The following is a 55,602-nucleotide window of genomic DNA, read 5'->3' as shown; positions in this document are numbered from 1 at the left end:
CCTCCACAACCGGCTGCGCTACGAACGTCCCGACCGCCACAGCGTGTGGGAGCGCCACATGCTGTGGCCGTAGCCGCCGGTGGATTTCAGAGCCCCAGGACGAGTTCGGCGCTCCGGGACCGTGAGCAGCAGATGGCGATCCGGGTGCTCGCGGCCCGTTCCTCGTCCGTCTGTACCTCGTCGCGGTGGTCGGGTTCCCGGCCGGCCGGGGCGAAGCGTTCGAGGCGGAGTCGGTCGGGCTGCCAGCCTGCGGCCTTCGCCGTGTCGGTGACGTGGCGCATGAACCGTCGGGTCCGCAGATGTGGACGAGCGCCGACGGTCCCGGGTTGCTGAGCTCGGCCGGCAGCGCGGTGCGGATGCTGTCGCCCTCGTCGCCCTCGTCGCTCCGGTGCGGAGGGACGCGATCGGTGACGGCCGAGTCCCGGATGTGTTCCGGCAGTGGTGCCTCGGCCGCCGCGGCGGCGTATACACCGCGTAACGATGCGTACCGATGCGTGCCGCCGTACGCGCCGGACGCAGTCGAGCTGACGCTGCCGGCCCCCGAAGGCCGCCGTCGGCCGGTCCTCCTCGCCGACGTGTACGGCTTGTCCGACGGGGAACGGGCCGCGCTTTCGGCAGCCGCGGCGGCGCGTCTGCGCTCGCTGGTCGAGTGGATGCATGCCGAGGCGGAGGCAGGGCATCCGGCCTTCGCCGGTCACATCGCCGACCGACACGGCCGCCGATCCCTGACGGACGCCCGGTGGATCGAGACCACCTTCCTGCTGGATGCCGACAGCCGGTGACGCTCACTGGCCGCTCTGCTGCGGGCCTGCGCCCGGTTCCTCCTGGTAGGAGTAGCGCTGGGTCTTCCAGGGGTCGGCGAGGTTGTGGTAACCGCGTTCCTCCCAGAAGCCGCGCCGGTCGGCGGTCATGTACTCGATGCCGCGCAGCCACTTGGGGCCCTTGTAGCCGAAGAGGTGGGGGACGACCAGGCGCAGGGGGAAGCCGTGTTCGGCGGTGAGGGGTTCGCCGTTGTGGTGGGTGGCCATCAGGGTGTGGGGCGAGGTGAAGTCGGCGAGCCGCAGGTTGGCCGAGTAGCCGTACTCGGCCCAGGCCATGACGTGGGTGACCCCCGGTGCCGGCGGGACCAGTTCCAGGACGGTGGTGGCGGGGATGCCGTACCACTCGTGCCCGGTGGAGGTGGGGCCGCTCGCGCAGTGCAGGTCGGCGACGACGGTGGTGCGGGGCAGGTCGGCGAGGTCGTCGAAGGCCCACTCGTGGGTGTCGCCGGAGGCGGTGGCGCCGAAGACGCGCAGGTTCCAGCGCTCGGGGCGGAACCGGGGAACGGGGCCGTAGTGGGAGACGGGCCAGCCCTGCACGAAGCGCTGTCCGGGCGGGATGCGGTCGGGGGCCTCGGGCTTGGGGGAACGCTCATCGGCCACGCTCGGCAACCCCGCTCTCTTCGTCTCGTCGTGTGGGCCTGCTTTCCCGTGCAGGGTAAGCGTTCACTCCTCGTGACGCCGAGGCCGGTCGCGTCACGGGGAGTCGCGTCCGGCACCGGCACGTCCTGCCGGTGGAGCCGTCCGCGGCGATGCGCGCCCAGCGCCCGGCGCACCTGGCGCCCGCCATCGACGGCGTGGCCGAGCACCTGCCCTTCGACGACGACTCGGTGACGCCGCCATGGCGATGGTGACCGTGCACCAGTGGCCGGACGTCGTGGCCGGTCTGCGCGAGCTGCGGCGCGTCGCCCGCGGCCCGGTGGTCGTGCTGACCTTCGACGGCGACGAACTGGCCCGGCTCTGGCCGAGGGACTCCGCCCCCGGACTCCGCCCCCGGACTCCGCCCCCGGACTCCGCGGCGCCGAGGCCGCCCGCTACCCGGCCATCGACCTCCTCACCGGCACGCTCGGCCCCGGCCACGCAGGTGCGTCCGGTGCCGATCCCCATCGACTGCGTGGACGGCTTCACCGAGGCGTACCACGCCCGCCCGGAGTCCTTCCTCGAACCCGCCGTGCGCCGGGCCCGGTCCGCCTGGACCTTCCTCGAACCCGGTGCCGAGGAGTGTGCGGTCGATAAGGCTCGCCGCCGACCTCGCCTCCGGTGCGTGGGACGAACGGTACGGGCACCTGCGGACCCGGCCGGAGTTCCACGGAGCGGCTCGGCCGGTCGTCAGCCCCTGAACCTCACACCCCGGCCGGGACGGACGTGAACGGCCCGTGCCACAGCGGCAACCCCGCGTGCGGCGGGCGGTAAAGCGACGGCGCCAGCGTGGTCGCCATGACCGTCCTCGCCACCGCAGCCGCGCCACCCGCCTCCTGCCGCGACCTGCCGTGGGCGGTCGCCCGCGAACGCGCCCACGCGGCCTCGGTCCCCCTGCCCGCCCGGCAGGTTCCCCTGGCGCGGGCCGCAGGGCTGACGCTGGCCGACGTGCTGCGCACCCCGCAGCCGATGCCGGGGTTCGACACGGCCGCCATGGACGGCTACGCGGTCGGCCCCGGGGCCGGGCCCTGGCGGGTGCGCGGTGTGGTGCGCGCGGGCGATGCCTGGACCGGCGGTCCGCTGGACGCGGGCGAGGCGGTCGAGATCTCGACGGGTGCACCCGTTCCGGCGGGGGCGCGGGTGGTGATGCCACTGGAACGGACCGACCGCTCCGGCACGCTCGTGCGGGGACCGGCCCTGGCCGACGGCGAGCACATCCGCCGCGCCGGGGAAGACGCTCCCGCCGGTGCGCCCCTGGCGCCGGCCGGCACCCGCATCGGCCCCGCCCTGCTCGGCCTGGCCGCCGCCTCCGGCCACGACACCCTTCCGGTACGGCCCCGCCCCCGCGTACGGGTCCTGGTCACCGGCGACGAACTGACCCACACCGGCCGCCCCGCCCCCGGCCGGGTACGCGACGCCCTCGGCCCGCTCCTCCCGCCCCTCGTCCAGGCGATGGGCGGCGAGATCACCGACGTACAGCACATACCGGACCGGCCCGCCGGAGCCCTGGCCGCCGCCGTGCGCGGCACGTCCTACTGCGGTGCGGACGTGACGGTGGTGACCGGTTCCACCTCCGTCGGCGCCACCGACCAGCTGCGGATGCTGCTGGCCGACGCGGACGCCCGCTGGGTGGCCGACGCTGTCGCCTGCCGACCCGGGCACCCACAGCTCCTGGCCCAACTCCCGGACGGACACTGCGTCGTGGGCCTGCCCGGCAACCCGTACGCCGCGCTGGTCGCCGCCCACACCCTGCTCGCCCCCCTCCTGGCCGGCTTCACCGCACGGCCTCTGCCCACCCTGCCCCGCATCCCGCTCACCGGCGACATCCGCAGCGCACCCGGCCGCACCCGTCTGATCCCGGTCACCTGGGACGGCACCACCGCTCACCCGGCCGGCGGCCACCGCCCCGCCTTCCTGCACGGCGCGGCCCTCGCCGACGCCCTCGCCGCCGTGGCACCCGAATGGCGGCAAGGAGACCCCGCACCCCTGATCCTCCTCACCGCGTAACCCGAGACGGACAAGGAGGCCGCCGTCCGTACCGTCATGGTCAACCGCCTCGCCGCCCGCAACCACCAGGAGGGCACCGGCGGCCCCTTCGTCGCCCTCGTCGTGGAGACCCAGACCGGCCGCATCCGATCTGCGGGCGTCAACCTCGTCCTGGCCTCCGGGCTCTCCCTCGCCAGGTCGGCCACGGCAGCTGGGACCCCCATGCGGGAGGACTGGATCGAACCGTTCGGCCAGCGCGGCATCGAGATCCTCACCGACGTCCTCCGGAACGAAGCCGTCGACGCCCTGCGGGCCCACGGCGAACGCCCGGACATCGTGGTCCACAACGCACGCGGACGCGGCTCGATCAACGCCCCGGCCTGATCAGGGCAGCTTCGGAGCCCCTCGGGCAAAGTCCAATCTGATTGACTTGGATGTTCAGCAGAACGTACTTTCGTCGCATGGCACATGATGAACCCACCCGTGCGGCACGCCTGCTGGACGCCCAGGCCAAGGCCGGGCGGCTCTTCGCGGAGATCGAGGCACGCGGCCTGGTCGCGCCCGGCGAGGGCGAGCGGGCGGTCAGCGACCGGGTGCGCGACCTGGCGAACGAACTCTTCGGCACCACCCGCCACTGGCACAAGCGGATCGTGCGCTCCGGCCCGCACACCCTGGCCCCGTACCGGGAGAACCCGCCGGACCGCGTCATCACCGCGGACGACATCGTGTTCGCCGACTTCGGGCCCATCTTCGAGGAGTACGAGGCCGACTTCGGCCGCACCTTCGTCCTCGGCGACGACCCCGACAAGCACCGGCTCCGCGCCGACCTGCCGAGGATCTTCGACGCAGGCAAGCGGTACTTCGCCGAGTACGGCGACATCACCGGGAAGCAGCTGTACACCGAGGTGGAGCGGCTGGCCGCCGAGGCGGGCTGGGAGCTGGGCGGCTGGCACGCCGGACACCTCGTCGGCGAGTTCCCGCACGAGACGATCGACGGCGCCGACACGGAGTCGTACATCACCCCCGCCAACGACACCCCGCTGCGCCGCACGGACAAGTCCGGCCGCACCTGCCACTGGATCCTGGAGATCCACCTCGTCCACCGGGAGCGGGAGTTCGGCGGGTTCTACGAGGAACTGCTCACCCTCTGACGTCGCACGAACAGGCCCGCCGCCCGCTGGTAGCCACCCATACTTGATCCATGGGGACTGTGGCGGCGCTGTACCGGTATCCGGTGAAGTCCATGCTGGGCGAGGCCGTGATCGCGGTGGCGGTCACGGAAGGCGGACTCTCCGGGGACCGGGTCTACGCCGTACTCGACGGGACGGGCGCCGTGGGCAGCGCCAAGCACCCGCGCAAGTGGGGTGCGCTGTTGCGCTGCCGCAGCCGCCTGGACGAGTCGGGCGTGGTCCGGGTCGTGCTGCCGGACGGCACCGCCCTCCCGGTGGAAGACCCCGAACTGGACGCGCAGCTCTCCAGGCTCCTGGGCCGGCAGGTGTCCCTCTCGGCCGTCGTACCGGAACACAGCCGACTGGAGCGCGCCGTGCCCGAGTACGAGGGCGGGGTCCCCGAGGCCGTGCGGGCGTCGGCTTCCGTCGACGCCACCGGTGCGAGCATCACGACGGGCGGCATCGCCCCGGGGACGTTCTTCGACTTCGGCCGGGTTCATCTCGTCACCACGGCGTCGCTGGCCCGGATGCGGGAGGTGTATCCCCCCGGGGACTTCGACGCGCGCCGCTTCCGGCCGAACCTCGTCGTGGACACCGACGGCGGGCCGGGTTTCCCCGAGGACGCCTGGCTGGGATCACGGCTGCGCGTGGGTGAGGCGTTGTTCAGGGTCGTGGTGCCCACGCCCCGCTGCGTGGTCCCCACGCTCGGCCACGACGAGTTGCCGGCGGATCCCGGCATCATGCGGGCGGTGGCCCGCGACCACCGCGTCCCCGTGTTCGACCTGGGCCGCCTCTCGTGTCTCGGCGTGTACCTGGACGTGCTGGAAGCGGGAAAGGTCCGGGTGGGCGACCCGATCACGCCGGGGCGCTGCGGGTGAGGCGGGGCGATCGTCATCGGCCGGGACAACGGAGGCGTCGAGCAGCGCCGTACTCCTTCGATCGGGATCGATGTGATCAGAATGGATCATCTGCCCAAGGCTCCACGGTGACTGGTGCTGCTACTGAAAAACGAGCGCGACGACGGGGAGCTGCCCGGCGGGCGCTTGGAAAACGGCAGTCACGGGGGCATCTGACGGTCGCATCCGGTGGCCGCGAGGGAGCGTGGAGGCCCTCGTCGGCCGGTTGCTCAGAGCCAGTCCCTCCGTTTGAAGATGAAGTACAGGCTGGTGCATACGACCGCCATCAGGACGATCGCGAAGGGGTAGCCCCACACCCAGTGCAACTCCGGCATCGCCCAGAAGCCCATGCCGTAGATCGTGCCGACGCCAGTGGCCGGCTCATCTGGCGGAACGGGGCCGACTACCGTCGTTCGGTGACGAGGTCGGCGTTCATGTTGTGCGCGGTCGCCACCACCTCGACGCCGGAATTCGGGATGTTGTCGAGGTCGTGGCATCCGCCGTAGCACTCGCTGGCAAAAGACGGCGACGACGAAAGAATGAGCGCCGAGGCCAAAGTGGCAAACGTGGCCATTGCCCTGACAGTCATTGAGTGCGACATCCTACCCCCGACCTTCCAGATTTAGCAGGTCCATGATTCATGGTTGTGGTATGTGTGTTGCGCCTGGCGAAGATGCCTTTGGAGCGACTGTTCGCGGAATTTCGAATCGGATTTTCGTCGATTCTCCGCCATGATTTCCAACTTCCCCCGCAGTCGCGGTCCTCACGCTAAGAGGGGAGGGGTGTATCCGCTCTCCACGGCATGGCGGAAGAGCGGCGAGGTGCGGATCCAGGCGTAGTCGTGCGCGGTCACCAAGTTCATCCGATCCACTGTGCCTGATGCCCTTGGCAACGTCTGGTGCAAACCGGTTCTCGCAGCTGGAGACGGTCCTCGGGGTGCACCGAGTCGTCAGCGGCATGATCTTGTCGGGAGCTCTTCGGCCACGGTAGGGACGCTGGGCGCATGGGCATCCGACGGGGCCCCACGAGTTCGCTTCCCCGTATATGCGCGCGGCCGTGATTCCTGCCCGAACTGGCTGATGCGGCCGTCCTTCCAGATGGCGGCGAGCCGGACCAGCTCGCGGTGGGTATGTCGGTCGAGGTCAAGGCCGGACAGTTTCTCTATCCGGTTGATGCGGTACAGCAGGGTGTTGCGGTGGACGGGTAGGGCGGAGGCTGTCGCCGCCCGGTCGAACACGTTGGCGGCGAGGCATGTCAAAGTCGCCGACAACACCCCTGAGTCGTCCTGGTCTTCCAGGCGGCCGAAGACCCTTTCCAGGATGCGCTCGGCCAGCCGGGGGGAATTCGTGAGGAACATCTCGGCGAGGAAATCCTCCGGGTGGATCTGGCCCTGATGTCCCGATCTCGCCGCGAGCGTGACCAGGTCATGCAGCTCGCTGACGGCTTCCGCGAGACTTTCCTGTCTGGTCGGGGGATACGTGGCGAGGCTGACCGGGTGGCCGTCCAGAAAGGTGCGCCAGTCGAAGTCCGGGCCGGTGAGTCCGGCGACGCGACGTCCTTCGGCGTGAGCGAGAGCCCCCGTGGCGCGCAACCGGGCCGCCAGGTAGGAGTGCGAGGCGGCCGAACCACCGACTATCGCCAACACGAACGGGCTGTAGAACTCGGCGAACCTGAACCCCAGCCGGTCGGCCCGGTCGTGATCCTCGATCGTGGCCGGCGAGCGGTCGCAGATCCGGACGAACAGCGTGCCCGCCCGGTAGTTGTCGCTGGAGGACAGCAGCTCTCGGTGGTCGTCGAAGGCCCGCTTGATCGTTCTTGAGGCAATGTCCAGAAACGCCCACAGAACATCCATGTGCGGCGGAAGGCAGCCCCAGTCCTCGGCCGGCACCGACCTCAGCAGGACTTCCCACAGGGCTCGTGCCGTCGCGGAACAGACACGGAAGGCGTCCTCGGCCGCCAGCCCGCTCCCGGCGACGGCGCGGGCGGCCTCGTACAACTCGGACAGCGTGTACTGGCCGGGTTGGATTCCGCTCGCCATCCAGTGGCTGATCAGTTCGACGCTCCGGCGGATCATGTCCTCCCAGGAGCCCGCCTGGCAGGTGTCGTCGCCAAGGCGGCCGGCCGGGGCTGTCGGGAACACAGGTGCCACCTGACGGGCGACCATGTCCGCGTCAAGGCACTGGATGATGCGGCGGACCCGGCGGGAGGTTGAGGACTCGGCAACGGGGCGGGACAGGTCGTGCACGCTGTTCCTCTCCAGAAGTCGGCTGTGTCGCCGTTTACGTGATCGCGGGCAAATCTAAGGAGCCAAGCAGGTACCGCTATAGAACGGTCCTGCTCCGCTTCGCCGGTAATTGCTCCCGCCCGGATCTTCACGCCCCCGGGCCTGACCGCGGCATCGGACGGTGGTGGCTCACTCGGTCGGCGTCGGCTCGCGGAACACAGCAGGCGGATGGCACATACGCCGTGGGAGGCGCTCGATGCCGCGGACCGGAAAGCTCCCCCCCACGCCGCCCGGAAGCGCGTGCCGCATCGGAGAGGCGCCGTCCCTCGACGGTCCGGACCTGCCGCTCGCCGCCGCTCACCGGGTCGCCGAAACGATCTCGACTGCGCCGGCCGCTCCCGGTCGGATACGGGTCTTCCTGGCCAAGGAAACGGATGGCTTGAAGGGGACGTCGTATCAGTAGGTCTCCTGCCCGCAGCACCGCGAGTTGGCCGGCGGGCTCGGCGCGTGGAGCGTTCTGCGAGATCAGATGGTTGCTCCTGCCGTCCTCAAGCATTCGTCCGGGATGACGAGCCTCAGCATGGCCGGGCCACCTGTGGGGGGTGGCACAACGATGTGGCCCGCAATGGTGCAGGCACACAACCTGGCCGGATGGCGGCCGACGAGGGCACCACCGTCCGGTCCCCGCCGGTGCTTCGGCTGCAGGCCGGTCAGGCCTCCGGTCCGGGCAGAGGGCTGTGCGGGTGCCCAAAGCCGCCGCCAGATCCTGGGCCTGCCCACAACGGCCGCGCTGCCAGGATGACGTCCATGAAAGCTTCACCAGCCTTTGTCCGCTGTGCGAGGCACGTGGTCGGCATCACCGGCCCGGAAGCACTTGGTCGAGCGGTAGCGGCCGGGACATCGCAGTCGTCATGCCCTGCTGCCGCGGCATCTGCTCGGGCGCGGCCGGCACACAGCCGGTCCGCGAGAACCGGGACACCGGGACCGGCATCGGTGAGTTCACGGCCCAACCCACCATGGTGATCCGTGGGCCTGGCAGTCCGCCGATCACCATGGGCCACCCCTTCGACGGCATGTTCGCGGAACCTCTGGTCGGCAGCGGGCTCGGGTCGGCCGACCCGTCGATCGGCGGCGCGGGGGTGAGGGGACCGGGCCGATGCTCTTTACGAGCGATTTCCACCACGCGTTCGGAACGTCCCGGAGACAGGCCGCGGGCTGCGTGCGGCCGCTACGACGCGCCGACGCCCGGATCCCGTCCGGGGCGGCCTGGCGAGCCACACCACGCTGCCACCGCACACCCGGCCTGCGCGCAGCAGCCTGCCCGGCCGCGGGCCGCGCGGCCGTCAGCACCGGCCAGGCTCGGACCAACTGACGCCCCCTCATCTCAGGCTCACGACGATCCCGCCTGCCGTCGGCGCCCGGCGCTCTCCCGTCGAGGCCGACGGCGGGCCGACCACGTTCCCCATCACCAGGAGGAGATCGATCGATGCTGCAGGGCTACACCGTCCCGCTGTCCCCGCGCGGAGTCGCGAACCTCGCACCGAAACCGCCGTGGCACTACGCCGGCACCGTCGTCGGGGCCGAGTTCTGGACCGACCCCGCGGCTGCCGCGGCCGCCCTTCCCGAGGGCCTGACCCCCGACCCGTCGTCCAACGGGCACGGCACCGTCCTGTTCATCGACTGGCAGTACTCCGGGTCGCAGGACGAGTACCTGGACCCCGTCCGCAGTCAGTACCGTGAATTCTTCGTGCTGCTCGATGCCCACTGGCAGGGCACCGAGGTCTCCTGGTGCCCGTACATCTATGTCGACAACGACCACGCCCTGGCCCGCGGCTGGATCCAGGGCTTTCCGAAGAAGATCGGCAGCGTTCACCAGACCAGGACGTTCACCGTGCCCAACCAGGCCGCCCCCGTGCTCGGGCCCGGCGGCAGGTTCGCCGCGACGGTCTCCACCGCCGGGTACCGCCTGGCCAACATGCTGGTGACCCTCACCGAACCCGTGGCCGACCCGAGAGCGCTGGTCGGCCGACCCACGGTGAATCTGCGGCATTTCCCGCAACTGGCCGCGGAGCAGCAGGACAAGCCCGCCGTCCACGAACTGGTCATGGCCCTGTTCGACGACCCGAGAGTCGCACACGCGTGGACGGGCACCAGTGAACTTGAGTTCCCCGACGTCCCGGGCGAGGAACTGCACGACCTGGCGCCGGTCCGGACCGGCGCAGGGTTCCGATTCGAACTTTCGTACACGGTGACCGACCTGCGCACTCTCGAATGAGTACCTGATGCCCTGCCGGGTCCTGGCGTTCGAACTGCTCGGCCGCCGACCCCGCAGGGGACGACGACCGTGGTCATCGGCAGCGACGGCTGGGACAGCGCCCGCGAGGTCACGCGGGTAGGCATCGGCGGCTCCACGGCGCGTCCCGCCAGGTCATCGGGCGGTGCGCGTGGCACGGCGGCGAGTCCGTTCGAACAGAGTCCCATGCGTCCGGGACGGATTGGCGTGCCACAGGCCGGTGCGGGCAACGTTCCGGGCGCCGGCACCACCCGCGGGGTTGTCCGCCGGACGGTGCCCGGCAGCAACGGCTTACTATTTCTCGACGAAGCCGGACAGCCGGGCAACGCGCGTGGACAGAGAGCATGTGGTGCGCGAGTTCGAGAAGGACGAGCAGTCCGACCATGAGACAACCGGTCGAAGGCCACTGGCGTGCGCACCCCTGCTGGCCACGTCGTCACGATGGCTGTGGGCCGGGGAGTTCGAGGTGGACCAGTTCGGCTCCTTCGCGGCCGACGATGTGACGACCATGCCACGGGATCACATCGTCGTCACCACTTCCCGGGAGCTCTCCCCGCACGTGCGACAGCACCGCTGCGGAGAAGCGACCGAAGGGCCCTCCATACCGGGAGACTCGATCGTCGTCCCCCGGGGCGAGGTGACATCGTGGGACGGCCTGCTTCCCTCCCATGTGCGCTTCGCCCTGCCTCCTTCACTGATCGACACGGCGGCCGCCGAGGTGTACCGGACCCGGCCGGGACGGGTGACCATCACGAACGTGATGCGCGCCGCGGACCCGGTGCTCGCCGGTCTCGGGGAACTGGCGGTTGCCGAACTGCGCACCCCCGACCACCCGGCACAGCGGCTGATGGTGGAATCCCTGGCGACAGCGATGGCGGCGCACCTGCTGCGCGGCTACACAGGTCTCGACGAGCCGCGTACCTCCGGGCCCGGTCTGAGCCCGCGCGGTGTCCACCGCGCGCTCGAGTACATACGCGAGAACCCGGCAGCGGCCCTGTCACTGGACGACCTGGCCATCGTCGCCGGCCTGAGCCGGCACCACTTCGCCCGCGCGTTCCGCGACGCGACCGGCCAGACGCCGGTCCGATACGTCGAACGCGTCCGCATCGACCACGCCGCCCGCCTGCTTCGTTCCACCGAGCTGCCACTGGCCGAGGTCGCGGCCGCCGTCGGCTACAGCGACCAGAGCCACTTCACCCGACGGTTCCGCGTCCATACCGGGATGACACCGGGCCAGTACCGCAGGAAGGAGCGATGACCGAGGCCGGTGTGCCGGAGGCAACGGTGGTCCCGAACGAGCACACGGTGCCGTCGTACATCTCCAGCGTGCCGCATCCGGGGCTGCACCGGACCCCGCCCTGCCCATCCCCACGCCAAGCCTGAGCAGCACAAAATCCGGTCACACACCCGGTTTCGAGTACACCCGCTCCTGGCCGACCGCGGGAGTGCGAATCCAACGGCCCTGTCTCGCTTTCGATGGTGACGGAGCGTGCTGTTGTCCGAGGAGGACGCGGTGCCGGAGCAGGGTGAAGCCTGCTCGTCCGTGCATCTGGCGTGCGATCCGTTTGGCCCTGGTGCTGACGCCGTCGGTGGGGCCGTTGCTGTACGGAAGCGTGAGTCCGGCGATCACGGCGTCGATGTCCCGGTCCAGGCCCCGGGTGAAGGCATGCAGATGGGGCAGGTCGGCTGCTCGGACTTGGGGGTGTACCTATGACTTCGGCCAAGGGGCAATCGGGGTTGGCGGTTGGCAGAAGGTGCCCCGTCGCGGAGCATCGCGAAGAGCACGTCGGCTCGGCGGCGGGCCAGGCAACGGATCACCGCCCGTCGTGCATCGGTACGTCCGCGACGCTTCGCCAGTGACAGCCGTGCACGCTTTCCGACGAGGCCCCGCACACCGGGCAGACCGCGGTGTCCAGCGGAGACCGTGCCCGCACGACGATCCGCTCACCTTCGTCGACCACATCCTCGACGACCAGCGGGGACAGGCCCGAAATGACCGTCTGCACGGGCTCGTTGACGTCCTTCACGCGAGCGTCAACGACCCATCGCGACGCTCCGTACCACCGAAGGCGAGACAGGGTCGTCAAATTGACACACCCTGACCCGGGCCGGGGGTTTCGTGTGTCGTGGTGAGGCTGTCCTGCCGACGGGTTCGCAGCGCCGGGACGGTGATGGCCTTGACGGCAGCGGCGATCGGGATCGCCATCAGTGCGCCGATGAGTCCGAGTAGCGTGCCGCCGATGAGCGCCGCGAGCAGCACGGCGAGGGCCGACATCTGGACCGCGTTGCGCAACACCCTCGGTGAGATGAGGTAGTTCTCCAGTTGCTGGTAGACGACGAAGAACAGTGCGACGACGATGGTGTTCGGCCACAGGTCGGTGGTGGCAAGGGCGGCGACGATGCAGCCCACGGCGCCAAGTGTCGCCCCGATCATCGGGAGCAGGTCGGTCAGCGCGACGAAGACCGCCAGCGGAACCGCGAACGGCACTTGTAGGGCAGTCAGGGCGATGAACGTGGCGATTCCGGCGATCGCCGAGATGGCGAAATTTCCGATCATGTATGAGCCGACCTTGTCGGCGACGACGGCAACGGCGTCGTCGGCCTTGCGGCGGTGCCGTTGCGGGAAGGCGGCGACCAGCCCCTTCCGTATCCGGGGCAGGTCGAGCATGAAATAGATGGTCAGTACGCCCACGAGCAGGGCCGAGGAGATGGCGCCCATCGCCTGCTGCCCATACGTCCAGGCGTTGTGTCCGGCTCGATCGAGCATCGTCCTGGCCCATGCCGTGATGTGCTCCAGCAGGTGGAAGCGGTCGTCCAGCCGGGTGAGGGCCGGCGACTTCCTGCGCAGATGCGCCAGGTAGCCGGGGAAGTCGGAGGTGAGGCCCTTGCCCTGGCTCAGCAGCGGGGGGAGAAACGCCCACAGGAGCAGAGCGGTCAGGACGAGCGCCGTGAGGAAGATGATGGCGACCGCGTGCCCGCGTCGGGCTCCGCGCCCGACCATCCAACGTACCGGCGGATCCAGGCTGACGGCGAGGAACAGCCCGATGACTGCCTGGATCAGTACCGAACGCACGCTGTACAGCGTCATGGCGGCCACGGCAACCGCCGCGACGCCCCCTGCCGCTGCGACGGCCCAGCCGAACACGGTCAGCCGTGACACCGGCGCCCGGCCGGCCCTTTGACCGTTCTGATCGCCGCCGGCCGGTGCCTCGGATATTCGTCGGCCGTCTGTCTGCATGTGAACCCCTCTCAGCCCACGTCGAAACCCCACGGCCCGAACGGCGCGGTATCGAGCACCTTGCTGGTTCGTGCCCGGGAGCGGACTCGTTCCTCACGACGATGCCGGTACGCCCGGTCGGGCGGCCGGCGCCGAGTCCGGCGCCGTAGTCTCGGTCGAAGAACTCGACGAACATGACGTTGTCGCGCTCTTTGCGCTATCAGTGCGGAAACTCATCCTCGGCGGCCGTTCCTGCGCGCTCCGTCATCGGCATCTCGATGCCCGGAGGACGGCCGCAGCACGTGCTACGAGAAACCGGCGATCTCAGCAGGTCGAGTGACGTGCGACGCTGAACGTCAAGCTGAGACGCTGTTCGCGGCCATCGACCACCACGTGATGGGGCCGCCATGGTCTGTGCCCCCGAACCCATCGGTGATCTCGGGCTGACCGACCACCACGGCGTTCTGGTGTTGAGCAATGCCTCGACCGAGCCGTCTGCGTCGAAGTCGGCCAAGTCGCCACCGACCTGACGCGACTTGGCCGAGCGGAGTCGACTTCGCTGAACAGGTGTTGAGCCACACGTCCACCGAACCGTGGTCGCTGAGCGGGTATTGGTCATCACTCTTGTAGCCGGCGGGCTGCGGTCTGTGTCTACGGACAGAGCTCAGGCAAACCGTGTGCTGACCCGGATCCGGTGTGCCAGGCCGAGTTGCATGGCACCGAGCATGATCAACCAGAGCCCGGCCAGCAGCGACAGTGTCAGCAACGACAACCCCGGCCAGCTCAGCAATGTCAGGCCGGCCATGACGTTGAGCAGGCCGATGAAGATGCTCCACCCCCGACCGGGCAGGCCGGAATGGTCGAGGGCCGCGAAGACAGCGGTGAACCCGTCCACCATCCAGTAGATGCCGAGCAGCAGACCCAGTGCGAGCACAGTGATCAGGACGTGCCGGATCGCGTACAGGCCGAGCAGCAGGCTGACCACGCCCAGAACCGCTGTCAGGGTGCGCGCGATGCCCGTGTCCTGCACGCTGGCCGATCCCACCAGGCGGAACACACCGGTGGTGACCAGCTGGACGCCGAAGACCACCGCGAGCACGATCAGCGTGGGGCCGGGCCAGGCCACCGCGACGGCGCCGGTGACGATCGAGATCAGGCCGTACAGCAGATGCCATATCCAGGAACCGCCCAAGCGGGCGACGGGGCTCTTGTTCACGCTGCGGAACCTACTGGCACTGCCGCTGGGCGGTCTCCCGAAAAATGTCCGGCTCCTTGTGCCCAGGCACAAGGAGACGGCGCGGTCAATCGCGCTGGCAGGCGAGCATCCGGAGGAAACCCGTCTCCAGGCCTGACCCGCACCGGACGCCGATCACGGTGCCGGAGCAGATCCCGTGGCGGGTGCCGGCCGGAGCACCGCGCGAAAGGGTCGAGGAAGCCGTTCTCGCGGGCTCTGAGGGGGAGGCGGATGACTGCTTGCTGCTCAGGAGGTGGTGTCCGGGCTGGATGAGCGCACCGCACTGTTCGGCACCGCTCCGCTGAACGTCGGACGGATCGTCGGCCACCAGGTCCTGCGGGCGCGAGCGTGGCTCGGTCCCGCGTGCTTTTCCTCGCACCGCTGGTCATGGCGGCGGTTGTGTCGGTCTCGGGCCGGCCGGACCGGAGCCTGGTTGCCACTCGGCAGCGCAAGCGCGGGCCGACCGGCTACGACGAGTGGCTGATCAGCGTCTTGATCGCCAGGACACCGATGGGGTCGTCACGCTGCTCTGTTCGTGTCCGGCGGTGCACTCCTCACGCTCGGTGCGGGCGTCGGTCTGAACCTGCTGCCCGCCTCGTTGGTGGGGCGCGTCGGCGGCGCGCTCACCGAAAGTCAGGATGAGCGACTCCTTGGTCCGGCTCGCCTGCCCGGACATCGCCCGGGGCCTGTGATCTCGCTCGGGCGTTCGCCGACCTGGTCCGTCACCGGCGCGGGCACCTGTTGCCGGAGTGGATCCGGCAGGCCGAGCAGGACGCGCCGAAGCCGATGAAGGGCTTCGCGGGCTTCCTCCGCCAGGATCTCGACGCTGTGACCGCCGGGCTGACTCTGCCCTGGAGCTCCGGGGTCGTCGAAGGGCATGTGAACCGGGTGAAAACGCTCAAGCGAGCCATGTACGGCCGAGCCTCGTTCGCCCTCCTCCGGACCCGGATTCTCACCCAGCAACGAGGGCTGCGACTCACGCTCGCCTCATGCGCCGAGCCTGGTGGCAAAGGCCGCTATCAGGGTGTCCGCCCTCAGCAGCAGTTCAGGGTTGGAAGTTCCCGCCACGCGGACAGAAACCTCATCACCGCCCACGGCCTTGGCAAGGTGAACTTCAAGGTGATGGTCCGATCCGATGAGTGGATAGCTGTACCAACGATCCGGGTGCTCATCATCGGTGGCCTCAAGGCCGAGTTCGACCGCCTGCCAGTCGGTGCCATCGAAGCCATAGCCGGCGTAACGCGCCAGGAGAGCCAAGAAGGGCTGGACGCTATCGTTCCAGATCCAGCCCTCTACCGCGCGTTCCCGGTCGCTCTCCGCCATCCGGCCAGAGTGCCACATACGGCACGTTCGCTCCCTGCCATATGTCCGTTCACGGAACTGCGGCCAGAGCCTTGAACGGGGACCTGAGCGTAGCGCGAGGGACTAGAGCCAGTCCCGTCGCTTGAAAATCACGTACAGACTGGCGCACACAACCCCCATCAAGCCGATCGCGAAGGGGTATCCGAACCCCCAGTGCAGCTCGGGCATCTCTCTGAAGTTCATGCCGTAGATAGTGCCGACGAGTGTAGGAGCGAACAGAATCGCCGCCCAAGACGAGATCTTCTTGATCTCCTCGTTCTGTTCGAAGCCCGCCTCTGCCAATGCCCGCATTTCCGCGTTCTGTTGCTGGGTGACCAGGGTCGCGTTGACCGTGAGGATCTCCGTGAGGGCCTGGCGGAAGCCGTCCACGCGTTCGCTGATGTGGGTGACGTGGTCGGCTACGTCGCGGAGGTAGCGCTGGAGCTCCTCGTCGGTCTCGTACTTGGTGAAGCCCGCCATCAGGCCGTGCAGCATGCCGACGAGCGGGCGGGTCGCGCGCTGGAACTCGACCATCTCGCGGGAGAGTTCGTAGATACGGCGGGACACCGACGGGTCGCCGCGGAAGACCTCCGTCTCGATCTCGTCGATGTCGTTCTGGACGCCCTCGACGACCGGGGCGTAGCCGTCGACCACTGCGTCGAGTATCGCGTAGAGGACCGCCTCCGGGCCGAGCTTGAGAAGGTCGGGGGAGTCCTCCATGCGGCGGCGGACCGCCGAGAGGTCCGGGGCCGCGCCGTGCCGGACCGTGATCACGAAGTCGGGGCCGACGAACACGTGCAGCTCGGCGAAGTCGACCTCCTCCGGCGCGTCCAGGTAACGGGCGGCCCGCAGGACCACGAAGAGCGTGTCGCCGTACCGTTCCAGCTTCGGACGCTGGTGTGCCTCCATCGCGTCCTCGACCGCGAGCGGATGCAGGTCGAACTCGGAGGCCAGGGAGAGGAGTTCGTCCGAGGTCGGACGGGCCAGGCCGATCCACGCCATGCCCGAGGGCGTGTCGCGCAGCTCGCGGTACGTCTCCGCGAGGGTCGACGGTGTCGACACCCGCACTCCGTCGCTGTACAGCGCCGCCTCCACGATGCTCGGCGGCTCGGCCGGCTCCGCGGCCGACGCGGACCCGGGCGCGGGCGGCCCGGCCGTCTCGTCGTGCTCCGACGGCAGGGCCCGGCGCCAGACGGACCTTCTGGCGCCCCGGCCGTTCCTGCCGTTGCCGGAGTTCTTCGAGGCCGGGCTGGGGCGTCGCTCGGACATCGCGGCCGCCTCTCGGTGGAGCCTGCATCGGCGTGAACGGGGAGATCCGTGTGATCCGCGTGGTCCAGGCGATCGCGCGTGATCGATGAGTCTCGGAGCAGGATATACGGGGCATACGGGCCCGGCGGCGGGAATCCGGGACGGGATTCGGTGAGAGATGCGGACAGGATCTGTCCGCATTCGGCGTTAGCGTGCCCGGTATGACGAAGCAGCCGCCCGGCCCGGTACTCGGCGCCCGTGCCCTCAACCGCGCCACCCTCGACCGTCAGCTCCTGCTCCGCCGCTCGTCCCGCCCGGCGAAGGAGGCCGTGGCCCACCTCGTCGGCCTCCAGGCGCAGAACGTCAGGCCGCCGTACTACGCCCTCGCCGCCCGCCTCGACGGCTTCGCCCCGGAGTCGCTCTCCGCGCTCATGGCCGACCGGGAGGTGGTACGGATCGTCACCCTGCGGTCGACCATCCACACCCACACCGCCGCCGACGCGCTGACCCTGCGCCCGCTCGTCCAGCCCGCCCGGACCCGGGAGCTGACGGCCTTCCGCAAGGGCCTGGCCGGGGTCGACCTGGACCGGCTCGCCGCGCTCGCCCGGGACCTGGTCGAGGCCGAGCCGCGCACCATGGCCGGGCTGCGCGAGGCGCTGCGCGCCGAGTGGCCCGACGCCGACCCGCAGTCCCTCGCCGTCGCCGCCCGCTGCACCCTGCCCCTCGTCCAGGTCACCCCGCGCGGACTGTGGGGGCGGTCCGGGCAGGTCGCCCTCACCACCGCCGAGCACTGGCTGGGCCGGTCCGGCGAGCCGACACCCGGTCCCGCGGCCCCCGAGGCCCCCGAGGCCCCCGACGCCCCCGACGCCACCGAGGCCGTCGACGCCACGGTCCTGCGGTACCTCGCCGCCTTCGGCCCGGCCTCCGTCAGGGACATGCAGGCCTGGGCCGGACTGACCCGGCTCCGTGCGGCCTTCGAACGGCTGCGGCCCCGCCTCCTCACCTTCCGGGACGAGACCGGCGTCGAGCTCTTCGACCTTCCCGACGCGCCCCGTCCCGACCCCGGGACCCCGGCCCCGCCCCGCTTCCTCCCCGAGTTCGACAACCTTCTCCTCTCCCACGCCGACCGCACCCGTGTCGTCCCGCCCGAGTTGCACGGCCGCGCCTGGCAGGGCAACCAGGCCTTCCGCACCCTGCTCGTCGACGGCTTCCTGGCCGGCGTGTGGAAGCTGACGGAGGACGCCCTGGTCATCGAGACCTTCGGGCCGGGGGAGGGGCGAGGGCGGCGGAACCGGGCGGCGGAGCGGGACGCGATCCTGGCGGAGGGCGCTCGGATGCTGGCCACCCTGCACCCCGGTGCGCACCACGACATCCGGTTCGGGACCGTCGTACCCCGGGCCGGCCGATGAGCGGACGGGATCCGCTTCCCGGCCGCGGTCGCCCCGTGCTCCGGAGCGCGGGCGGGATCGTGCGGGCGGCCGGACACACGAGGTCCCGGCCGACAGCCGGGACGCGGCGGGTGCACTCACCGCCGGCGAGCAGTCGGGCCGGGACACGTGGATAGGGGGCGCTGCGGGCTGCTCGTGGTAGCCCGCAACGCCCCCCGGTCACTCACCCGAGGGATCCCCGGGAGGTCTTCTGGTTACGAGTTGACCTGTGTGGTCACCAGGTCCGAGAAGGTGGTCAGCCGGGTGTAGACACCCGGGTAACCGGCCTCCGCGCACCCCTCTCCCCAGGAAGTGATCCCTGCCAGGACGCCCCCGATGAGCAGGGGACCGCCGCTGTCGCCCTGGCAGGTGTCTGTGCCACCGGACGTGTATCCGGCGCAAACCATGTCGGTCTGGACGAAGTCCGAACCGTAGGAGCTCTTGCAGCTGGAGTCGGACACGATCGGGACGGTCGCGGTCCGCAGCTGGTTGGAGGAGCTGCCGTTCTCCGAGGTGGTGCCCCAGCCGAGGATGCGGGCCGTGGTGCCGGCCGCGTACACGCTCGTCTGGGAGGACGTCACGTACGACGCCGGGGTGTACGACATCGCCGTCGAGAGCGTCAGGACGGACACGTCGTCGCCGTTGGTGGCGTCCGTGTAGTCCGGGTTGATCCAGATCTTGCTGACCCGGCTCACCGTGCCGTTGGTGCCGTTCAGGTTCGTCCGGCCGCCGACCACGCGGACGCTGCTGGTGGACTCGCCCTCCATACAGTGCGCGGCGGTCACCACCTTGGTGGCCGACACCAGGGTGCCGCCGCAGAACTGGCTGCCGGACGCGTCCGTGATCTGCATCATGAACGGGTACGCCGTCGTCGTGGTGGTCGTTCCGCCGACGATCGGCTGGGGGGCGGCTGACGCGGTGGGGGACGCGATCAGCGCGGTCGCCGCGGCGGCGGCGGTGGCCACCAGGACTGCGGCGGTCTTTCTTGCGCGGTGGTGCCCGAACATGAGTCTCCTCAGTGGGGGTTGCCGGTGGGGGTCGCGCGGGTGTGGGGGGTGCAGCACGGGGGTCGCGGGACCGACCCCCGTATGCCCGGGCGAGCGGCACATCCATAAGCTAGGACCCGGAACCCCACCCTCCCAATGAGGGAACCCCCTAGGGGGATGGGGGAGGGAAAACCCTCGGTCCGCCTCAGTTAACCGGGAGCGCTCTCACTTCGCGCGTCGCCCTGCGGCCAAACGGACTATGTCCACGCGCGATCGGATGCCCAGCTTGCGGTAGACCCGGGTGAGCGTGGCCTCCACCGTCTTGACGCTGATGAACAGCCGGGCGGCTATCTCCCGGTTGGTGGCGCCCTCCATGACCAGCGCGGCGACCTGACGCTCCATCGCGGCCAGCCCGTCCAGGACGGCCGGTTCGGCCGGTGTCTCCACGGGCGGCTCCGGTACCGAGACGGCGTCGTCCACCTGCCGCAGCCACGGTAGCGCCCGGCACCGCCGGAACAGCCGGGTGGCCTCGTCGAACGCCGCGGGGGAGCGCCTCTCGCGCAGCGCGGCCAGCGCGAACGCGGCCCGTGCCTCCTCCAGGCCGTAGCCCAGTTTGGCGAACCCGTCCTGAGCCGCGGTCAGCAGGGCGACGGCCGCGTCGTGTTCCCCGTGCGCCGCCCGGACCAGCGCCTCGGCCCGGTCCAGGGCGGCGAGCACACTCTCCCGGCCGAGTCTGAGCGCATGCTCCCGGGTGACGTCGATGACGTCCTGCGCCTCCGCGGGTTCACCCACCCGGACGAGTGCTTCGGCGAGGTCTCCCTGCCAGCGGCCGCGGGCTGGGTCGGTGATGCCGAGGCTCTGCTCCAGCTCCCGCACCCGGCGCAGCGAGCGGACCGTGCCCGCCGGATCGCCCGCCACCAACTGGGCGTATCCGAGCGCGCCCAGGGCTCTGGACAGGTACATGGTGTCGCCGTCCTGCTCGGCGTGTTCCACCGCCTCCCGGGCCAGCGCCAGGCCCCGGTCCACGTCCCCGCCGGACGCCTCGGCCAGCGAGGTGAGCATCGCGGAGGCGGTCTCGCCGATCCCGGAGTCGTGGGCCAGCCGCAGCCCCTCCCGGGCCAGGTCCAGGGCGCGGCCGCAGTGCCCGGAGCGCAGCTCGGTCTCGGCGAGCCCGCGCAGGAAGTGCACCTCGCTCTCCACCTGCCCGCGCCGGCGCACCTCGCGCAGCAGCGCGGTGACGGTGTTCCGGGCCTCGGCCAGCTGGTCGCCCATCACCAGCCAGCGGAACCGGGCGCTGCCCGCCCCGTTGTGGTGGCAGGCCACGTTCGGGTCCTGGGGCTCCTTCAGGGCGCGCTTGATGGTGGCGGGCGCCGCCGGATGGCCCATCAGGGTCTCCACCTGGGCCTGAAGGGAGAGCGCGAGGAGTTCGGTGCGCCGGTCGCCGCCCTCGGCCGCGAGGTCGGCGGAGTGCGCCGCCGCCTGCCGGGCCTCGGTGAAGTCGCCGCCCACGATCAGGGCCCGCCAGGCCAGCTGGTAGTGGACCTTGCCGAGCAGCCGCGGGTCGTCGCCGGCGTCGGCGAGAGCGTGCGGGAAGGCCGCGTCGACCTCGGTCATGGTGTGGCCCGCGGAGTCGATCACCAGGATCCAGGCCCGTACCCGGTCCGCCGGGCGGGTGGCGTGGGTGAGCACCTCGCGGGCGATGTCCTGGGCGAGGTCGATCTCGCCCGCGCCGGTCGCGTCCTCGGCCGCCTGGAGCCGGCGCTCGTCCGGGGTGGGCGTGTGGTCGGCGGGGGTGTGCCGGGCGGCCAGCAGGCCGATCTGCGCTGCCACCGAGGGCGCGCCCCGGTCCCGGGCCTCGGTCGCGGCCTCGGCGAGCCGGTCGGCGACCTCCGGGTCGGTGCCGGTGGTGGCCAGGGCCAGGTGCCGGGCCCGCTCGATCGGGTCGGAGGCGGCCGTGGACAGCGCCGCGTGCGCGGCCCGGCGCTCCTGCGCGGGCGCCTCCGCGTACAGCGCGGCGGAGATGAGCGGGTGCGCGAAGCGTACGGCGGGCTCCTCCGGCTCGGTCGCCAGCAGCCCGAGCTCGGCCGCCTGGGCGCACTCGGCCTCGGCGTTCTCCCGGCCGGCCGCGTGCAGCAGGGCCTGGGTGGGGCGGGCGCCGGCGCTGGCCACCAGCAGGGTGCGGCGGGCCTCGACGGAGAGCATGTCGAGGCGGCTGAGCACCAGGGCGCGCAGCGAGGTCGGCACCGGCAGCGGCTCGCCGGGGCGGGGCGGGGTCGGGTTCTCGGCGAGGGCGCGGCCGAGTTCCAGGGCGAACAGCGGGTTTCCGCCGCTGGTGCGGTGGATCTCGCGGACCGTGGAACGGGTCAGCCCGGCGTGGCCGCGGTGGTCGAGGAGTTCGGAGACCTGTCTGCGGGTGAGCGGGCCGAGCCGGACGGCGACGGTGTCCGGGGGCGACGCGCGTAGGTGGCGGTCGTACTCCTGGCCCTCGGTGCGGACCGCGCACAGCAGCTGGACGGGGGTGCCGCCGAGCCGGCGGGCGGCGAAGCCGAGGAGTTCGGCGCTGGCCGGATCCAGCCACTGGAGGTCGTCGGCGACGATCAGTACGGGCCCCTCGGCGGCCAGTGCGCGCAGCGCGGACAGCACCGCCAGGCGCAGGGCGAGGCCGTCGCGCTGGAGGGTGGACTCGCCGCGGCCGGTGAGCGCCGACTCCAGCGCGGTGCGCTGGGCGGCCGGCAGGTGGCCGGCGACGTCGTCGAGGACCAGACCGAAGAGGTCGGCGAGGGCGAGGAAGGGCAGATGGGATTCGGACTCGGTCGCCGAGCAGCGCAACACGGTGCGGGCGGTACCGGCGTATTCCGCGTCCAGCGCCCGCAGGACGGTCGATTTTCCTATTCCGGCGGGCCCGTGCAGGAGGACGCTGCCGCCCGCGGCGAGCTGCTCCCGGGCGGCCGCGACCAGCTCCGCCCGGCCGATGACCAGGTCGGGGCGGCATCGGGCAGGCTCCTGGAAGTCCCGTCGCACGGTCACCGCTCCCCTCGTGTGGCGTGTCCGGGCCAAATTCTAGGCAATGAACCCTGAAATCCGGCCGAACGACGTGGTGAGGGAAATAACAGGGGCTTGGCAGATGGCAATTCACTGCGCGTCCGCATGAATGGAATGGGTCCCCTCCGCTATGGCAACAACCCCGTCCGACGAGCCGCCGACACCGCCTCCCCCCGGGTGTGCGCGCCCAGCTTCCGCATCGCCGAACGCAGATAGCCCTTGACGGTCTCGGGCCGCAGCCCCAGCCGTTCGGCCACGGCCGCGTTGGTCGCCCCGGCCGCCACCCACGTCAGCACATCCAGTTCCCTGGGCGCCAGCACCGCTTCGGCCTCCGGCGCCGGCGCGGTCAACAGGCCGCAGGCGGTGAGCAGTTCGGCGCGCAGCTGCGGGTCGGCGATCCGCGGCGCCAGGGCCCGCAGCGCCGCGTGCGCCTCCCGCACCTGCTCCCAGGCGGCCCCCGCGTCCGGTACGACGGCCGGTTCCGGCCGCGCCGCCGCCAGCAGCCCCCTGGCCTCGTCCTGCACGATCAGCGCCTGCTCCACGTCCCGGGCCGCCGCCACCGCCGCGCCCAGCGTGCGGTCGCCCAGCGGCTGGGCGGTGCGCAGCGCGCCGTACAGCACGCCCCGCACCCGGCGCCGTACCACCACCGGCACCGCGAGTACCGAGCGGATGCCCTCGGCCGCCACCGGGATGTCGTACTCGTGGCTGATCTGCCGCGAGACCGAGTAGTCGACGACCGCGCAGGGGCGGGCCAGGGCGACCGCCCTGCCGCCCAGGCCGTTCCCGGAGGTGACCGCGAGCGAGCGCAGCGCCGCCGTGTTGGTGCCGGTCAGCTCGCTGATCCGGACCCGTGGCCGGCCCGCCTCGACCAGCCCGCCGAAGGCGATCGGCAGCCCGGTGGCACGCCGGAGTCTGGCCAGCGCACCGCGAATCTCCACCGCCCCCGCGACCTCTGCTGCCACCTGTCCTGCCCCTTCGACCCCGGCCTTGTGCTGTCCACACCCCCGTTCGGGGGTAGTGAGACCTGCATCACGGATTACACGATGCCAGAGAGCCGTCCGGCAATGGTCCGGTACTGAAGGAGACGCGTATGACGAGTGCGACGGAGGACTTCCGCGGGGCACGGGACTTCCTGCTGGAACACCGTACGGACTACGCCACCGCCTACGAGGGCTTCGCCTGGCCGCGCCCGGACCACTTCAACTGGGCGCTGGACTGGTTCGACGTCATCGCCGAGGGCAACGACCGCACCGCCCTGCACATCGTCGAGGAGGACGGCGGTGAGACGAAGCTGTCCTTCGCCGAGCTGTCCGAGCGCTCCGACCGGGTCGCGAACCACCTGCGCGCGCGAGGCGTCGAGCCGGAGGACCGCATCCTGGTCATGCTCGGCAACCAGGCCGAGCTGTGGGAGACCGCGCTGGCCGCGATGAAGCTGCGGGCCGTGGTCATCCCGGCCACCCCGCTGCTCGGCCCGGCCGACCTGCGCGACCGCGTCGAGCGGGGCCGGGTGAAGCACGTCCTCGTGCGCGCCGAGGACGCGGTCAAGTTCGCCGAGGTGCCGGGGACGTACACCCGGATCGCGGTGGGCGGGCCGCCGCCGGCGCAGGCGGGCGCCTGGGAGCCGTACGAGGACGCGTACACCGCGTCGGCCGGCTTCGTGCCCGACGGGCCCACCCTCGCCGACGACCCGCTGATGCTGTACTTCACCTCGGGCACCACCGCCCGCCCCAAGCTGGTCGAGCACACCCACACCTCGTACCCGATCGGGCACCTGGCCACCATGTACTGGATCGGCCTCAAGCCCGGCGACGTGCACCTGAACATCTCCTCGCCGGGCTGGGCGAAGCACGCCTGGTCGAACCTCTTCGCCCCGTGGAACGCCGAGGCGACGGTCTTCATCCACAACTACGCGCGCTTCGACGCGGGCCGGCTGATGGCCGAGATGGACCGGCACGGGGTGACGTCCTTCTGCGCTCCGCCGACGGTGTGGCGGATGCTGATCCAGGCCGATCTGAGCCAGCTGCGGACGCCGCCCCGCGAGGTGGTGGCGGCCGGCGAACCGCTCAACCCCGAGGTGATCGAGCAGGTACGGCGGGCCTGGCACGTCACCATCCGGGACGGGTTCGGGCAGACGGAGACGGCCGTGCAGGTCTCCAACAGTCCGGGCCAGCCGCTGAAGACGGGCTCGATGGGCCGCCCCAGCCCGGGGTACAAGGTGGAGCTCCTCGATCCGGTGTCGGGCGCGTCGGGTGCGCCGGAGGGCGAGATCGCGCTCGATCTGTCGGCGCTGCCGGTGGGCCTGATGACGGGATACCACGGGGACGCGGACCGGACGGCGGAGGCGATGGCCGGCGGTTACTACCGCACCGGGGACATCGGCTCCCGCGACGAGGACGGCTACATCACCTACGTCGGCCGTGCGGACGACGTGTTCAAGGCGTCGGACTACAAGATCAGCCCGTTCGAGCTGGAGAGCGCGCTCCTGGAGCACGAGGCGGTGGCCGAGGCGGCCGTCGTCCCGGCGCCGGACGAGCTGCGCCTCGCCGTGCCCAAGGCGTACATCGTGCTGGCGGCGGGCTGGGAGCCGGGCCCGGACACGGCGAAGGTCCTCTTCGAGCACTCCCGGCAGATCCTCGCGCCGTACAAGCGCATCCGCAGGCTGGAGTTCGCGCCGCTGCCCAAGACCGTCTCCGGCAAGATCCGGCGGATCGAGCTGCGCGAGGCCACGGCCGCCGGCTCGGCCGACGAGTACCGCGAGGAGGACTTCCGGTGAGTTCGTCGTACACGCACGGCACGAGCGGCACCACGCTGCTCGGCGACACCATCGGTGCGAACCTGGACCGGACGGTGGCGGCCTGGCCGGACCGCGAGGCGCTGGTGGACCTGCCGACCGGCAGGCGCTGGACGTACGCCCGATTCGCCGCCGACGTCGACCGGTTGGCGTACGCGCTGCTGGCGACCGGGGTCGCCAAGGGTGACCGGGTGGGCATCTGGGCGGTCAACTGCGCCGAGTGGGTACTGGTGCAGTACGCCACCGCCCGGATCGGCGCGATCATGGTCAACATCAACCCGGCCTACCGCACCCACGAGGTCGAGTACGTCCTCAACCAGGCCGGGATCTCCCTGCTGTTCGCCTCGCTCCGGCACAAGAGCAGCGACTACCGGGCGATGGTGGAGGAAGTGCGGGGCAGGTGCCCGCAGTTGCGGGAGACCGTGTACATCGGGGACCCGAGCTGGGACGCCCTGACCGCGCGCGGCACCGCCGACAGGGCCACCGAACTGGCGGCCCGTACGGCCGAGTTGTCCTGCGACGACCCCATCAACATCCAGTACACCTCGGGCACCACCGGCTTCCCGAAGGGGGCCACGCTCTCCCACCACAACATCCTCAACAACGGTTACTTCGTGGGGGAGTCGGTCGCCTACACCGAGCAGGACCGGATCTGCATCCCGGTCCCCTTCTACCACTGCTTCGGCATGGTGATGGGGAACCTGGCCGCCACCTCGCACGGCGCCTGCATGGTGATCCCGGCCCCGTCCTTCGAGCCGCAGGCCACCCTGGAGGCGGTCCAGCAGGAGCGCTGCACCTCGCTGTACGGCGTCCCGACCATGTTCATCGCGGAGCTGAACCTCCCCGGCTTCGCGACCTACGACCTGTCGTCCCTGCGCACCGGCATCATGGCGGGCTCGCCCTGCCCGGTCGAGGTGATGAAACGGGTGGTCGCCGAGATGCACATGGCGGAGGTCTCCATCTGCTACGGCATGACGGAGACGTCCCCGGTCTCGCTGCAGACCCGGATCGAGGACGACCTGGAACACCGCACCGGCACCGTCGGCCGGGTGCTGCCGCACCTGGAGGTCAAGGTCGTCGACCCGGCCACGGGTGTCACCCAGCCCCGGGGCACGTCGGGTGAGTTGTGCACCCGGGGCTACAGCGTGATGCTCGGCTACTGGAACGAGCCGGAGAAGACGGCGGAGGCCGTCGACGCCGGGCGCTGGATGCACACCGGTGACCTGGCGATGATGCGGGACGACGGGTACGTCGAGATCGTCGGACGCATCAAGGACATGATCATCCGGGGCGGCGAGAACGTCTACCCGCGCGAGATCGAGGAGTTCCTCTACGCCCACCCCGGGATCCGGGACGTCCAGGTGGTCGGCGTGCCGCACGAGCGCTACGGCGAGGAGGTCCTGGCCTGCGTCATCCCGGCCGACCCGGCCGACCCGCCGACCCTGGAGGAACTCCGCGCCTTCTGCGAGGGCCGCCTGGCCCACTACAAGGTGCCGAGCCGGCTCCAGATCCTGACCGACTTCCCGATGACGGTCTCGGGAAAGGTCCGCAAGATCGAACTGAGGGAGACCTACAGCAGCGCCCCATAGGGGCGCGGGGAACTGCGCGACCAGCCCCCACCGGCCCCAGCCGAATCACCCACCCGAGCCACGCAGTTCATCGGCGCTCCTGTTAACCGGCTGCGGCGTCCCCGTGAAGTCCAGCACGAACAACGGCACCCCCAGCGCGTCGGCCCGCTCCCGGGCCTCCTCGGCGTATCCCGCGAGGGAGAAGTACACGCACCCCGAGTCCTCCGTCATCGCCGTCAGCCACAGGCACTCCACGTCCCGCCGCGAGGCCTGCTGCACGGTCGGGTCCACCTGGGCCACCAGCCCCCGGGCGGCCAGCCCGATGCCGGACGGCGGCCGCTGGTCGGCGCGGCGGATGTCCCGGTAGCCGAGCCAGCGCAGGTACAGCGCGGCCGCGGTGACCGCGTCACGGGCGGTGCGGATCGTCACGGGATGGAAGGCGCCTCGGGGCTCGGGGCCCGGCGGGGGCGCGGACCCGCCGCCGGCCACCGCGATCCGCAGCACCGCCCCGCACGCACAGCCCAGCTCCGGCTGCGGCCACTGGTCTTGCCGTCCGCAGGACCCGCAGCTCACCGTCACCCAGTCCGCGTCCCAGGCGCGGTGGGCCACCGGCGTCGGCTCGGCGGTGCCGTCGAGGTCCGGGGTGACCGGCGCGCCGCAGGCGCAGGGGTACGACGGCGCGGTGTAGACGTGCTCGCGCCGACAGGCCGGACAGCGCATCGGCACGCTCTCGGACATGGCCCCACCTCAGGCATCGCGTCGGTTCAGCCGTCCCATGGTGCTCCCGTCCGGGCCCGGTTGTCCGTCCCTTGACGACGTTCGTCACCACACCTACATTGATTTCAGATCGTAGAATTTATTTTCCGTAATGCGGAATTATGCTCACCGCGGGGCGCGCCGGGAGCAGGCATCCGACAGTCGAAAGCAGGAGTTCTCGATGGCTCGTATGACCGCTGCCCGCGCGGCAGTTGAGATCCTCAGGCGGGAGGGCGTCACCGATGCGTTCGGGGTGCCCGGCGCGGCGATCAATCCCTTCTACGCGGCGCTCAAGGCCTCCGGCGGCATCCGGCACACCCTCGCCCGCCATGTCGAGGGCGCCGCGCACATGGCCGAGGGGTACACCCGTGCCCGCCCCGGCAACATCGGCCTCTGTGTGGGCACTTCGGGTCCGGCCGGCACCGACATGATCACCGGGCTGTACTCGGCCACCGGCGACTCCGTTCCGATCCTCTGCGTCACCGGCCAGGCGCCGACCGCGGTGCTCCACAAGGAGGACTTCCAGGCCGTCGACATCGCCTCGATCGCCGCCCCGGTGACGAAGATGGCGGTCACCGTGCTGGAGGCGGCCCAGGTCCCGGGCGTCTTCCAGCAGGCCTTCCACCTGATGCGCTCCGGCCGCCCCGGCCCGGTCCTGATCGACCTGCCGATCGACGTGCAGCTCACCGAGATCGAGTTCGACCCGGAGACGTACGCACCGCTCCCGGTCTACAGGCCGGCCGCCACCCGCGCCCAGATCGAGAAGGCGATCCGGATGCTGAACGCGTCCGAGCGCCCGCTGATCGTGGCCGGCGGCGGGGTCGTCAACGCGGATGCCGCCGAACTCCTCGTCGAGTTCGCCGAGCTGACGGGCATCCCGGTCGTGCCGACCCTGATGGGCTGGGGCGTGCTCCCCGACGACCACGAGCTGAACGCCGGCATGGTGGGCCTGCAGACCTCGCACCGCTACGGCAACGCGACCTTCCTGGAGTCCGACTTCGTGCTCGGCATCGGCAACCGCTGGGCCAACCGCCACACCGGCAGGCTGGACGTCTACACGGCGGGCCGGACGTTCGTCCACGTCGACATCGAGCCCACCCAGATCGGCCGGATCTTCGCCCCGGACTACGGCATCGCCTCCGACGCCAGGGCGGCCCTGGAGCTGCTCGTCGAGGTGGCGGTGGAGCTGAAGGCGACCGGCGGGCTGCCCGACCGCTCCGCCTGGGCCGCCGCCGCGCAGGAGAGGAGGGCGACGCTCCAGCGCCGTACCCACTTCGACGACATCCCCATCAAGCCGCAGCGTGTCTACGAGGAGATGAACAAGGCCTTCGGCCCGGAGACCCGGTACGTCTCCACGATCGGCCTCTCGCAGATCGCCGGCGCCCAACTGCTGCACGTCTTCGGGCCCCGGCACTGGATCAACTGCGGCCAGGCCGGTCCCCTTGGCTGGACGATCCCGGCCGCGCTGGGCGTCGCCAGGGCCGACCCGGAGGCGTCCGTGGTCGCCCTCTCCGGCGACTACGACTTCCAGTTCATGCTGGAGGAGCTGGCGGTCGGCGCGCAGCACAAGATCCCGTACGTCCATGTCCTGGTCAACAACGCCTACCTCGGCCTGATCCGCCAGGCGCAGCGGGCGTTCGACATCGACTTCCAGGTCAAGCTGGAGTTCGAGAACATCAACTCGCCCGAGCTGGGCGTCTACGGCGTCGACCACGTCAAGGTCGCCGAGGGCCTGGGGTGCAGGGCGATCCGGGTGACGGACCCGGCGGAACTGGGCGCGGCCTTCGAGTCGGCCGGGAAGCTGGCCGCCGAGCACCGGGTGCCGGTGGTCGTCGAGGTGATCCTGGAGAGGGTCACGAACATCTCCATGTCGACCACCAACGACATCTCGAACGTCGTCGAGTTCGAGGAGATCGCGACCGAGCCGGCACACGCCCCGACGTCGATCAGGACACTGAAGGTCTGAGTTCCGGTGCCCGCCGCCCCCGTGCCGGCGGGCACCGTATGACCTGAATATGCCCCAGGACTGGGGCGGTTGAAGCATGCTGAACACAATTCAGAGCTTTATCTGAGGATCGGCCGGCCCGTTCGTACCGGTGCGTCAGCTTTCGGGGTGCTCGGACAGGCCCGGCCAGTCGTCCGGGCCGCCGCCCTGCCACTCGATGAGGTCGCTCTCCTCGACCTCGATCCGGTCCAGGTCGGCCATCCGCAGGATCTCGACCACGTCGTCGAGGTGGGAGGCGATCCCCAGGGTCACGTCGCCCTCGGTCACCCGACGGGAGCCGTCCAGAGCCGGCGCGTGCACGACGATGTGCGGAAACTTCGTCGGTGGATGTGCTGTCATGCCTCAAGGCTCCTGCGGCGGGGGCCGGAACGCACGCCGAGGCGCCGGATGCGGGCGGTCCCGCATCCGGCGCTCGGGGAGGGGGCTGGGACCGCGGCGGGTGCGACGGAGCCGGGGGCGGACTTCCCTCTGGTCGGGAAGAGCGCTCGGTTCCTTCACCACCGCACTGGCTCGCACGCCGCCGCGGTCCGTCCGGGGAGCCGGTTCTCCGAAGTGGGTTCCGGGCGGTGCCGGTGCCTGGGCGCGACAGGACAGGTGTCGGCACCGGCGCCGCCCGGAAGTCTCGGGGCCGGCTCAGACCTGGGCGCCGGACAGGCGCTCTACCGTGCGCAGCAGCGCCGAGTGGTCCAGTCCGCCGTCGCCCTGCGCGCGCAGGGAGGCGACCAGCTGCGCCACCACGGCTCCGACCGGCAGGGCGGCGCCGACGTCGCGGGCCGCGTCCGTCACGATGCCCATGTCCTTGTGGTGCAGGTCGATCCGGAAGCCCGGCCTGAAGTCGCGTCGAAGGAAGTTGTCCTTCTTGCGCGTCAGCACGGTCGAGCCGGCCAGACCGCCGTTGAGGACGTCGAGGGCCGCCGCCAGGTCCACGCCGGACTTCTCCAGGAAGACCACGGCCTCGGCACAGGCCTGGATGTTCACGGCGACGATCAGCTGGTTGGCGGCCTTCACGGTCTGTCCGCAGCCGTGCGGCCCGCACAGCACGACGGTCCTGCCCAGCGCCTCGAAGAGCGGCCTCGCGGCGTCGAAGTCGACCTGCCCGCCGCCGACCATGATGGACAGCACGGCCTCGACGGCCCCGGCCTCACCGCCGGACACCGGCGCGTCCAGGACGCGGATGCCCTTCTCGGCGGCCGCCCTCGCCAGGTCGACCGAGGTCTGCGGGGTGATGGACGACATGTCGATGAGGAGCGCGCCGGACCGGGCGTTCTCCAGGATGCCGTCCGGGCCGTAGGCGATGGCCTCCACCTGCGGTGACGCGGGCACCATCGTGACGATCACGTCGGCGTCCCGCACGGCCTCGGCGATCGAGTCGGCCGCGCTGCCGCCGGCGGAGGTCAGGCGGTCGAGCTTCTCCTGCTCCAGGGTGAAGCCGGTGACGTCGTAACCCGCCTTGATCAGGTTCTCGGACATGGGGGAGCCCATGATGCCGAGGCCTATCCAGGCGATCTTGGGGAGGGCGTTGCTCATAGGGGGTGCCTCTCTGGAAGCGTCGGTCAGGCAGCACGTCCGGCGTTCGAGGACGGGGCCGAAGGCCCAGGCGGGGGTGTGGGGGCGGCAGCCCCCGGAGACGGTCACATCAACGCGCGGCGCGCTGTTCCACCGGCAGCCAGTCGAAGGCGGACCCGCTCGGACGGTCGCCCGCCCTGTACTCCAGGCCCACCCAGCCGTCGTACCCGGCCTTCCGCAACCCGTCGAGGAGGTCCGCCAGCGGCAGCGACCCCGTGCCCGGGGCGCCGCGGCCCGGGTTGTCGGCGATCTGGACGTGGCCGGTCCTCGACGCGTACCGCTCGATCACCGACGGCAGGTCCTCGCCGTTCATGGACAGGTGGTACAGGTCCATCAGGAAGCGCGCGTTGCCGAGTCCCGTCGCCTCGTTGACCCGGTCGACGACCTCGACCGCGGCCGGTGCCGACACCAGCGGATACCGCGGTGACTCCGGCTTGTTCAGCGCCTCGATCAGCAGCACCGCGCCGATCTCGTCGGCCGCCCGCGCCGCGAGCGTCAGGTTCTCCAGCGCCAGCGCGTCCTGCTCGGCGGGATCGACGCCCTCGACGCGGTTGCCGTACAGCGCGTTGAGCGCCGTGCAGCCGAGCGACCGCGCGAAGCCGGCCGCGACGTCGATGTTGGCGCGGAACCGCTCCGACTCCTCACCCGGGATCGACAGCGCGCCCCGGTCGGGGCCGGGCAGCTGCCCGGCGTAGAAGTTCAGGCCGGTCAGCCGGACGCCCGCGGCCTCGATCGCCTTCTTCAGCGCGTCGAGCTCGGACCGCTCGGGGGTGGGCGAGCCGACCCACGGCCACCACAGCTCGACCGCGCCGAAGCCGGCCGCCGCGGCGGCCGCCGGGCGCTCCAGGAGCGGGAGTTCCGTGAAGAGGATCGACAGATTGACGTTGAAGCGCTGCGCTGCGAATCCCATCGGGGTCGGCGCTCCCTCCTGCTGTAGATGTTTCCGTATTGTGGAAATATATTTCTGCTTAATGGAAGACTGCCTGTGGTCGGGGAGGGCTGTCAAGTACTCTGATGACGTGGCCCGTTCCAACGACGAGGTCGCCGCGCTGCTCCAGGAGTACGCCGACCTCATCTCGATCACCGGCGGAGACGCGTTCAGGGCACGCGTCTACGAGAAGGCCGCACGCGCGGTCGGCGGCCATCACGCCGACGTCTCCGCACTCGACCTCAAGGGGCTCCAGGAGATCCCGAACGTCGGGAAGTCCATCGCCCAGAAGGTCCGTGAGTACTTCGACCGCGGCAGCGTGGCCGCCGTCGAGGAACTACGGGCGAAGATCCCGGACGGGGTGCGGCGGCTGACCGCCATCCCCACCCTCGGTCCGAAGAAGGCCATGGCGGTCTACGAGGAGCTGGGCGTCTCCTCGGTCGAGGAACTCGCCGACGCCCTGCGCGACGAACGGCTGCGCGACCTCAAGGGCTTCGGGCCGAAGACCGAGGAGAACATCCGGCACGGCATCGAACTGCTCCGGTCCGCCGGCGGGCGGGTGCAGATCGACGTGGCCATGGAACTGGCCGAGGACGTCGTCGCAGCGCTCTCCGCGGTGCCCGGCTGCGCACGGTGCACGTACGCCGGTTCGCTGCGCCGGATGCGCGAGACGATCGGCGACATCGACATCCTCGCCGCGGCGCGGCAACCGGCGCCGATCATGCGGGTGTTCACCGAACTGCCGTACGTCACCGAGGTCATCGGGCAGGGCGGGACCAAGACGTCCGTGCGCACCAGCAGGGGTCTGAACGTCGACCTGCGGGTCGTGCCGCCGGACTCGTGGGGCGCCGCCCTCCAGTACTTCACCGGCTCGAAGGCCCACAACATCCGCACCCGGGAGATCGCGGTGCGCCAGAAGCTCAAGCTCTCCGAGTACGGTCTCTTCGACGTCGAGAGCGGCGAGAAGGTCGTCTCCGGGACCGAGGAGGAGGTCTACGCCCGGCTCGGCCTGCCCTGGATCCCGCCCACCCTGCGCGAGGACCGGGGCGAGATCGAGGCCGGGCTGCGCGACGAACTGCCCGACCTGGTCACCGAGGCCGACCTGCGCGGCGACCTGCACACCCACACCGACCTCACGGACGGGCTCGCCCCGCTGGAGGAGATGGCCAAGGCGGCCGCCGCGCACGGCTACGCCTACTACGCGGTCACCGACCACGCGCCCGACCTGGTCATGCAGCGCATGACCGACGAACGGATGCTGGCCCAGCGGGAGCGGGTCCGCGAGCTGGACGGCACGTACCCCACCAAGGGCCGGCGCGGCGGACTGCGGCTGCTGCACGGCACCGAGCTGAACATCGGCCCCGAGGGCGAGGTGGACTGGCCCGGCGACTTCCTCGCGGGCTTCGACCTGTGCGTGGCCTCCGTGCACTCGCACTTCAGGCAGAGCCGCGCCGACCTGACCCGGCGGCTCGTGCGGGCCTGCGAGAACCCGTACGTCCACATCATCGGCCACCCCACCACCCGCCTCATCGGCAGGCGGCCCGGCATCGACGCCGACCTCGACGCGGTCTTCGCCGCCTGCGCCCGCACCGGCACGGCACTGGAGATCAACGCCCACCCGCACCGCCTCGACCTGCGCGACGAGGACATCCTGCGGGCCCGCCGGCACGGCGTGAAGTTCGCCGTGAACAGTGACGCGCACGCCGTCCCGCACCTCGCCAACACGCGGTACGGCATCGGTACCGCCCAGCGCGGCTGGCTCACCGGGGACGACGTGATCAACACCTGGCCGGAGCGGCGGCTGCGGAGCTTCCTGCGCAAGGACGGGTGAGCCGGACAGGACGCCCGTCAGGCACCCGAGAAGGCGTCCTCCGGAGGGAGTTCCCAGCAGAGGACCACCGGCACCGAGGCCACGGTCACCGCCACGATGACCAGCGCGGACGGCTCGCCGCCGGCGATCTGGAACCGCAACGGCAAGAACTGGCAGAAGTGGGACCTCCGTTCGGACGGCACGATCCGCTCGACGGGCCTCTGCATGGACGTGGCCTGGGGCTCCTCGCAGAACGGCGCGGTGATCCAGCTCGCGGTGTGCGGCGGCGGCACCAGCTCCGGGACCGCAACGGCCAGGACAACCAGAAGTGGAGCACCCGCTGACCGGGCGCAGGGGCGTCCTGGTCGGTTAGGGTCGGCTCGTGGCGGACGCAGCGGCTCCGTCGCGGTGGAACTGACTGGTCCGGGGTATGTCGCGGCTGTGCGGCGGTCGGCCGAAGCCCAGGTCAGAGGCGCGTTTTCTGGGGGCGCAATGCGACTGAGAGTGGAGTTCACGACCGAGCCCTTCGATCTCGACGAGGCACCCGCGCACGCGCTGGTCGCCCGTGAGGTCATCGAGGGTGCTCAGCTGGACGGGGTGGACGTCGGGCCGTTCGGGAACACGGCGGAGGGCGGCTCCGACGCCGTGCTCACCGCCGTCGACGCGCTGCTGCGCAGGGCCCTGGAGGCCGGGGCCACCCGGATCTCGCTCCAGCTCAACGTGGTGGGGGAGGGCGACGCCAAGTGACCGGGAACGGGGACGAGCCCTTCATCACCGCCGTGAAGCCGCTGGTCGACGCCATGGGCGGGGAGATGCTCCCGCCCGACGAGGCCGGTCCCGACGACGTCGTGCTCGCCTGGGAGGGCGTCGACGCGGTCGCCGTACGGCTGCCGCAGCTCGCGGACTCCCTCGATCACATCCTGGCCGCCATGGAGCGCAAGCAGGGCAAGCCGCTGGCCGACCTGGACCGCAAGGCGAAGCAGGAGGTCGTGCGCATACTGGAGGCGCGGGGCGCCTTCTCCGTACGGCACGGTGTGGAGACCGTGGCGAGCGCGCTGGGGGTCAGCCGCTTCACCGTCTACAACTACCTGAACCGCGAGAAGGAGAACTGACCCACGGGCCGGGGGTGCGCCCGGGGGTTGTTACGCGGAATTTTCAACAAAGTGTTGACGCCGGGTTCCGGAGGGCGTTAGCTGACGGCAGTCCGTTCAGCACGAAGGCCGGCCACGGCCACGGAGGCTCCCGTGACGTCGACGTCCCCACCCCCGGGCCTGGCCCGGTTCAACGCCCTGGAGGAGCAGGCGGCCCTCGCCGCCCTCCACGAGGCGTGCGCCGCCGCGGCATGGGCCCGGAGCCTGCTCGCCGCCCGCCCCTACGCCACCCCCGAGACCCTCTACTCCGCCAGTGACGCCGCCGTGGCCGGGCTGGGCACGGCGGACCTGGCGGAGGCCATGGCCGGGCATCCGCCGATCGGCCGCCCCGCGCCGGGCGACCCCGCCTCGGCCCGGGAGCAGGCCGGCATGGCCGGCGCCGCGGACGAGCTCAGGGCGGAGATGCTCGAACTCAACCTGGCCTACCAGGAGCGGTTCGGCCATGTCTTCCTGATCTGCGCCACCGGCCGCACCGGCGAGGAGATGCGGGACGCGGTCAGGGAGCGGATCGGCAACCCGCCCGAGCGGGAGTGGGAGATCGTCCGCACCGAGCTGGGCAAGATCAACCGTATCCGGCTCGGCCGGCTGGTCGAAGCAGACTGAAGAGGACGCCTGACGCCATGAGCACCAGCACCACCGCCTCCGTGTCCACCCACATCCTGGACACCAGCGTCGGCTGCCCCGCCGCGGGCGTCGCCGTCCGGCTCGCCGCCCGTCCGGGCCGGGAGGCCGGCTGGCAGGCGCTCGGTGCAGGCACGACCGACGCCGACGGGCGGTGCAGGGACCTGCCGGACCTGCCGGAGGGGACGACACACGTGCGGCTCGACTTCGCCGTGGAGCCGTATTTCGAGAAGAAGCAAGCCGATGCGCAGCAGGACGCCCCCGCGAATCGGGACAGCGGACCGGCCGTGTTCTTCCCGGAGGTGGCGATCACCTTCGCCGTCGTACCGGGCGAGCACTACCACGTACCGCTGCTGCTCAACCCGTTCGGCTACTCCGTTTACCGAGGGAGCTAGCTACATGACCGACCATTCCCGCCCCGCCCGCCCCGCCCGCCCTGTCGTCCTGGGACAGAACCAGTACGGCAAGGCCGAGAACCGGGTCGTGAAGATCACGCGGGACGGCGCCACCCACCACATCAGGGACCTCAACGTGTCGGTGTCGCTCTCCGGCGACATGGACGAGGTCCACTACTCCGGCTCCAACGCCAGCGTGCTGCCGACCGACACCACCAAGAACACGGTGTACGCGTTCGCCCAGGAGCACGGCATCGAGTCCGCCGAGCAGTTCGGCATCCACCTGGCCCGGCACTTCGTGACCTCGCAGGAGCCGATCCACCGGGCCCGGATCCGGATCGAGGAGTACGGCTGGGAGCGGATCGAGCACGGCGGAAAGGGCGCGCACTCCTTCGCCCGCACCGGCCGGGAGACCAGGCTGGCCCAGATCACCTATGACGGCACGTCGTGGGAGGTCGTCTCCGGACTGAAGGACCTCGTCGTACTGAACTCGACGGACTCGGAGTTCTGGGGGTACGTCAAGGACAGGTACACGACGCTCCCCGAGGCGTACGACCGGATCCTCGCCACCGAGGTCTCCGCCCGCTGGCGGTTCGGCTGGGCCGACGACGAGCGGCCCGCGCCCGACTGGGAGACCTCCTACCGGGAGACGGGCAGGCACCTCCTCGCGGCCTTCGCCGAGACCTACTCGCTCTCCCTCCAGCAGACCCTCTACGCGATGGGCTCCCGGATCGTCGAGCAGCGCGCCGAGATCGACGAGGTCCGTCTCTCGCTCCCGAACAAGCATCACTTCCTGGTGGATCTGGAGCCGTTCGGGCTGAAGAACCCGACCGAGGACGGTGCCGTGTACTACGCGGCCGATCGGCCCTACGGCCTGATCGAGGCGACGGTCCTGCGGGAAGGCTGCGAGCCACGGATCCCGGTGGACCTCAGCAACCTCTGACCACCTGGGTCCCGGCGTGCCCTCCCCACTCCGGCGAACCCTCAGCGAAAAGGGACGAGTCATGGCAGCAGAAGTCCAGCGCACCGTCATCGAGAACTGCTCGATCGCAACCGTCGACGCCCACGACACCGAGTACGCGCACGGGTATGTCGTCATCGCCGGCAACCGCATCGAGTCGCTCGGCGCGGGCCGGGCCCCGGAGGGTTTGGAGAACGTCGTACGCCGGATCGACGCCACCGGCCACCTGGTGACCCCCGGCCTGGTCAACACCCACCACCACTACTACCAGTGGATCACCCGCGGCCTGGCCACCGACCACAACCTCTTCGACTGGCTGGTCGCGCTCTACCCGACCTGGGCGCGCATCGACGAGCCCATGGTCCGCGCGGCCGCGCAGGGCTCGCTCGCGATGATGGCCCGGGGCGGCGTGACCACCGCGATGGACCACCACTACGTCTATCCCAGGGACTCCGGCGACCTGTCCGGCGCGATCATCCGCGCCGCCCGCGAGACGGGTGTCCGCTTCACCCTCGCCCGTGGCTCCATGGACCGCAGCGAGAAGGACGGCGGGCTGCCCCCGGACTTCGCCGTCGAGACCCTGGAGGGCGCCCTCGCCGCCACCGAGGCGACCGTCAGGGAGCACCACGACCCCTCCTTCGACGCGATGACCCAGGTGGCCGTCGCGCCCTGCTCGCCCTTCTCCGTCTCCACCGAACTCCTGCGGGAGGGAGCTGTGTTGGCCCGCCGGCTCGGGGTGCGGCTGCATACGCACGGCTCGGAGACGGTCGAGGAGGAGAAGTTCTGCCACGAGCTGTTCGGCATGGGCCCGACCGACTACTTCGAATCCACCGGCTGGCTCGGCGAGGACGTGTGGATGGCGCACTGCGTCCACATGAACGACTCCGACATCGCCGCGTTCGCCCGCACGAAGACCGGTGTGGCGCACTGCCCGTCCTCCAACGCCCGCCTCGCGGCCGGTATCGCGCGCGTCCCCGACATGCTCGCCGCCGGGGTCCCGGTCGGCCTCGGCGTCGACGGCACCGCGTCCAACGAGTCGGGCGAACTCCACACCGAACTGCGCAACGCCCTCCTCATCAACCGCCTCGGCAGCCACAAGGAGGCCGCGCTCAACGCGCGCCAGGCGCTGCGCCTCGGGACCTACGGCGGTGCCCAGGTCCTCGGCCGGGCAAGCCAGATCGGCTCCCTGGAACCCGGCAAGCTCGCCGACCTGGTGCTCTGGCGGCTGGACACCCTCGCCCACGCCTCCATCGCCGACCCGGTGGCCGCCCTGGTCCTCGGCGCGGCCGCCCCGGTCACCGCATCTTTCGTGAACGGCCGTCAGATCGTCGAGGACGACCGCCTGCTGCACGTCGACGAGGACGAGATCGCGCGCGCCACGCGGACCGAGGCACAGCGGCTGGCGAAGCTCGCCGGGCGGTAAACCCCCCTTTTCTTTACGGCACTTGAGCTCCGGCCGGGAGGGACGGCTCCAGGTCGGTGGCCGTGGACCCGAGCGGGGTCCACGGCGGCCGCCTCCCGGGCGCGCGCCACGCCGGCGCCCGCCCGGGACCGGCCACCGTCCCGCACGACCCCGATCACCCACCCTGCGGGTCATCTGCGGTGTGGTGATCGTCGCCGACCCGCTCGTCACCCTGATCGGCGTCCCCCTGCTCCCGACGGCCTCCGGCCCCGGGCGACCGGGTGGCGGCCGCGCCGCGTCCGGCACGGCGCGCATGACGGTACTGCGGGAAGGGGGTACGCCCGGCAGGTGGGACCGCGAGCGTGCGTTGGGGGTCAGGGCTGTCGGATCGCCTGGCACGGGGTGGTCGCGGGCAGGCGGCCGGTGAAGAACGAGCGGGGCGGTACCCCCATCAGGGCCCGGAAGTCGGTCGTCATGTGCGACTGGTCGAAGTAGCCGGTGGCGGCGGCCAGTTCGGACCAGCCGGTGCTGCCCGCCCGGGCGGCGACGGTGCGGACGCGGTCGATCCGGGCGTAGTGCTTCGGGGAGACACCGACGCCGTCGGCGAACAGGTTCCGCAACTGGCGCTCGCTGACGGCCAGTTCCCGGGCCACGTCCCGCACCTGCGCGGGCGTCCGGTCCAGCCGCACGGACAGCGCGTCGACACCGGCCCGCAGCAGCTCCGTCCGGGCCGGGTCCGTCCGCTCCGACAGCAGTCCGGGAAGCACCTCGGCGATGCGCGGCAGCGCCGCCCGCGGGTCCAGCCATCGCACCTCACGCGCGAACCGGCGGGCCACCCCGTCCGGCAGCGCGTCCAGCGGCACCACCCGGCCGACCAGTCCGGCGGCCGGAACACCCAGCAGGGGCCTGGCCGCACCCGGCGCGAGCCGCAGCTCCACACAGGCGATATGGGCCTTCCCCACGTGATAGGCGGCCCGCACCCGCGGCCCGACGGCCAGCACGTCCCGCCGCCCGTCCCCGGTCACCCGCAGCACCACCCTGGTGCCCGCGTCCGGCAGTTGGACGAACGTCCCCTCGGGCGGGTCGGCGAAGGCCATGGTCCGCACCTCGGCGACCCAGGGGCGCAGCGCGTCGGGGGTGGTCGCGAGCGGCTCGGCGATGGTCATCGGCACCCCTCCACCGTAGGCGACCGGCCCCGCCGTCCGGGCGGACCGGCCGTGCCGGAATTTCCAAGAGCCGGGCACCCCGGCGGGCCCATCGTGGACCCCATGATTCTGGTGACGGGTGCCACGGGCACCATCGGAAGCGACGTCGTACGACAACTGGCCGGGCGTGGTGCGAAGGTGCGCGCGCTCACCCGCGACCCGGCGCGGGCGCGGGCGGACGCCGGGGTGGAGGTGGTGCGCGGGGACTACGGCGACCCCGCGTCCCTGGACGCCGCGCTGGCCGGGGTGACGGCCGTGTTCCTGCTCCGGCCGCCCGGCCCCGACGAGGGACAGGACGCGGCACTGGTCGCCGCGGCGCGGGCCGCGGGCGCCGACCGGGTCGTGAAGCTCTCCGCCATCGCCACCGGCGACCCCGACTCCGGTCCGTCCGGGTCGTGGCACGTGGCCGGCGAGCGGGCCGTGCGGGACAGCGGGCTCGCCTGGACGGTGCTGCGGCCGTCGTCGTTCGCCTCCAACACGCTGACCTGGCTGCCGGCCCTGCGCGCGGGCGAGCCGGTGCCCAACATGACCGGGGACGGCGCGTCCGGCGTGATCGACCCGCGCGACATCGCCGCGGTGGCGGTGCGGGCCCTGCTCGACGACGGGCACGCCGGGCGCACGTACACCCTGACCGGTCCCGAGGCGATCAGCGTCCCCGGCCAGGCGGCGGTACTCGCCGAGGTCCTGCACCGCCCGGTCCCGACCCGGGACCTGTCCCCGGACCAGAGCCGTGACTTCCTCCGCACGGCCTGGGGCATGGACGAGACCCGGGCGGAGAGCGCCCTGACCGGCCTGGCGTTCGTGCGCGCCGGGGGCAACGCGGTGCTCACCGAGGACGTGACCGAGGTGCTGGGCCGCCCGCCCCGGACCTTCCGGGCCTGGGCCGCGGACAACAAGGGCCTCTTCGGGACGGGCTGAGGCCCGGTCGCGGCGCCCTCGCCGGGGCGGGCCCACGATCTGCGGCGTCGTTCATGGTGAGTGACCATGGGGGAGACGTGAGGAGGCGGATCGATGTCCCAGCGGAACACCGATGCGACCGTCCGGGTGGTGGACGCGCACCCGTGCCCGGTCCGTGAGGTTCTCGACCGGGTGGCCGGCAAGTGGAGCGTCCAGATCCTGGTCGCGGCCTCGCACGGGCCCATGCGCTTCACCGAGCTGGAGCGCGGTATCGACGGCATCAGCCGCCGGATGCTGACCCTCACCCTGCGCAACCTGGAGCGCGACGGACTGGTGACCCGCACCGTGCATCCGACCGTGCCCCCACGGGTGGAGTACGGACTCACCCCGATGGCGCTGGAGTTGCCCGGCACCCTGCAGCGGCTGACCGACTGGGCCGAGCGCAACCGCGGGCACATCGCAAAGGCGCGGGCGGCCTACGACGCCGAGCACCGGCCCGAACTGCTGGACGCCTAGCCGGACCGGAGCCGGCCGGCCCGCCGCCGCTCAGAACCCGAACAGCTCCGGGTCCGTGACGAGTTCCTTGAAGATCGCGCGCGGGTCGGCGACCAGCTTCCGGGCCTTCAGGTCCAGCAGTCCGCCCACCGCCTCGACCTCGGCGGCCAGCGTGCCGTCCGCCTTGACGATCTCCTGGAGCATCCGGAACGTCCTGCCGCCACCCCACTCGAACGCGCAGGTCACGTCGACCTCGTCACCGGCGAGCAGCTCCCGCCGGTACCGGATCGTCGTCTCCAGCGCCACCGGGCCGACCCCCCGGCCCACTAACCGGGTCTGGCTGATCCCGGCCGAACGGAGCAGCGACCAGCGGGCGTGCTCGGCGTAGTTGATGTACACCGCCTGGTTCAGGTGGCCCTGCACATCGGTCTCGTAGCCACGGACGGTCACCCGGACGGAATACGGTTCGCTCACGACTTCCCCTTCTCGTGTACGGCGCACTGATCCTTTGCCGGCATCCTGGCACGCCCGTCACACCCGGCGCGGCGAAGCCAGCAGATAGCGCGTTCTGCCGCGGGGATCCGTGTACTCGCCGACCTGCCAGCCCGCCCGCTCCAGGGTGGCCGCGCACGCCCGCAGCGGCTCGCCGGCCGGGGCGTGCACCGCGACGGCCTCCGGCTGCGGGGTGCCCCGCACCCGGTACCCGGGGCTGTCCGGCCCCTCGGGCGGCTGCCCGGCGGCCTCCAGGGCGAGCGCGGCGGCCCGCACCAGATGTGCCCGCTCCCAGCCGCACGGCCGGTCCGTGGCGCCGTCGGGATTGGTCATCCGGCGCAGTTCGAGCAGGCCCTGCCAGGCGCTGTGCACCTCACGGGCGCGGGCGGGCCCGGTGCCGACGGCCTCCTCGCCGCCGACGCGCGCCGCGAAGACGCCGTCCGGTTCCGCCCGGGTGTCCGTCCGGGTCGGGGTTCCGGCGGCCGCCGGGGGCCGCGCGGGTGTCTCCCGCAGCCGGTGTCCCGCCGGTGTCAGGAAGTGGTCGTGCGGCGGCCGCGGGTGCCGGAAGGCGAGCCCGCGCCCGACCAGCGCCGCCAGCTGCGCCGCCGTGCCCCGCAGCCGTCCGGTCACCGGGTCGGCGGCGTCGACGACCCGTCGCTGCGCGGCGGTGGGCGGTCGGGTCATGGTGCTCCTCCCCGGTGGTCCGTGGTCCGCGACCGCCTGACGGGCGGCCTGTCCGAAGCCTACGACCGGGGTCCGACAACGCGGTCCGGCTACTCGCCCGGCCGGATGTTCCAGCCCGCGATCACCGGCCGTTCGTGCTCGGTGCCCAGCCGGCACAGGGTCCCGGTCGCCAGCTGGAAGAGGGCCCCGGCGGAGGGCGGCAGACCGAGGCGACGGGCGGTCAGGACGCGCAGGAAGTGGCCGTGGGCGACCAGCAGCACGACCCCTTCCGTGCTGGCGAGGGCCGCCCCCACCTTGGCCAGCATCCGGTCGGCCCGCTCCCCGACCTGCTCCGGGGTCTCCCCGGGATGCTCCGGCGGACCGGGCGCGACCCCGTCCCTGAAGAGGAACCAGCCCGGCCGGGTGCGCTGGATCTCCACGGTGGTCACGCCCTCGTAGCCGCCGTAGTCCCACTCCCGCAGGTCGGCGTCCACCCGGGCCTCGGGCACCCCGATCAGCTCGGCGGTCTCGCGGGCCCGCTGGAGCGGGCTGACGAAGACGGCGCCGATGCGGTGCGAGCGGATCAACGGCACCAGCCGCCGCGCCTCGTCCCTGCCGTGCTCGGTGAGCGGCACGTCGGTCCACCCGGTATGCCGTCCGGACCGCGACCACTCGGTCTCGCCGTGCCGGACGAGAAAGACATCAGCCATACGTCAGAGGCTAAGAGCCCAGCGCTCCAGTTCGGCGAACTCACGCGCCCGCAGACCGTGCCGCGGGTCCACCGGAAGGAGCAGCGCGGGGCCGTCGTGGTGCTCGGCGACATGGCGGACGTCGAGTTCGGTGACCATGTCGTCCACCCACGCGAACGGCCGCCCGGCCGCCCACGCCACGACGGTCCGGGTCTTCCAGTAGAGGCCGTCCGGGTCCTTCGCGAACAGCTCCGGAAACTCGATGACGGGCAGTTCGGGCAGCCCGACGACCGGCCCGATCATCTCGTTGGCCTCGTGCATCCAGGTGGTGGCCCAGGCCGGCTCGTACGGCAGCGCGAGCAGCCGGGCCCCGTGCCCCGGATGCAGCCGCACCCGCAGCCCCCGGCGCAGCGCGCGGGAGCCGGGCCGCTGGCGGGCGGACCACTCGGCGGGGCGCAGCCTGCGGGTCACATACCCGCGGTGCCGCAGGAACCGGGCCCGGAAGGGGTTCAGCGGGCCGTCGACGTCGAGGAGGAGCAGCGGGCGCTGGGTCATGGGGAGGGCATACCCGGACGGCCCCCGGCGACCACCCCACGGCTACTGCCGATAGCCGCTCAGGAACCGCCCGATCCGGCCGATCGCCGTCTCCAGGGTCTCCGCGTGCGGGAGGGTGAGGATGCGGAAGTGGTCGGGGGCGGGCCAGTTGAAGCCGGTGCCCTGGACGACCTGGATCTTCTCCTGGAGCAGCAGGTCCAGGACGAACCTCTCGTCGTCGTGGATCGGGTGGACCTTGGGGTCGATGCGCGCGAAGGCGTAGAGGGCGCCCTTCGGTTTGACGCACGAGACGCCGGGGATCTCGTTGAGCTTCTCCCAGGCCACGTTGCGCTGCTCGTACAACCGGCCGCCGGGGGTGACGAGTTCGCGGATGGACTGGCGGCCGCCGAGCGCGGCCTGGATGGCGTACTGGGCGGGGGCGTTGGCGCACAGCCGCATGGAGGCCAGCATGGTGAGGCCCTCCAGGTAGTCCTTGGCGTGCTGCCTGGGGCCGGTGACGACCATCCAGCCCGAGCGGAAGCCGGCCACCCGGTAGGTCTTGGAGAGGCCGCAGAAGGTGAGGACGACCAGGTCGGGGGCGAGCGCCGCGGTGGAGTGGTGGACGGCGTCGTCGTACAGGATCTGGTCGTAGATCTCGTCCGCGAAGACCATCAGACCGTGCCGGCGGGCCAGGTCGAGGATGCCCTCCAGGATCTCCTCGGGGTACACCGCGCCGGTCGGGTTGTTCGGGTTGATGACGACCACGGCCTTGGTGCGGTCGGTGATCTTCGACTCCATGTCGGCCAGGTCCGGGTACCACTCGGCCTGCTCGTCGCAGAGGTAGTGCACCGCCTTGCCGCCGGCGAGGGTGGTCACCGCCGTCCAGAGCGGGAAGTCGGGGGCGGGGATGAGGATCTCGTCGCCGTCCTCGACCAGCGCCTGTACGGCCATGGAGACCAGCTCCGAGACGCCGTTGCCGAGGAAGACGTCGTCGACGCCGACCTCCAGACCCAGGGTCTGGTAGCGCTGGGCGACGGCCCGGCGGGCCGAGAGGATGCCACGCGAGTCGGTGTAGCCGTGTGCCTGCGGGAGCATCCGGATCATGTCCTGGAGGATCTCCTCCGGCGCCTCGAAGCCGAACAGCGCGGGGTTGCCGGTGTTCAGGCGCAGCACGCTGTGGCCCGCCTCCTCCAGCGCGTTGGCGTGCTCGATCACCGGTCCGCGGATCTCGTAACAGACCTCGCTGAGCTTGTTGGACTGCCGGAACTCCATGCGCCCCTCCGGAAACTCGTGTTGCTTGGTTTTACCAAGTAGGAGCTTGGAAAGTCCAACATGTTGTCTAGACTGCGTCGCATGTCACCTCGCCGAAGCTACGACCAGTACTGTTCCGCGGCGCGCGCCCTCGACGTCGTCGGCGACCGCTGGACCCTGCTGATCGTCCGGGAACTGTTCGCCGGTCCCCGCCGCTACACGGACCTGCACGCGGATCTGCCGGGGGTGAGCACGGACGTCCTCGCCTCCCGGCTCAAGGACATGGAGCGGGACGGGATCACCACCAGGCGGCGGCTGCCCCCGCCGGCCGCGGCGTACGTCTACGAACTCACCGATCGGGGGCGCGAGTTGCTGCCGGTGCTGCAGGCGCTGGGCAGATGGGGGGAGCCGGAGCTGGGCGAGCGCAGGCCCACCGACGCGGTGCGCGCGCACTGGTTCGCACTGCCTCTGCTGCGGGCCCTGGAGGGCGCGGGACTCGTCGAAGTGCGGCTGGGGGAGGGGCACTTCCACCTCCACGTCGGTGCCGAGGACGGCCCGGTGTACGGCGACGGCCCGGCACCGCGGGAGCCGGACGCCCGGCTGCTGCTCGACACGGAGACCGGTACCGCCCTGGCCCGGGGCGAGTTGACACTGCCGGACGCGGTGAGGGCGGGGCGGGTGACGGTGACGGGGGACGGCACGCCGGCCAAGGCGCTCCGGGAGGCGTGAGACCGGGCCTGAGCCGTCGGCCCGGCCGACTCCGGGGTGGCGCGGCAACTGGCCGCCACCCCGGACTTCGACTTCTCGGGTGACCGGGTCGGGTGGGCGAGTGGGCGAGTGGGCGAACGGGGTCAGGCGCCCGGCGGCACCCGCCGCGGCCGGCCGTGCCCGCGCGTCAGCGCGTACCCGCCGATGCCCGCCAGCGCGGCCAGTACGCCGCCGATGCCGGTCCACACCCAGCGGTCGGTCCACCAGCCGGAGGACCAGCCGTCGTCGGGCTCGATGGAGGACAGCACCGCCGACTTCGTCGACGACGAACTGTCCTCGTCCGACTCGGACCTGACCGCGATCCCGGGCACCAGCGGCTTCGCCAGCGAGCCGTCCACCGCCGCCGCGCCGCCGATGTCCTTGGAGCCCACCTTCAGCTCGGCACTCACCGGCTGACCGAGGTCGGCCGACGTCAGGTCCACCACCGTCAGCCGGATGTAGTACGTGCCGGGCAGCGGGTCGTTCGCCCACGGCTCCGACCAGGCCCGGACGGTACGCATCACGCAGGCCAGCTCCACCGAGGCGGTGCCCTGCGCGGCCGTGCGGGTCTGCGCGCCGTACTGACAGGCCTGCCGGCGCCGCAGCCCGTCGTACACGTCGAGCTGCCAGGTCTGCGCCGCGTGCGAGTCGGGCAGCTTCACCGTCGCCCTGACGTCGGGGCGCTGGCCGGCGTCGGCCGGGAAGGACCAGTACAGGTAGTCACCGGTCGATCCGCTGGCCGTAGCCTGCTGGCCCTGGTCGATCTCGGTCGCCGTACGGAAGGACGTGCCCGCCTGGGTGGGCGCGTCACTGTCCGAAGAGGCGCTCGGGGAAGGGGAGGAGTCGGCGACCGCCGGACCCGCCGCAACGCCCACCGCCAGCAGGGCGGCGCTCAACACTCGTGTGATCCGCATCAGTTGGTCCTCCAGACCGCGACCCGCCAGCGTGACACCCAGCCCCACAGCAGACCCGCGAGGAAACCGGTCAGCACCAGGGCGCCGAGCAGCCACCAGCCGCGGCCCAGACCGAAGGAGGCGACGTCGCTCGCCTGCGACGGCCCGTCCACCACGTCGACCGTCAGCTCGACCGGCAGACCGGGGCTGGTCTTCACCCCGGCCGCGGCCGAGAAGGAGTTGGTCACCTGGAGGCAGACGGTCTCCGGGGTGGTGTCCTCGTCGTCGTCGCTCTCGGCCTTCGGGTACCGCAGCCCGGTCGATATGACATCCGTACGGCCCAGCCCCGACGCCTCGCCGCGCACGATCTCCCGTCCGTGCACGGTCACCGCGCGCAGCAGCACCCCGTAGTCGGAGTTGACGGCCCGGTCGGCCGCGACGCTCACCGAAGCGCGCAGCTCCTGGCCGGGCCTGACGTCGACCTTGTACCAGCGCTGCTGCCCGAACTCCTCACGGTCGGTGTACAGCCCCGACTTCAGCGCGGGCGCGGACGAGCACTGCCCGGTGCCCTCGGTCGCCACCGGCGTGACCACGGGGTCCGCCGCCCGGTCCACCAACTGGCCGACCCGGTCGGTCAGTTCCTCCTTGTGCTGGACGGAGGTGTAGGTGCCGCCGGTCGCGTCCGCGATACAGCTGAGCTGGTCGCGGGTCTTGGCGTCCGGCACCAGCCCGAGCGTGTCGATGGTCAGCCCGACGCCCTTCGCGGCGATCTCGCGGGCCACCTCGCACGGGTCCAGCGGCTGGCAGGTGTCCTCGCCGTCGCTGATCAGGACGATACGGCGGGTGCCGTCGCCGCCTTGGAGATCGTCGGCCGCCTTGAGCAGCGCGGGGCCGATCGGGGTCCAGCCGGTCGGGGAGAGCGTGGCGACGGCGGTCTTGGCCTCGGTGCGGTCCAGCGTGCCGACCGGGTACAGCTGCGCGGTGTCCTTGCAGCCCTCCTTGCGGTCGTTGCCGCGGTAGTCGGCGCCCAGCGTGCGGATGCCGAGCTGGACCCCCTCGGGCGTCGCGTCCAGCACCTCGTTGAACGCCTGCTTGGCCGCGGCCATCCGCGTCCCGCCGTCGATGTCCGCCGTCCGCATGGAACCACTGACGTCCAGCACGAGCTCCACCTTGGGAGCGGCCTGTGTGGTCTCGTCGGCGACCGCCTGGCCGGGGAACGCGATCCCGGCCGCCAGGGCGGCTAGCAGGGCGCAGACTCCCGCCGCCGGCCGTTGTGTTCTGATCATCGGCGGATCCTATTGATCAAAGGCGCCGGGCTCCAAAACGAGGTCCGGAGCCCTGAACGAGAGTGACCGGCAGGTCAACGGAGGGCGACCAGCGGGTCGGTGCGTTCACCGGACGCCGGCGAGCGGGTTCGGCAGGGCCGCCCACTGGTCCCCGGGCACCTCCGGGGACAGCCGCATCAGGGTCAACGCCTTGGCCGGCAGCGGGCTTTCGAGCAGTGCCGTCAGGTCGGGGGTGGCGGGCAGCCGCGGTACGGCCGTCGCCAGGGCCGCGGCCAGGGCCGGACCGGAACCCGCCGTGCCCGCCAGCGCGCCCGCGACCAGGGAGCCGAACAGCTTGCGGCGCAGATTCGTTTCGTCGTCGGTGACCAGGCGGCCCGTCAGTTCGGGCGGGGTGATGCCGTGGCGGGTGAGGCGGGCGGGGCTGAGGCGGATGTCGGCCAGGTCGCGGTAGACCAGCCGACGGGGTGCCCCGGTCTCCGAGAGCACCACGAGGAGGTTCTGGCCGTGCGCCTCCAGGGCCACGCCCAGGTCCAGCAGCCGCAGCCCCACGGTCAGGGCGAGCCGAGTGAACTCCGCTAGCCAGGACGGCGATCCGGGGAGGCCGGTGGTGGCCAGCGCGGCCACCGGGAGGACCCGCTCGCCGGGCGCCGCGTACGCCTGCGGCGACTCGCGCAACAGCGCTGCCAGATCAGGTGAGTCGGCGGTCACCGCGCCCAGCGTGCGGGTGATGTGCAGGAGTCCGTCGGTGCGCGACGCCAGATCCGTGGCGAACGACGACAACGTCATCGCCGCGCCGATCGAGTACGCCGAGATGTCCCGCACCGACGAGGTCAGCCGGGCACTGAGCGCGGTCTTCACATGCGCTCCGCCGGGCAGCGCGAGCGTGCGCAGGGACATCAGCGGATGCGCGTCCCGCCAGGGTACGGCGGAACCGCCCTTGAGGACATGCGCGCGCTGCCAGGGGTGCACGGGGATCAACAGCCGCCCCGCGTCCCGCAGTCCGTCCGGCCAGTCGCCGGTCAGCAGACAGTCCCCGGCCGCGACCGGGACCGTCTCCAGCCGTACCACCGGCCGGTGCTCCGGCCCGTACGCCAGCTGCTCCGCCGCCGAGAAACCGGGCCGGGAACGGCAGTTGGGGTGGAAGGGATGCCCGTCGACGACCCGCTGCTCCCACTCCCAGTCGTGGTCCGGCCACTCCTTCGGGGGAAACTCCCGGTCGGCCCGCGAGAGCGCCAGCGACGCCGCACTGTGCCCGAGTTCGGCCGCGAAGCCGCCCGAGTGCGGCCACCCCAGATCCGTCATCAGCCGCGCCGGATCGTCGTACGCCACCCCGTCCAGGCGTACGGCGGTCACATACCCGTCGGTGGCGTACGGATCCGCCTGCGGGCCGTGCAGCGCGCGTCCGTCCGCCAGCCGCAGGGCCAGGCTGTGCGCCCCGCGCACCCGGCGCGCCACCCACGGCAGCGGCTCGTGCGCCAGCGCCCGCCACAGCCGGGTCAGCACCGCCGCCCGCGCACCGGGCAGCTCGGCCACGTACCGGTCGACGAGGTCCGGCCGCGCCTCGGCCAGCTCGGCGGCGAGCCGGGTCTCGATGGGGGAGGGACGGTGCACGGGAGAGCTCCTCGGGGACGGGTACCACCATCATGATGACCGGTGACGACCGACATACTGATCACGGTCGGACTCTGTGGACGCAGAGAACGAGACGCAGAGAACGAAATGGAACGCGTGGACCTCATGCCCTCCAGCGACGCCGTCGGCGAACGCGCCGACGCGTACGCTGCCGCACCCCTGCTCAACTGTCTGCTGCGGGAGGTGGCCCAGCCGCTCCCGGACGCCGGGGAAGGACAGCCGCGGGTCTACCGGCTGCCCGGCGGCGGCCGACTGCTGCGGGTGCGCGGCGACCGCCGGCCCGCCGCCCCCGAGGTGTACGCGGACGGCGCCTGGCACCGTATCGGCCACGCCGAGCTGGTGAAACTCGTCGCCGAGGAACTGCGCAGGCACACCGGACTGTCCAACGGCGACCTGCCGGCCGAGATGATCGACAGCCGGGAGGCGGTCGCCGCACTGCTCACGGCACGCGCGCGGGCGACGCCGCCCGACGACCCGTATCTGCGTTCGGAGCAGTCCCTCATCACCGGCCATCCCTACCACCCTGCCCCCAAGGCACGCGGCGGCGGCCCGGTCGCCGCCTGGCTGCCGTACGCCCCCGAGGCGCACGCCCGGTTCCCGCTGGTGCTGCTCGGGGTCCGTGAGGACGAGGTGGTGGAGGAGGGCGACACGGCCGCGCTGGACGCACTGGGCGCGTCGGCCGACGTACCGTCGGGCTACCGGCTGCTGCCCGCCCACCCCTGGCAGCTCGACCTGGCCGCCCGCGACCTCGCCCCGGCCTTCGCGGACGGGCGGCTGCTGCGCCTCGGCGAGACCGGCTTCACGACCTGGCCGACGGCCGCGATCCGCACCGTGTACGAGCCCGAGCGCGACCTCTTCCTGAAGTTCAGCCTGGACGTCCGGATCACCAACGACATCCGCCGCCTCTGGGCACACGACCTGCGCAGGCTGCGCCGTACCGACGCGGCCGTGACCGCCGCGTTCACGGCGATGGACGGTCCCGCCGGCTGGCTCGGCGACCGCGGCTACCGCACCGCCCGCTTCGCCTTCGAGGAACTCGCCGTACTGGTCCGGGACGGGCTGCGCGGATCCCTGCTGCCGGGGGCCGTCCCGCTGCTCGCGGCCGGCCTGGTGGAGGGCTTCGACGGCGACCCGCTGACCGCGGCCGCCGACCCGGGAGCCTGGTGGGAGGCGTATCTGCGGGCGGTCGTGCCCCCGGCCCTCACCGCGTTCGCCGAGCACGGCGTCGTCCTCGAAGCGCACCTGCAGAACACCCTGGTCGCCGTCGACGCCGACGGCATGCCGGTGCAGGCGCTGTACCGGGACGCCGAAGGGGTCAAGCTGCTGGCCGACGTGGAGCGGGCCGCCGGGTGGGAGCGGCTGGTGTACTGCCTGGTCGTCAACCACCTGACCGAGGTCGCCGGCGCGCTCGCCGAGCACCACCCCGGGTTCGACCCGTGGCCCGCGGCCCGGCGGGAGCTGGGCCGGCACGGCCTGCCCGAGGCCGCCGCACTGCTCGCCGCCCCGACCCTGCCCGGCAAGACCAACCTCCTGCTGCGCTGGACCGGCGCGGACGGCGCCGACGCGCGCTACCTGCCGCTGCCGAACCCCCTGGCCGTCCCCCGCCCCGAAAACCCGGGAACCGCCCAAGACGACGACCGCTGACCGGCCGGCCCGCGTCCCGGCCGGCCCGCGTCCCGGCATCGACCGCCTCCCCCGGAGCACGCCCTCGACGAACGGCTCAGTCGGCGGCCAGGGCCCGGTGGACGGAGGAGACCGCGCTCGCGCCGTCGCCGACGGCGGTGGCGACCCGTTTGACGGAGCCCGAGCGGAGGTCACCCGCGGCGAAGACCCGGGGACTGCTCGTCTGGAAGGGCAGCGGTGTCCGGGGCGGCCGGGCGGGCAGCCCGCTGTCGGTGAGGACGAAGCCGCTGTCGTCCTTGGCCACCCCCGTGAGCCAGTCCGAGGCCGGGGCGGCGCCGATGAAGCAGAACAGCGCACGGCTGGCCAGCCGGGCCTGGCCCCCGCCGGACCGCTCGACGACGATCGAGGCGAGGGCGTTCTCCCCGGCCAGTCCGCGGACGGTGCTGTGCGTGTGGACCTGGATCCGGGAGTGGGCCAGGATCCGGTCGGTCAGGTAGGACGACATCCGGGCTCCGAGATCGGCTCCGCGGACCACCAGGTTCACCGTGGCGCCGCAGGCGGCCAGCGAAAGGGCCGCCTGCCCGGCGGAGTTGGCCCCTCCGACGACGGTGACCGGCTGGTCCTCGTAGCCCCGGACGTCGAGTTCGGTCGCGGCGTACCGGATGCAGCCGGACCTCTCGAAGGCCGCCCTTCGCGGGACGTCGAGGCGGCGGTAGTGCGCACCGGTCGCGGCGATCACCGCGCGGCACCGGACACGGGCACCGTCGTGCAGCAGGACGGTCGGCCGTCGTTCGTCGGAGAGGTCGAGGCCGGCCACCGTACAGGGCGAGTGGATCCGTACGCCGAACTTGAGCGCCTGGACCATCGCGAGACGGGTGAGGTCCTCGCCGCTGACCCCGTGCGGGAAGCCCAGGTAGTTCTCGATCCGGGCGCTCTTGGCGGCCTGTCCGCCGAGACCGGTGCGGTCGAGCAGCAAGGTGGCGAGGCCCTCGGACGCCCCGTACACGGCGGCGGCCAGCCCCGCGGGACCGGCACCCACCACGACGAGGTCGACCGGACGTCCGTCGGGCCGGTAGGTGAGCCCCAGCGCCTCCGCGACGGATGCGGGCGTCGCGTGCCGCAGCACCGAGCCGTTGACCACCGCGGCCGGAAGCTCGTCCTCGCCGAGCCCGGACAGCCCCATCAGCGAACGCCCGTGCGGCGAGGCGGCGTCCAGCCAGGTGTGCGGCAGCAGGATCTGCGCCGAATAGGTGCGCAGGGCCAGCGTCTCCGCGGCGTCCGGGAGGCCCACGAACTCCAGGGCGTTGCCGGCCGCGGCACGGATGACCTCGCGCCGTTCCCGGAACGCCTCGATCAGGATGTCGGCGATGTCGACCTGCTCGGCGAGGGCCTGCCGCAGCATCGCCGCGCCTATCCGGACGACCGCGCCGGCCGTCACCACCCGAGCGGTCAGGTAGACGTGCTGGCCGGTCAGCAGGTTGAGCTCGCCGAGGAAGTCGCCCGGACCACCCTGGTAGATCAGACGCTCCGGCTCGATCGCCGTCGCGTCGCGGACGATGTCCACGGCGGCCGTCCGGAGCAGGAAGAAGTCGTAGGAGCTGTCCCCCGAGGTGAACAGATGCCGGCCCGCGTCGGCGTGCTCGGGCGTGCCGTAGCGGGCGAGCCGGCGGAACTGCTCGTCGTCCAGGACCGGCCCGCGCCGCGCGCTCTCGCCGTCCACGTGATCGCCCGTCACACGTGGTGGCGCGCGGCGCGCCTGATCGGGTCGGCCGCCGCGGCGGGCAGCGCCTGGTCGTCGCGGGCCACGAGGTACCAGGCCGGGGCACCGGACGGCTCGCCCAGGGTGCGGGTGCCGGCCGGTCGCCGGCCGGCCCGCATCAGCTCGGTCGTCGCCCGCGGCACGGCGCCGGCGAACACGTCACCGAGCACACCGCCGCCCGCGATCGCGGCGCAGACGGTCAGCAGAGTACGGCGGGTGGTCGACATCGATACACGCCCTTCGAAGGAATTGTTCTCCGGATTTCCACGCATGCCATTCCGAATCGATCGTGGGCGAGCGTCGCGCGGGAGCAATGCGGACCGGGTCAGGTCGGCAGTTCCCGCGCGCGGTGGGCGAAGAGGTGGGCTTCGCGCCGGGTGGACAGGGTGCGGGCTCGTCGGGCGGTGTTCCGGACGGTGGTGGTGGGTTCGCCGCGGGCTTGTTGCAGTCGTGCCCGGATGACGAGGAGGAGGCCTTCGGCGTAGCGCTGGCCGTGGGTGTCGAGGGCGGTGTCGGCGTGGTCGAGGGCTGTGGTGGCCTCGTCGAGCTTGCCTGCCGCGAGCCACATCTCGGCGAGCAGGCCGTACCAGGTGGCGAGGCCGGAGCGTGGCGGGTGGGCCAGTGCCGCGGCGATCAGGCGTTGTGCCTCGGCCGCGGCGCCGGCCGGGTCCTCGCCGGTCACGGCGTGTGCCCAGCACAGGGCCAGCCGCTGGTAGCTGCCGAAGTAGGAGAAGGAGAAGTCCGGGTCCACCGCCATCCCCCGGCCCGCCACGTGCAGGGCCCGCTCCGGGTCGTCGGCCAGGGCCGCGGCGGTGCAGGCGAAGGCGGCCCAGACGGTGATCACATAGGGGTCGTCGTCCGCGGCGGCCTCGATGGTGTCGAACAGGGTCCGTGCCGTGTCGAGGTCGCCGTGCAGCGCGGTCACCAGGGCGAGCATGACGGGTCCGAGCAGCCGCAGGTCGCGCCGCAGCGGGTTCGCCCCGCCGTGGGCCAGGTCGTCGAGCATGGCCGGACCGGTCCGGCTCAGGTACCGGAACGCCTCGCCGATGTCGCCGACGGACCACTGGTGGATGCCCCACGCGCACTGCCCGTACGTACGGACCACCGGGTCGGCGGACGCCTCGCCCTGTTCCAGCAGCCTCTGTGCCAGCCGCCCGGCGCCGTCGGTCCGGATGCCCTGGGCATGAGCGGCCCAGCGGGCGAAGAGGAAGTCGGCGGCCTCCCGGTCCCGCCCCAGGCCACGCGCCAGGTACTCGGCCCGCTCCAACGACTCGGGCACCGAACCGAGTTGCCCCGCCCGTATGCCGCCCACCGCGGTGTACAGGGAGAGCGCGGACAGTTCCAGCTCCGCCAGGCCCGTTCGCCGGGCCACCTGGGCGGCCGACCGCAGCTGCCGTGCCGCGGCCTCGAAGGCCGACTTGCCCGCCGCGCAGCGGCCCGCGCGGATCAGCGCGGTGGCGGTGCGGGCCGGGTCCGCGAGGGGACCGGCGGACCAGAGGTGATGGGCGAGGCGCTCGGCCGCCGGCTCGTCGTGCGCGGTCGTGTGTTCCAGTGCGTCGGCGACGAGCAGGTGGAGCCGGGTCGCGCGGGGCGGCGGGGTGGCGTCGGCGACGGACTCGCGGACCAGGTCGTGCGCGAAGCGGAACGCGTGCGGGTCACCGGGCGAGGGTTCGAGGAGGCCGATTCGCTGTAGCGGTTCGAGGCGGTCGAGGCAGGTCCGGGCGTCGAGCCGGGCGGCGCGCGCGAGCAGTGCGAGGTCGACGTCCCGGCCGATCAGCGCGGCGATCTGCATCAGTCGTACGGCATCGTCGTCCAGCATCGCCACGCGGTCGCGGACGACGTCCCGGACCGTGGACGGCACCGCGGTGCGTGCCGTGGCGGCCGCGGTGAGGAGGCTGCCGTCGGCGAGGAGGCGGGACAGCTCCCGCACGAAGAACGGGTTGCCGGCGGTGCGGGCGTGGATGGTGCGGGTGGCGCCGGGGCCGGTCTCCTGGCCGGTCTCCTGGCGGACCAGTTCGGCGACCTCGGCCGGGCCGAGCGGGCCGAGCCGGATCCGGCGGTGGCGGGGCAGCCGGCTCGCCGCGGCGAGCATCCGCTCCAGTTCCGGGCCGGGCGTCGGCGCACGGTCGCGGAGCGCGCCGATCACGGCGGTGCCGTCGGGCAGCCGGGCCGCCAGGTGGCTGAAGAGGTCTAGGGAGGCGGCGTCGGCCCACTGGAGGTCGTCGACTACGAGCAGCACCGGCCGCCGTGCCGACACCTGGCGGACGAGTGCGACGGTCTGCTCGAACAGGCGGAACTGGGCGCTGCTGTCCGGCATCACCGGCGTCGCGTGGCCGCCGCGGAGAGGCGCCATGAGGCGGCCGAGCTCGCCCGAGCGCCACTCCTCGCGCGCCGCGGCCGACACGTCGTCCAGGACGGCGCCGACGGCCTGTACCCAGGGCCACATCGAGGGTGTGCCGTCGCCCTCCAGGCAGTGTCCCCGGACGACGAGCGCGCCGCGCCGGGCCGCCTCGGCGGCGGTCTCCTCAAGGAGGCGGGTCTTGCCGGCGCCGGGTTCTCCCTCGACCAGCACGAGTCCGGTGCTCGCGGTGAGCGCCGACTCCACCGCCTGCCGCAGTACCGCGAGTTCCTCGCTCCGGCCGACCAGGCGGCTCACGTTCGACGTCGCACCGGTGGGTGCCGCCGGCCGTGCGGAGTACGTCTCCCCGGCGGGTGCCGGTTCCAGCACGCGCCGGTGTGCGGTCACCAGTGCCGGGCCCGGCCGTATCCCCAACTCCTCGGCGAGTTGGGCGCGGACGGTGCGGAACACCGCCAGTGCCTCGGCCTGCCGGCCGACGGCGGCCAGCGCGGAGACCAGGCTCGCCTGCACGGTCTCGTGCAACGGCGCCATCCGGGCCGCGAGTTGCAGCGAGGCGAGCACGCGCTCGGACTGCCCCAGCGACAGGGCGAGTTCACCGGCCGC

The 55,602-nt window shown here is 71.9% G+C and carries 52 protein-coding genes and 4 pseudogenes (1 of these 56 only partly in view); 26 read left to right on the top strand and 30 right to left on the bottom strand.

Translation table 11 applies throughout. The features are described 5' to 3' along the window. Positions 1 to 73, top strand: partial view of a pyridoxal 5'-phosphate synthase gene (locus tag IEZ11_RS52070; protein ID WP_189266938.1) — the 3' end only. Its footprint begins 968 nt before the window's first position; only the last 73 of its 1,041 coding nucleotides appear in the window; the start codon falls outside the window, past its left edge; the stop codon is at positions 71 to 73. A 13-nt stretch (positions 74 to 86) separates the two neighbouring features. Here the strand turns inward: IEZ11_RS52070 and IEZ11_RS34670 are convergent, their stop codons facing one another. After that, positions 87 to 281, bottom strand: a complete 195-nt coding sequence (locus tag IEZ11_RS34670; protein WP_189266937.1) for a hypothetical protein — start codon at positions 279 to 281, stop codon at positions 87 to 89. Between the two features lie 213 nt (positions 282 to 494). On the opposite strand from IEZ11_RS34670, the gene IEZ11_RS34665 reads away from it, so the two are divergent. Next, complete coding sequence (locus IEZ11_RS34665) at positions 495 to 782, top strand: hypothetical protein (protein WP_189266936.1); 288 nt, start codon at positions 495 to 497, stop codon at positions 780 to 782. A 3-nt stretch (positions 783 to 785) separates the two neighbouring features. Here IEZ11_RS34665 and IEZ11_RS34660 read toward each other — a convergent pair whose 3' ends face one another. Continuing rightward, complete coding sequence (locus tag IEZ11_RS34660; RefSeq protein WP_229713534.1) at positions 786 to 1,421, bottom strand: molybdopterin-dependent oxidoreductase; 636 nt, start codon at positions 1,419 to 1,421, stop codon at positions 786 to 788. A 238-nt stretch (positions 1,422 to 1,659) separates the two neighbouring features. On the opposite strand from IEZ11_RS34660, the gene IEZ11_RS34655 reads away from it, so the two are divergent. From IEZ11_RS34655 to IEZ11_RS34635, 5 genes are all read left to right on the top strand, one after another. Continuing rightward, complete coding sequence (locus tag IEZ11_RS34655; RefSeq protein ID WP_189266934.1) at positions 1,660 to 2,187, top strand: hypothetical protein; 528 nt, start codon at positions 1,660 to 1,662, stop codon at positions 2,185 to 2,187. 68 nt (positions 2,188 to 2,255) lie between these two features. Next, positions 2,256 to 3,464, top strand: coding sequence for a molybdopterin molybdotransferase MoeA (locus IEZ11_RS34650; protein ID WP_189266933.1), 1,209 nt, complete (start codon positions 2,256 to 2,258; stop codon positions 3,462 to 3,464). A 36-nt stretch (positions 3,465 to 3,500) separates the two neighbouring features. Next, entirely contained in the window at positions 3,501 to 3,827 is a 327-nt protein-coding gene (locus IEZ11_RS34645) for a hypothetical protein (RefSeq protein WP_189266932.1), read from the top strand. A gap of 77 nt (positions 3,828 to 3,904) precedes the next feature. Then, positions 3,905 to 4,594, top strand: coding sequence for a M24 family metallopeptidase (locus IEZ11_RS34640; protein WP_189266931.1), 690 nt, complete (start codon positions 3,905 to 3,907; stop codon positions 4,592 to 4,594). 50 nt (positions 4,595 to 4,644) lie between these two features. Beyond that, a complete protein-coding gene (locus tag IEZ11_RS34635) occupies positions 4,645 to 5,490 on the top strand; it encodes an MOSC domain-containing protein (RefSeq protein ID WP_189266930.1) in 846 nt (281 codons plus the stop codon). A gap of 248 nt (positions 5,491 to 5,738) precedes the next feature. Here IEZ11_RS34635 and IEZ11_RS51315 read toward each other — a convergent pair. The 3 genes and pseudogenes from IEZ11_RS51315 to IEZ11_RS34625 all read right to left on the bottom strand — a co-directional run. Continuing rightward, positions 5,739 to 5,882 (bottom strand): annotated as a pseudogene (locus IEZ11_RS51315) (CorA family divalent cation transporter); the annotation flags it as partial. Positions 5,883 to 5,911: 29 nt separating this feature from the next. Then, positions 5,912 to 6,082, bottom strand: coding sequence for a hypothetical protein (locus IEZ11_RS51310; protein ID WP_229713550.1), 171 nt, complete (start codon positions 6,080 to 6,082; stop codon positions 5,912 to 5,914). A 375-nt stretch (positions 6,083 to 6,457) separates the two neighbouring features. Beyond that, the gene (locus tag IEZ11_RS34625; protein ID WP_189266928.1) at positions 6,458 to 7,753 is read right to left on the bottom strand and encodes a PucR family transcriptional regulator; all 1,296 of its coding nucleotides are present in this window, start codon (positions 7,751 to 7,753) and stop codon (positions 6,458 to 6,460) included. A gap of 1,465 nt (positions 7,754 to 9,218) precedes the next feature. Between IEZ11_RS34625 and IEZ11_RS34620 the strand changes: the two genes are divergently transcribed. Both IEZ11_RS34620 and IEZ11_RS34615 read left to right on the top strand, forming a co-directional pair. Beyond that, on the top strand, positions 9,219 to 10,007 hold the full coding sequence (locus IEZ11_RS34620) for an acetoacetate decarboxylase family protein (RefSeq protein WP_189266927.1): 789 nt from the start codon (positions 9,219 to 9,221) through the stop codon (positions 10,005 to 10,007). Positions 10,008 to 10,356: 349 nt separating this feature from the next. Then, positions 10,357 to 11,283, top strand: coding sequence for a helix-turn-helix domain-containing protein (locus IEZ11_RS34615; protein WP_189266926.1), 927 nt, complete (start codon positions 10,357 to 10,359; stop codon positions 11,281 to 11,283). A gap of 240 nt (positions 11,284 to 11,523) precedes the next feature. On the opposite strand, the pseudogene IEZ11_RS34610 reads toward IEZ11_RS34615, so the two are convergent. From IEZ11_RS34610 to IEZ11_RS34595, 4 genes and pseudogenes are all read right to left on the bottom strand, one after another. Beyond that, positions 11,524 to 11,724 (bottom strand): annotated as a pseudogene (locus tag IEZ11_RS34610) (ISL3 family transposase); the annotation flags it as partial. A 115-nt stretch (positions 11,725 to 11,839) separates the two neighbouring features. After that, on the bottom strand, positions 11,840 to 12,052 hold the full coding sequence (locus IEZ11_RS34605; protein WP_373295013.1) for a hypothetical protein: 213 nt from the start codon (positions 12,050 to 12,052) through the stop codon (positions 11,840 to 11,842). 56 nt (positions 12,053 to 12,108) lie between these two features. After that, positions 12,109 to 13,263, bottom strand: coding sequence for an AI-2E family transporter (locus IEZ11_RS34600; protein ID WP_268239943.1), 1,155 nt, complete (start codon positions 13,261 to 13,263; stop codon positions 12,109 to 12,111). A 643-nt stretch (positions 13,264 to 13,906) separates the two neighbouring features. Continuing rightward, entirely contained in the window at positions 13,907 to 14,458 is a 552-nt protein-coding gene (locus IEZ11_RS34595; protein ID WP_189266924.1) for an HdeD family acid-resistance protein, read from the bottom strand. Positions 14,459 to 15,190: 732 nt separating this feature from the next. Between IEZ11_RS34595 and IEZ11_RS34590 the strand changes: the two are divergent. After that, a pseudogene (locus IEZ11_RS34590) lies at positions 15,191 to 15,433 on the top strand (transposase); the annotation flags it as partial. A 30-nt stretch (positions 15,434 to 15,463) separates the two neighbouring features. Here the strand turns inward: IEZ11_RS34590 and IEZ11_RS34585 are convergent. Together IEZ11_RS34585 and IEZ11_RS34580 are read right to left on the bottom strand one after the other, a co-directional pair. After that, a complete protein-coding gene (locus IEZ11_RS34585) occupies positions 15,464 to 15,799 on the bottom strand; it encodes a hypothetical protein (RefSeq protein ID WP_189266923.1) in 336 nt (111 codons plus the stop codon). Positions 15,800 to 15,901: 102 nt separating this feature from the next. Next, positions 15,902 to 17,086 (bottom strand): magnesium and cobalt transport protein CorA, encoded by a 1,185-nt coding sequence (locus IEZ11_RS34580; RefSeq protein ID WP_189266922.1) that lies wholly within the window; start codon positions 17,084 to 17,086, stop codon positions 15,902 to 15,904. 200 nt (positions 17,087 to 17,286) lie between these two features. Between IEZ11_RS34580 and IEZ11_RS34575 the strand changes: the two genes are divergently transcribed. Further along, complete coding sequence (locus tag IEZ11_RS34575; protein ID WP_189266921.1) at positions 17,287 to 18,474, top strand: winged helix DNA-binding domain-containing protein; 1,188 nt, start codon at positions 17,287 to 17,289, stop codon at positions 18,472 to 18,474. 233 nt (positions 18,475 to 18,707) lie between these two features. Here IEZ11_RS34575 and IEZ11_RS34570 read toward each other — a convergent pair whose 3' ends face one another. The 3 genes from IEZ11_RS34570 to IEZ11_RS34560 form a co-directional block, all read right to left on the bottom strand. Further along, the gene (locus IEZ11_RS34570) at positions 18,708 to 19,499 is read right to left on the bottom strand and encodes a S1 family peptidase (RefSeq protein WP_189266920.1); all 792 of its coding nucleotides are present in this window, start codon (positions 19,497 to 19,499) and stop codon (positions 18,708 to 18,710) included. Positions 19,500 to 19,703: 204 nt separating this feature from the next. Then, positions 19,704 to 22,505, bottom strand: a complete 2,802-nt coding sequence (locus IEZ11_RS34565; RefSeq protein WP_189266919.1) for a helix-turn-helix transcriptional regulator — start codon at positions 22,503 to 22,505, stop codon at positions 19,704 to 19,706. A 143-nt stretch (positions 22,506 to 22,648) separates the two neighbouring features. Continuing rightward, complete coding sequence (locus tag IEZ11_RS34560) at positions 22,649 to 23,482, bottom strand: helix-turn-helix transcriptional regulator (RefSeq protein WP_189266918.1); 834 nt, start codon at positions 23,480 to 23,482, stop codon at positions 22,649 to 22,651. Positions 23,483 to 23,610: 128 nt separating this feature from the next. On the opposite strand from IEZ11_RS34560, the gene IEZ11_RS34555 reads away from it, so the two are divergent. Both IEZ11_RS34555 and IEZ11_RS34550 read left to right on the top strand, forming a co-directional pair. Further along, on the top strand, positions 23,611 to 25,293 hold the full coding sequence (locus IEZ11_RS34555; RefSeq protein ID WP_189266917.1) for an AMP-binding protein: 1,683 nt from the start codon (positions 23,611 to 23,613) through the stop codon (positions 25,291 to 25,293). Then, positions 25,290 to 26,900, top strand: a complete 1,611-nt coding sequence (locus tag IEZ11_RS34550; protein ID WP_189266916.1) for an AMP-binding protein — start codon at positions 25,290 to 25,292, stop codon at positions 26,898 to 26,900. Before IEZ11_RS34555 ends, IEZ11_RS34550 begins: the two co-directional genes overlap by 4 nt. 45 nt (positions 26,901 to 26,945) lie before the next feature. Here the strand turns inward: IEZ11_RS34550 and IEZ11_RS34545 are convergent, their stop codons facing one another. Further along, a complete protein-coding gene (locus IEZ11_RS34545; RefSeq protein WP_189266915.1) occupies positions 26,946 to 27,617 on the bottom strand; it encodes a hypothetical protein in 672 nt (223 codons plus the stop codon). Between the two features lie 199 nt (positions 27,618 to 27,816). Here IEZ11_RS34545 and gcl point away from each other — a divergent pair, with 199 nt between their 5' ends. Next, positions 27,817 to 29,601, top strand: a complete 1,785-nt coding sequence (gene gcl / locus IEZ11_RS34540; protein ID WP_189266914.1) for a glyoxylate carboligase — start codon at positions 27,817 to 27,819, stop codon at positions 29,599 to 29,601. A gap of 135 nt (positions 29,602 to 29,736) precedes the next feature. On the opposite strand, the gene IEZ11_RS34535 is transcribed toward gcl, so the two are convergent. From IEZ11_RS34535 to IEZ11_RS34525, 3 genes are all read right to left on the bottom strand, one after another. Continuing rightward, positions 29,737 to 29,979 carry a hypothetical protein gene (locus IEZ11_RS34535; RefSeq protein WP_189266913.1) on the bottom strand — a complete coding sequence of 81 codons (243 nt, stop codon included), beginning with the start codon at positions 29,977 to 29,979 and terminating at the stop codon, positions 29,737 to 29,739. 294 nt (positions 29,980 to 30,273) lie between these two features. After that, the gene (locus IEZ11_RS34530) at positions 30,274 to 31,167 is read right to left on the bottom strand and encodes a 2-hydroxy-3-oxopropionate reductase (protein WP_189266912.1); all 894 of its coding nucleotides are present in this window, start codon (positions 31,165 to 31,167) and stop codon (positions 30,274 to 30,276) included. Positions 31,168 to 31,276: 109 nt separating this feature from the next. Next, positions 31,277 to 32,116 (bottom strand): TIM barrel protein, encoded by an 840-nt coding sequence (locus IEZ11_RS34525; protein WP_189266911.1) that lies wholly within the window; start codon positions 32,114 to 32,116, stop codon positions 31,277 to 31,279. A 109-nt stretch (positions 32,117 to 32,225) separates the two neighbouring features. On the opposite strand from IEZ11_RS34525, the gene polX reads away from it, so the two are divergent. The 8 genes and pseudogenes from polX to IEZ11_RS34490 all read left to right on the top strand — a co-directional run bounded on the left by polX (position 32,226) and on the right by IEZ11_RS34490 (position 38,495). Beyond that, positions 32,226 to 33,965 carry a DNA polymerase/3'-5' exonuclease PolX gene (gene polX, locus IEZ11_RS34520; RefSeq protein WP_189266910.1) on the top strand — a complete coding sequence of 580 codons (1,740 nt, stop codon included), beginning with the start codon at positions 32,226 to 32,228 and terminating at the stop codon, positions 33,963 to 33,965. Positions 33,966 to 34,061: 96 nt separating this feature from the next. Then, positions 34,062 to 34,178, top strand: a pseudogene (locus IEZ11_RS52570) (hypothetical protein); the annotation flags it as partial. Between the two features lie 258 nt (positions 34,179 to 34,436). Continuing rightward, the gene (locus IEZ11_RS51300) at positions 34,437 to 34,691 is read left to right on the top strand and encodes a YkoF family thiamine-binding protein (RefSeq protein ID WP_229713532.1); all 255 of its coding nucleotides are present in this window, start codon (positions 34,437 to 34,439) and stop codon (positions 34,689 to 34,691) included. Then, positions 34,688 to 35,056, top strand: coding sequence for a helix-turn-helix domain-containing protein (locus IEZ11_RS34510; RefSeq protein ID WP_189266908.1), 369 nt, complete (start codon positions 34,688 to 34,690; stop codon positions 35,054 to 35,056). Before IEZ11_RS51300 ends, IEZ11_RS34510 begins: the two co-directional genes overlap by 4 nt. Positions 35,057 to 35,188: 132 nt before the next feature. After that, a complete protein-coding gene (uraD, locus tag IEZ11_RS34505) occupies positions 35,189 to 35,698 on the top strand; it encodes a 2-oxo-4-hydroxy-4-carboxy-5-ureidoimidazoline decarboxylase (protein WP_189266907.1) in 510 nt (169 codons plus the stop codon). A gap of 17 nt (positions 35,699 to 35,715) precedes the next feature. Next, positions 35,716 to 36,111, top strand: a complete 396-nt coding sequence (gene uraH / locus IEZ11_RS34500) for a hydroxyisourate hydrolase (protein WP_189266906.1) — start codon at positions 35,716 to 35,718, stop codon at positions 36,109 to 36,111. 4 nt (positions 36,112 to 36,115) lie between these two features. Further along, complete coding sequence (gene pucL, locus IEZ11_RS34495; protein WP_189266905.1) at positions 36,116 to 37,054, top strand: factor-independent urate hydroxylase; 939 nt, start codon at positions 36,116 to 36,118, stop codon at positions 37,052 to 37,054. A gap of 61 nt (positions 37,055 to 37,115) precedes the next feature. Next, positions 37,116 to 38,495, top strand: coding sequence for an 8-oxoguanine deaminase (locus IEZ11_RS34490; RefSeq protein ID WP_189266904.1), 1,380 nt, complete (start codon positions 37,116 to 37,118; stop codon positions 38,493 to 38,495). 353 nt (positions 38,496 to 38,848) lie between these two features. Here the strand turns inward: IEZ11_RS34490 and IEZ11_RS34485 are convergent, their stop codons facing one another. Beyond that, positions 38,849 to 39,640, bottom strand: coding sequence for a helix-turn-helix domain-containing protein (locus IEZ11_RS34485; protein ID WP_189266903.1), 792 nt, complete (start codon positions 39,638 to 39,640; stop codon positions 38,849 to 38,851). Between the two features lie 102 nt (positions 39,641 to 39,742). On the opposite strand from IEZ11_RS34485, the gene IEZ11_RS34480 reads away from it, so the two are divergent. Both IEZ11_RS34480 and IEZ11_RS34475 read left to right on the top strand, forming a co-directional pair. Continuing rightward, positions 39,743 to 40,597: an NAD(P)H-binding protein gene (locus tag IEZ11_RS34480; protein WP_189266902.1), complete on the top strand. Its 855-nt coding sequence runs from the start codon at positions 39,743 to 39,745 to the stop codon at positions 40,595 to 40,597. A gap of 93 nt (positions 40,598 to 40,690) precedes the next feature. Then, a complete protein-coding gene (locus IEZ11_RS34475) occupies positions 40,691 to 41,092 on the top strand; it encodes a winged helix-turn-helix transcriptional regulator (RefSeq protein WP_189266901.1) in 402 nt (133 codons plus the stop codon). 30 nt (positions 41,093 to 41,122) lie between these two features. Here the strand turns inward: IEZ11_RS34475 and IEZ11_RS34470 are convergent, their stop codons facing one another. From IEZ11_RS34470 to IEZ11_RS34450, 5 genes are all read right to left on the bottom strand, one after another. Then, positions 41,123 to 41,545, bottom strand: a complete 423-nt coding sequence (locus tag IEZ11_RS34470; RefSeq protein ID WP_189266900.1) for an acyl-CoA thioesterase — start codon at positions 41,543 to 41,545, stop codon at positions 41,123 to 41,125. 57 nt (positions 41,546 to 41,602) lie between these two features. Beyond that, positions 41,603 to 42,247 (bottom strand): hypothetical protein, encoded by a 645-nt coding sequence (locus tag IEZ11_RS34465; RefSeq protein ID WP_189266899.1) that lies wholly within the window; start codon positions 42,245 to 42,247, stop codon positions 41,603 to 41,605. An 89-nt stretch (positions 42,248 to 42,336) separates the two neighbouring features. Beyond that, entirely contained in the window at positions 42,337 to 42,936 is a 600-nt protein-coding gene (locus tag IEZ11_RS34460; RefSeq protein WP_189266898.1) for a histidine phosphatase family protein, read from the bottom strand. A gap of 3 nt (positions 42,937 to 42,939) precedes the next feature. After that, positions 42,940 to 43,470 carry an HAD domain-containing protein gene (locus IEZ11_RS34455; RefSeq protein WP_189266897.1) on the bottom strand — a complete coding sequence of 177 codons (531 nt, stop codon included), beginning with the start codon at positions 43,468 to 43,470 and terminating at the stop codon, positions 42,940 to 42,942. Positions 43,471 to 43,512: 42 nt separating this feature from the next. Next, positions 43,513 to 44,721, bottom strand: coding sequence for a pyridoxal phosphate-dependent aminotransferase (locus IEZ11_RS34450; protein ID WP_189266896.1), 1,209 nt, complete (start codon positions 44,719 to 44,721; stop codon positions 43,513 to 43,515). Between the two features lie 81 nt (positions 44,722 to 44,802). Between IEZ11_RS34450 and IEZ11_RS34445 the strand changes: the two genes are divergently transcribed. Continuing rightward, entirely contained in the window at positions 44,803 to 45,429 is a 627-nt protein-coding gene (locus IEZ11_RS34445) for a winged helix-turn-helix transcriptional regulator (protein ID WP_189266895.1), read from the top strand. A gap of 122 nt (positions 45,430 to 45,551) precedes the next feature. On the opposite strand, the gene IEZ11_RS34440 is transcribed toward IEZ11_RS34445, so the two are convergent. From IEZ11_RS34440 to IEZ11_RS34430, 3 genes are all read right to left on the bottom strand, one after another. Continuing rightward, positions 45,552 to 46,361, bottom strand: coding sequence for a hypothetical protein (locus tag IEZ11_RS34440; RefSeq protein ID WP_189266894.1), 810 nt, complete (start codon positions 46,359 to 46,361; stop codon positions 45,552 to 45,554). After that, the gene (locus tag IEZ11_RS34435; RefSeq protein ID WP_189266893.1) at positions 46,361 to 47,626 is read right to left on the bottom strand and encodes a VWA domain-containing protein; all 1,266 of its coding nucleotides are present in this window, start codon (positions 47,624 to 47,626) and stop codon (positions 46,361 to 46,363) included. Before IEZ11_RS34435 ends, IEZ11_RS34440 begins: the two co-directional genes overlap by 1 nt. Before the next feature lie 105 nt (positions 47,627 to 47,731). Then, entirely contained in the window at positions 47,732 to 49,237 is a 1,506-nt protein-coding gene (locus IEZ11_RS34430; RefSeq protein WP_189266892.1) for an IucA/IucC family protein, read from the bottom strand. A gap of 108 nt (positions 49,238 to 49,345) precedes the next feature. Between IEZ11_RS34430 and IEZ11_RS34425 the strand changes: the two genes are divergently transcribed. Further along, complete coding sequence (locus tag IEZ11_RS34425) at positions 49,346 to 50,902, top strand: IucA/IucC family protein (protein WP_189266891.1); 1,557 nt, start codon at positions 49,346 to 49,348, stop codon at positions 50,900 to 50,902. 76 nt (positions 50,903 to 50,978) lie between these two features. On the opposite strand, the gene IEZ11_RS34420 is transcribed toward IEZ11_RS34425, so the two are convergent. From IEZ11_RS34420 to IEZ11_RS52065, 3 genes are all read right to left on the bottom strand, one after another. Further along, complete coding sequence (locus IEZ11_RS34420; protein ID WP_189266890.1) at positions 50,979 to 52,601, bottom strand: FAD-dependent oxidoreductase; 1,623 nt, start codon at positions 52,599 to 52,601, stop codon at positions 50,979 to 50,981. A gap of 11 nt (positions 52,602 to 52,612) precedes the next feature. Beyond that, a complete protein-coding gene (locus tag IEZ11_RS51295; RefSeq protein WP_229713530.1) occupies positions 52,613 to 52,867 on the bottom strand; it encodes a hypothetical protein in 255 nt (84 codons plus the stop codon). A 98-nt stretch (positions 52,868 to 52,965) separates the two neighbouring features. After that, positions 52,966 to 55,602, bottom strand: a 2,637-nt coding sequence (locus IEZ11_RS52065) for an ATP-binding protein (protein ID WP_189266889.1), incomplete at its 5' end; no start/stop codon positions are given.

The organism is Streptomyces fuscichromogenes, assembly GCF_014645815.1.
Taxonomy (GTDB): Bacteria; Actinomycetota; Actinomycetes; order Streptomycetales; family Streptomycetaceae; genus Streptomyces; species Streptomyces fuscichromogenes.
Note: the sequence above shows the minus strand (reverse complement) of the source record. Positions and strands in the feature narration are given on the sequence as shown.

What these genes read in the sequence shown, in the direction of transcription:
- IEZ11_RS34670 (WP_189266937.1), bottom strand. Translation starts at nt 281, where the DNA reads ATGCGCCACGTCACCGACACGGCGAAGGCCGCAGGCTGGCAGCCCGAC.
- IEZ11_RS34655 (WP_189266934.1), top strand. Translation starts at nt 1,660, where the DNA reads ATGGCGATGGTGACCGTGCACCAGTGGCCGGACGTCGTGGCCGGTCTG.
- IEZ11_RS34650 (WP_189266933.1), top strand. Translation starts at nt 2,256, where the DNA reads ATGACCGTCCTCGCCACCGCAGCCGCGCCACCCGCCTCCTGCCGCGAC.
- IEZ11_RS34645 (WP_189266932.1), top strand. Translation starts at nt 3,501, where the DNA reads ATGGTCAACCGCCTCGCCGCCCGCAACCACCAGGAGGGCACCGGCGGC.
- IEZ11_RS34640 (WP_189266931.1), top strand. Translation starts at nt 3,905, where the DNA reads ATGGCACATGATGAACCCACCCGTGCGGCACGCCTGCTGGACGCCCAG.
- IEZ11_RS34635 (WP_189266930.1), top strand. Translation starts at nt 4,645, where the DNA reads ATGGGGACTGTGGCGGCGCTGTACCGGTATCCGGTGAAGTCCATGCTG.
- IEZ11_RS51310 (WP_229713550.1), bottom strand. Translation starts at nt 6,082, where the DNA reads ATGGCCACGTTTGCCACTTTGGCCTCGGCGCTCATTCTTTCGTCGTCG.
- IEZ11_RS34620 (WP_189266927.1), top strand. Translation starts at nt 9,219, where the DNA reads ATGCTGCAGGGCTACACCGTCCCGCTGTCCCCGCGCGGAGTCGCGAAC.
- IEZ11_RS34600 (WP_268239943.1), bottom strand. Translation starts at nt 13,263, where the DNA reads ATGCAGACAGACGGCCGACGAATATCCGAGGCACCGGCCGGCGGCGAT.
- IEZ11_RS34585 (WP_189266923.1), bottom strand. Translation starts at nt 15,799, where the DNA reads ATGGCGGAGAGCGACCGGGAACGCGCGGTAGAGGGCTGGATCTGGAAC.
- IEZ11_RS34580 (WP_189266922.1), bottom strand. Translation starts at nt 17,086, where the DNA reads ATGTCCGAGCGACGCCCCAGCCCGGCCTCGAAGAACTCCGGCAACGGC.
- IEZ11_RS34575 (WP_189266921.1), top strand. Translation starts at nt 17,287, where the DNA reads ATGACGAAGCAGCCGCCCGGCCCGGTACTCGGCGCCCGTGCCCTCAAC.
- IEZ11_RS34570 (WP_189266920.1), bottom strand. Translation starts at nt 19,499, where the DNA reads ATGTTCGGGCACCACCGCGCAAGAAAGACCGCCGCAGTCCTGGTGGCC.
- IEZ11_RS34555 (WP_189266917.1), top strand. Translation starts at nt 23,611, where the DNA reads ATGACGAGTGCGACGGAGGACTTCCGCGGGGCACGGGACTTCCTGCTG.
- IEZ11_RS34545 (WP_189266915.1), bottom strand. Translation starts at nt 27,617, where the DNA reads ATGTCCGAGAGCGTGCCGATGCGCTGTCCGGCCTGTCGGCGCGAGCAC.
- gcl (WP_189266914.1), top strand. Translation starts at nt 27,817, where the DNA reads ATGGCTCGTATGACCGCTGCCCGCGCGGCAGTTGAGATCCTCAGGCGG.
- IEZ11_RS34535 (WP_189266913.1), bottom strand. Translation starts at nt 29,979, where the DNA reads ATGACAGCACATCCACCGACGAAGTTTCCGCACATCGTCGTGCACGCG.
- IEZ11_RS34530 (WP_189266912.1), bottom strand. Translation starts at nt 31,167, where the DNA reads ATGAGCAACGCCCTCCCCAAGATCGCCTGGATAGGCCTCGGCATCATG.
- IEZ11_RS34525 (WP_189266911.1), bottom strand. Translation starts at nt 32,116, where the DNA reads ATGGGATTCGCAGCGCAGCGCTTCAACGTCAATCTGTCGATCCTCTTC.
- IEZ11_RS51300 (WP_229713532.1), top strand. Translation starts at nt 34,437, where the DNA reads ATGCGACTGAGAGTGGAGTTCACGACCGAGCCCTTCGATCTCGACGAG.
- uraH (WP_189266906.1), top strand. Translation starts at nt 35,716, where the DNA reads ATGAGCACCAGCACCACCGCCTCCGTGTCCACCCACATCCTGGACACC.
- pucL (WP_189266905.1), top strand. Translation starts at nt 36,116, where the DNA reads ATGACCGACCATTCCCGCCCCGCCCGCCCCGCCCGCCCTGTCGTCCTG.
- IEZ11_RS34490 (WP_189266904.1), top strand. Translation starts at nt 37,116, where the DNA reads ATGGCAGCAGAAGTCCAGCGCACCGTCATCGAGAACTGCTCGATCGCA.
- IEZ11_RS34485 (WP_189266903.1), bottom strand. Translation starts at nt 39,640, where the DNA reads ATGACCATCGCCGAGCCGCTCGCGACCACCCCCGACGCGCTGCGCCCC.
- IEZ11_RS34480 (WP_189266902.1), top strand. Translation starts at nt 39,743, where the DNA reads ATGATTCTGGTGACGGGTGCCACGGGCACCATCGGAAGCGACGTCGTA.
- IEZ11_RS34475 (WP_189266901.1), top strand. Translation starts at nt 40,691, where the DNA reads ATGTCCCAGCGGAACACCGATGCGACCGTCCGGGTGGTGGACGCGCAC.
- IEZ11_RS34465 (WP_189266899.1), bottom strand. Translation starts at nt 42,247, where the DNA reads ATGACCCGACCGCCCACCGCCGCGCAGCGACGGGTCGTCGACGCCGCC.
- IEZ11_RS34460 (WP_189266898.1), bottom strand. Translation starts at nt 42,936, where the DNA reads ATGGCTGATGTCTTTCTCGTCCGGCACGGCGAGACCGAGTGGTCGCGG.
- IEZ11_RS34455 (WP_189266897.1), bottom strand. Translation starts at nt 43,470, where the DNA reads ATGACCCAGCGCCCGCTGCTCCTCCTCGACGTCGACGGCCCGCTGAAC.
- IEZ11_RS34450 (WP_189266896.1), bottom strand. Translation starts at nt 44,721, where the DNA reads ATGGAGTTCCGGCAGTCCAACAAGCTCAGCGAGGTCTGTTACGAGATC.
- IEZ11_RS34445 (WP_189266895.1), top strand. Translation starts at nt 44,803, where the DNA reads ATGTCACCTCGCCGAAGCTACGACCAGTACTGTTCCGCGGCGCGCGCC.
- IEZ11_RS34440 (WP_189266894.1), bottom strand. Translation starts at nt 46,361, where the DNA reads ATGCGGATCACACGAGTGTTGAGCGCCGCCCTGCTGGCGGTGGGCGTT.
- IEZ11_RS34435 (WP_189266893.1), bottom strand. Translation starts at nt 47,626, where the DNA reads ATGATCAGAACACAACGGCCGGCGGCGGGAGTCTGCGCCCTGCTAGCC.
- IEZ11_RS34425 (WP_189266891.1), top strand. Translation starts at nt 49,346, where the DNA reads ATGGAACGCGTGGACCTCATGCCCTCCAGCGACGCCGTCGGCGAACGC.
- IEZ11_RS51295 (WP_229713530.1), bottom strand. Translation starts at nt 52,867, where the DNA reads ATGTCGACCACCCGCCGTACTCTGCTGACCGTCTGCGCCGCGATCGCG.